Annotated in this window: 64 protein-coding genes (1 of these 64 cut by a window edge); 40 read left to right on the top strand and 24 right to left on the bottom strand. The window is 70.6% G+C overall.

Annotation, left to right across the window (positions count from 1 at the left end; translation table 11 throughout):
- On the bottom strand, window positions 1-385 hold the 5' portion of the coding sequence (locus tag EV278_RS17600) for a DUF559 domain-containing protein (RefSeq protein ID WP_243692246.1). Its footprint begins 20 nt before the window's first position; the window shows 385 of its 405 coding nt (coding positions 1-385); its start codon is at window positions 383-385; its stop codon lies off the left edge, out of view.
- Between the two features lie 179 nt (window positions 386-564).
- On the opposite strand from EV278_RS17600, the gene EV278_RS17595 reads away from it, so the two are divergent.
- From EV278_RS17595 to EV278_RS17550, 10 genes are all read left to right on the top strand, one after another.
- Entirely contained in the window at window positions 565-1,722 is a 1,158-nt protein-coding gene (locus tag EV278_RS17595; RefSeq protein ID WP_132094414.1) for a phage portal protein, read from the top strand.
- Window positions 1,723-1,859: 137 nt separating this feature from the next.
- Entirely contained in the window at window positions 1,860-2,105 is a 246-nt protein-coding gene (locus tag EV278_RS17590; protein ID WP_132094411.1) for a hypothetical protein, read from the top strand.
- A gap of 135 nt (window positions 2,106-2,240) precedes the next feature.
- A complete protein-coding gene (locus tag EV278_RS17585) occupies window positions 2,241-2,657 on the top strand; it encodes an HK97 family phage prohead protease (RefSeq protein WP_132094408.1) in 417 nt (138 codons plus the stop codon).
- A gap of 141 nt (window positions 2,658-2,798) precedes the next feature.
- The gene (locus tag EV278_RS17580) at window positions 2,799-4,040 is read left to right on the top strand and encodes a phage major capsid protein (RefSeq protein ID WP_132094406.1); all 1,242 of its coding nucleotides are present in this window, start codon (window positions 2,799-2,801) and stop codon (window positions 4,038-4,040) included.
- A 142-nt stretch (window positions 4,041-4,182) separates the two neighbouring features.
- Window positions 4,183-4,452, top strand: a complete 270-nt coding sequence (locus EV278_RS24185) for a head-tail connector protein (protein WP_132094403.1) — start codon at window positions 4,183-4,185, stop codon at window positions 4,450-4,452.
- The gene (locus EV278_RS24180; RefSeq protein WP_132094398.1) at window positions 4,449-4,859 is read left to right on the top strand and encodes a DUF3168 domain-containing protein; all 411 of its coding nucleotides are present in this window, start codon (window positions 4,449-4,451) and stop codon (window positions 4,857-4,859) included. Before EV278_RS24185 ends, EV278_RS24180 begins: the two co-directional genes overlap by 4 nt.
- 156 nt (window positions 4,860-5,015) lie before the next feature.
- The gene (locus tag EV278_RS17565; RefSeq protein WP_132094395.1) at window positions 5,016-5,432 is read left to right on the top strand and encodes a phage major tail protein, TP901-1 family; all 417 of its coding nucleotides are present in this window, start codon (window positions 5,016-5,018) and stop codon (window positions 5,430-5,432) included.
- 142 nt (window positions 5,433-5,574) lie between these two features.
- Complete coding sequence (locus tag EV278_RS17560) at window positions 5,575-5,865, top strand: GTA-gp10 family protein (protein ID WP_132094392.1); 291 nt, start codon at window positions 5,575-5,577, stop codon at window positions 5,863-5,865.
- A 13-nt stretch (window positions 5,866-5,878) separates the two neighbouring features.
- A complete protein-coding gene (locus EV278_RS17555; protein WP_132094389.1) occupies window positions 5,879-6,076 on the top strand; it encodes a phage tail assembly chaperone in 198 nt (65 codons plus the stop codon).
- Complete coding sequence (locus EV278_RS17550; protein ID WP_132094386.1) at window positions 6,073-6,603, top strand: phage tail tape measure protein; 531 nt, start codon at window positions 6,073-6,075, stop codon at window positions 6,601-6,603. Before EV278_RS17555 ends, EV278_RS17550 begins: the two co-directional genes overlap by 4 nt.
- A gap of 145 nt (window positions 6,604-6,748) precedes the next feature.
- Here EV278_RS17550 and EV278_RS17545 read toward each other — a convergent pair whose 3' ends face one another.
- The 3 genes from EV278_RS17545 to EV278_RS17535 all read right to left on the bottom strand — a co-directional run bounded on the left by EV278_RS17545 (window position 6,749) and on the right by EV278_RS17535 (window position 8,209).
- On the bottom strand, window positions 6,749-7,045 hold the full coding sequence (locus EV278_RS17545; RefSeq protein WP_132094383.1) for a GIY-YIG nuclease family protein: 297 nt from the start codon (window positions 7,043-7,045) through the stop codon (window positions 6,749-6,751).
- 65 nt (window positions 7,046-7,110) lie between these two features.
- A complete protein-coding gene (locus tag EV278_RS17540) occupies window positions 7,111-7,569 on the bottom strand; it encodes a DUF805 domain-containing protein (protein ID WP_132094380.1) in 459 nt (152 codons plus the stop codon).
- A gap of 64 nt (window positions 7,570-7,633) precedes the next feature.
- Entirely contained in the window at window positions 7,634-8,209 is a 576-nt protein-coding gene (locus EV278_RS17535) for a DUF805 domain-containing protein (RefSeq protein ID WP_165916687.1), read from the bottom strand.
- Between EV278_RS17535 and EV278_RS17530 the strand changes: the two genes are divergently transcribed.
- From EV278_RS17530 to EV278_RS17510, 6 genes are all read left to right on the top strand, one after another.
- Window positions 8,198-8,827: a DUF2460 domain-containing protein gene (locus EV278_RS17530; RefSeq protein WP_132094374.1), complete on the top strand. Its 630-nt coding sequence runs from the start codon at window positions 8,198-8,200 to the stop codon at window positions 8,825-8,827. The genes EV278_RS17535 and EV278_RS17530 overlap by 12 nt on opposite strands.
- Window positions 8,827-9,477, top strand: coding sequence for a DUF2163 domain-containing protein (locus EV278_RS17525; protein ID WP_132094371.1), 651 nt, complete (start codon window positions 8,827-8,829; stop codon window positions 9,475-9,477). Before EV278_RS17530 ends, EV278_RS17525 begins: the two co-directional genes overlap by 1 nt.
- Entirely contained in the window at window positions 9,458-10,033 is a 576-nt protein-coding gene (locus EV278_RS17520; RefSeq protein WP_132094368.1) for an NlpC/P60 family protein, read from the top strand. The genes EV278_RS17525 and EV278_RS17520 overlap by 20 nt, the downstream gene beginning before the upstream one ends.
- Window positions 10,034-10,042: 9 nt before the next feature.
- On the top strand, window positions 10,043-10,552 hold the full coding sequence (locus EV278_RS24475) for a hypothetical protein (RefSeq protein WP_165916686.1): 510 nt from the start codon (window positions 10,043-10,045) through the stop codon (window positions 10,550-10,552).
- Between the two features lie 2 nt (window positions 10,553-10,554).
- Window positions 10,555-13,356, top strand: a complete 2,802-nt coding sequence (locus EV278_RS17515) for a glycoside hydrolase/phage tail family protein (protein WP_243692245.1) — start codon at window positions 10,555-10,557, stop codon at window positions 13,354-13,356.
- Between the two features lie 85 nt (window positions 13,357-13,441).
- On the top strand, window positions 13,442-14,383 hold the full coding sequence (locus tag EV278_RS17510; protein ID WP_132094365.1) for a DnaJ C-terminal domain-containing protein: 942 nt from the start codon (window positions 13,442-13,444) through the stop codon (window positions 14,381-14,383).
- Between the two features lie 54 nt (window positions 14,384-14,437).
- Here EV278_RS17510 and EV278_RS17505 read toward each other — a convergent pair whose 3' ends face one another.
- Genes EV278_RS17505 through EV278_RS17495 form a run of 3 tightly spaced genes read right to left on the bottom strand, consistent with a single transcriptional unit; the run spans window position 14,438 to window position 16,367 of the window.
- Window positions 14,438-14,968: a GNAT family N-acetyltransferase gene (locus tag EV278_RS17505; protein ID WP_132094361.1), complete on the bottom strand. Its 531-nt coding sequence runs from the start codon at window positions 14,966-14,968 to the stop codon at window positions 14,438-14,440.
- On the bottom strand, window positions 14,956-15,360 hold the full coding sequence (locus tag EV278_RS17500; protein WP_243692244.1) for a DUF1778 domain-containing protein: 405 nt from the start codon (window positions 15,358-15,360) through the stop codon (window positions 14,956-14,958). Before EV278_RS17500 ends, EV278_RS17505 begins: the two co-directional genes overlap by 13 nt.
- Before the next feature lie 29 nt (window positions 15,361-15,389).
- The gene (locus EV278_RS17495; protein ID WP_132094358.1) at window positions 15,390-16,367 is read right to left on the bottom strand and encodes a hypothetical protein; all 978 of its coding nucleotides are present in this window, start codon (window positions 16,365-16,367) and stop codon (window positions 15,390-15,392) included.
- Between the two features lie 292 nt (window positions 16,368-16,659).
- Between EV278_RS17495 and EV278_RS17490 the strand changes: the two genes are divergently transcribed.
- From EV278_RS17490 to EV278_RS17430, 13 genes are all read left to right on the top strand, one after another.
- Window positions 16,660-16,977, top strand: coding sequence for a PepSY domain-containing protein (locus EV278_RS17490; protein WP_132094355.1), 318 nt, complete (start codon window positions 16,660-16,662; stop codon window positions 16,975-16,977).
- A 36-nt stretch (window positions 16,978-17,013) separates the two neighbouring features.
- Window positions 17,014-17,694, top strand: coding sequence for a response regulator transcription factor (locus EV278_RS17485; RefSeq protein ID WP_035078112.1), 681 nt, complete (start codon window positions 17,014-17,016; stop codon window positions 17,692-17,694).
- Window positions 17,695-17,908: 214 nt separating this feature from the next.
- Window positions 17,909-19,291: an ATP-binding protein gene (locus EV278_RS17480; RefSeq protein WP_132094352.1), complete on the top strand. Its 1,383-nt coding sequence runs from the start codon at window positions 17,909-17,911 to the stop codon at window positions 19,289-19,291.
- Between the two features lie 204 nt (window positions 19,292-19,495).
- Window positions 19,496-20,836, top strand: a complete 1,341-nt coding sequence (locus EV278_RS17475; RefSeq protein WP_132094349.1) for a hypothetical protein — start codon at window positions 19,496-19,498, stop codon at window positions 20,834-20,836.
- Window positions 20,837-20,904: 68 nt separating this feature from the next.
- The gene (gene ccmI, locus EV278_RS17470; protein WP_132094346.1) at window positions 20,905-22,035 is read left to right on the top strand and encodes a c-type cytochrome biogenesis protein CcmI; all 1,131 of its coding nucleotides are present in this window, start codon (window positions 20,905-20,907) and stop codon (window positions 22,033-22,035) included.
- On the top strand, window positions 22,032-22,532 hold the full coding sequence (gene ccmE, locus EV278_RS17465) for a cytochrome c maturation protein CcmE (protein ID WP_132094343.1): 501 nt from the start codon (window positions 22,032-22,034) through the stop codon (window positions 22,530-22,532). Before ccmI ends, ccmE begins: the two co-directional genes overlap by 4 nt.
- Window positions 22,529-24,505 (top strand): heme lyase CcmF/NrfE family subunit, encoded by a 1,977-nt coding sequence (locus tag EV278_RS17460; RefSeq protein ID WP_132094340.1) that lies wholly within the window; start codon window positions 22,529-22,531, stop codon window positions 24,503-24,505. The genes ccmE and EV278_RS17460 overlap by 4 nt, the downstream gene beginning before the upstream one ends.
- A gap of 173 nt (window positions 24,506-24,678) precedes the next feature.
- Window positions 24,679-25,134, top strand: coding sequence for a cytochrome c-type biogenesis protein (locus EV278_RS17455; protein WP_132094337.1), 456 nt, complete (start codon window positions 24,679-24,681; stop codon window positions 25,132-25,134).
- Between the two features lie 145 nt (window positions 25,135-25,279).
- Window positions 25,280-26,854 (top strand): trypsin-like peptidase domain-containing protein, encoded by a 1,575-nt coding sequence (locus EV278_RS17450; protein ID WP_132094335.1) that lies wholly within the window; start codon window positions 25,280-25,282, stop codon window positions 26,852-26,854.
- Window positions 26,855-26,995: 141 nt separating this feature from the next.
- Window positions 26,996-27,667, top strand: coding sequence for a response regulator transcription factor (locus tag EV278_RS17445; RefSeq protein ID WP_132094332.1), 672 nt, complete (start codon window positions 26,996-26,998; stop codon window positions 27,665-27,667).
- Window positions 27,668-27,700: 33 nt separating this feature from the next.
- Window positions 27,701-27,922, top strand: coding sequence for a hypothetical protein (locus EV278_RS17440; RefSeq protein ID WP_132094329.1), 222 nt, complete (start codon window positions 27,701-27,703; stop codon window positions 27,920-27,922).
- Window positions 27,922-28,236 carry a type II toxin-antitoxin system RelE/ParE family toxin gene (locus EV278_RS17435; protein WP_132094326.1) on the top strand — a complete coding sequence of 105 codons (315 nt, stop codon included), beginning with the start codon at window positions 27,922-27,924 and terminating at the stop codon, window positions 28,234-28,236. Before EV278_RS17440 ends, EV278_RS17435 begins: the two co-directional genes overlap by 1 nt.
- A gap of 3 nt (window positions 28,237-28,239) precedes the next feature.
- Window positions 28,240-29,646, top strand: a complete 1,407-nt coding sequence (locus EV278_RS17430) for a HAMP domain-containing sensor histidine kinase (RefSeq protein ID WP_132094323.1) — start codon at window positions 28,240-28,242, stop codon at window positions 29,644-29,646.
- 138 nt (window positions 29,647-29,784) lie between these two features.
- On the opposite strand, the gene EV278_RS17425 is transcribed toward EV278_RS17430, so the two are convergent.
- From EV278_RS17425 to EV278_RS17415, 3 genes are all read right to left on the bottom strand, one after another.
- Window positions 29,785-30,333: a hypothetical protein gene (locus EV278_RS17425; protein ID WP_132094320.1), complete on the bottom strand. Its 549-nt coding sequence runs from the start codon at window positions 30,331-30,333 to the stop codon at window positions 29,785-29,787.
- A 117-nt stretch (window positions 30,334-30,450) separates the two neighbouring features.
- The gene (locus EV278_RS17420; RefSeq protein ID WP_132094317.1) at window positions 30,451-31,350 is read right to left on the bottom strand and encodes a M56 family metallopeptidase; all 900 of its coding nucleotides are present in this window, start codon (window positions 31,348-31,350) and stop codon (window positions 30,451-30,453) included.
- On the bottom strand, window positions 31,340-31,708 hold the full coding sequence (locus EV278_RS17415) for a BlaI/MecI/CopY family transcriptional regulator (protein ID WP_132094314.1): 369 nt from the start codon (window positions 31,706-31,708) through the stop codon (window positions 31,340-31,342). The genes EV278_RS17420 and EV278_RS17415 overlap by 11 nt, the downstream gene beginning before the upstream one ends.
- Before the next feature lie 113 nt (window positions 31,709-31,821).
- On the opposite strand from EV278_RS17415, the gene EV278_RS17410 reads away from it, so the two are divergent.
- Window positions 31,822-34,698: a bifunctional [glutamine synthetase] adenylyltransferase/[glutamine synthetase]-adenylyl-L-tyrosine phosphorylase gene (locus EV278_RS17410; RefSeq protein WP_132094536.1), complete on the top strand. Its 2,877-nt coding sequence runs from the start codon at window positions 31,822-31,824 to the stop codon at window positions 34,696-34,698.
- A 232-nt stretch (window positions 34,699-34,930) separates the two neighbouring features.
- Here the strand turns inward: EV278_RS17410 and EV278_RS17405 are convergent, their stop codons facing one another.
- Window positions 34,931-35,302, bottom strand: a complete 372-nt coding sequence (locus EV278_RS17405; protein ID WP_132094311.1) for a hypothetical protein — start codon at window positions 35,300-35,302, stop codon at window positions 34,931-34,933.
- 243 nt (window positions 35,303-35,545) lie between these two features.
- Here EV278_RS17405 and msrP point away from each other — a divergent pair, with 243 nt between their 5' ends.
- Both msrP and msrQ read left to right on the top strand, forming a co-directional pair.
- Window positions 35,546-36,466 carry a protein-methionine-sulfoxide reductase catalytic subunit MsrP gene (gene msrP, locus EV278_RS17400; RefSeq protein ID WP_132094308.1) on the top strand — a complete coding sequence of 307 codons (921 nt, stop codon included), beginning with the start codon at window positions 35,546-35,548 and terminating at the stop codon, window positions 36,464-36,466.
- On the top strand, window positions 36,466-37,188 hold the full coding sequence (msrQ, locus tag EV278_RS17395; RefSeq protein WP_132094306.1) for a protein-methionine-sulfoxide reductase heme-binding subunit MsrQ: 723 nt from the start codon (window positions 36,466-36,468) through the stop codon (window positions 37,186-37,188). The genes msrP and msrQ overlap by 1 nt, the downstream gene beginning before the upstream one ends.
- Window positions 37,189-37,238: 50 nt before the next feature.
- On the opposite strand, the gene EV278_RS17390 is transcribed toward msrQ, so the two are convergent.
- The 5 genes from EV278_RS17390 to map all read right to left on the bottom strand — a co-directional run bounded on the left by EV278_RS17390 (window position 37,239) and on the right by map (window position 41,621).
- Window positions 37,239-37,925, bottom strand: coding sequence for a hypothetical protein (locus EV278_RS17390; RefSeq protein WP_132094303.1), 687 nt, complete (start codon window positions 37,923-37,925; stop codon window positions 37,239-37,241).
- A 3-nt stretch (window positions 37,926-37,928) separates the two neighbouring features.
- Window positions 37,929-38,582 (bottom strand): hypothetical protein, encoded by a 654-nt coding sequence (locus tag EV278_RS24175; RefSeq protein ID WP_207905513.1) that lies wholly within the window; start codon window positions 38,580-38,582, stop codon window positions 37,929-37,931.
- 48 nt (window positions 38,583-38,630) lie between these two features.
- Window positions 38,631-39,866 (bottom strand): dipeptidase, encoded by a 1,236-nt coding sequence (locus EV278_RS17380; protein ID WP_132094300.1) that lies wholly within the window; start codon window positions 39,864-39,866, stop codon window positions 38,631-38,633.
- A gap of 71 nt (window positions 39,867-39,937) precedes the next feature.
- Entirely contained in the window at window positions 39,938-40,735 is a 798-nt protein-coding gene (gene radC / locus EV278_RS17375) for a DNA repair protein RadC (RefSeq protein WP_132094297.1), read from the bottom strand.
- 55 nt (window positions 40,736-40,790) lie between these two features.
- Window positions 40,791-41,621 carry a type I methionyl aminopeptidase gene (gene map / locus EV278_RS17370; protein WP_132094294.1) on the bottom strand — a complete coding sequence of 277 codons (831 nt, stop codon included), beginning with the start codon at window positions 41,619-41,621 and terminating at the stop codon, window positions 40,791-40,793.
- A gap of 227 nt (window positions 41,622-41,848) precedes the next feature.
- Here map and EV278_RS17365 point away from each other — a divergent pair, with 227 nt between their 5' ends.
- The gene (locus EV278_RS17365; protein WP_132094291.1) at window positions 41,849-42,787 is read left to right on the top strand and encodes a PD-(D/E)XK nuclease family protein; all 939 of its coding nucleotides are present in this window, start codon (window positions 41,849-41,851) and stop codon (window positions 42,785-42,787) included.
- On the opposite strand, the gene sfsA is transcribed toward EV278_RS17365, so the two are convergent.
- The 3 genes from sfsA to EV278_RS17350 are packed head-to-tail and all read right to left on the bottom strand — an operon-like array spanning window position 42,784 to window position 44,283.
- Entirely contained in the window at window positions 42,784-43,548 is a 765-nt protein-coding gene (sfsA, locus tag EV278_RS17360; RefSeq protein ID WP_132094288.1) for a DNA/RNA nuclease SfsA, read from the bottom strand. The two genes, EV278_RS17365 and sfsA, sit on opposite strands and share 4 nt — an antisense overlap.
- A gap of 1 nt (window position 43,549) precedes the next feature.
- Window positions 43,550-43,987: a type II toxin-antitoxin system VapC family toxin gene (locus EV278_RS17355; RefSeq protein WP_132094285.1), complete on the bottom strand. Its 438-nt coding sequence runs from the start codon at window positions 43,985-43,987 to the stop codon at window positions 43,550-43,552.
- Window positions 43,984-44,283 (bottom strand): hypothetical protein, encoded by a 300-nt coding sequence (locus EV278_RS17350; protein WP_132094282.1) that lies wholly within the window; start codon window positions 44,281-44,283, stop codon window positions 43,984-43,986. Before EV278_RS17350 ends, EV278_RS17355 begins: the two co-directional genes overlap by 4 nt.
- 125 nt (window positions 44,284-44,408) lie before the next feature.
- On the opposite strand from EV278_RS17350, the gene EV278_RS17345 reads away from it, so the two are divergent.
- The gene (locus EV278_RS17345; protein ID WP_132094279.1) at window positions 44,409-45,176 is read left to right on the top strand and encodes a competence/damage-inducible protein A; all 768 of its coding nucleotides are present in this window, start codon (window positions 44,409-44,411) and stop codon (window positions 45,174-45,176) included.
- Between the two features lie 45 nt (window positions 45,177-45,221).
- Here the strand turns inward: EV278_RS17345 and EV278_RS17340 are convergent, their stop codons facing one another.
- Entirely contained in the window at window positions 45,222-45,572 is a 351-nt protein-coding gene (locus EV278_RS17340; protein ID WP_243692243.1) for a helix-turn-helix transcriptional regulator, read from the bottom strand.
- Between the two features lie 523 nt (window positions 45,573-46,095).
- On the opposite strand from EV278_RS17340, the gene EV278_RS17330 reads away from it, so the two are divergent.
- From EV278_RS17330 to EV278_RS17320, 4 genes are all read left to right on the top strand, one after another.
- On the top strand, window positions 46,096-46,467 hold the full coding sequence (locus EV278_RS17330) for a hypothetical protein (protein ID WP_243692242.1): 372 nt from the start codon (window positions 46,096-46,098) through the stop codon (window positions 46,465-46,467).
- Window positions 46,428-46,586 (top strand): hypothetical protein, encoded by a 159-nt coding sequence (locus tag EV278_RS24075; protein WP_165916685.1) that lies wholly within the window; start codon window positions 46,428-46,430, stop codon window positions 46,584-46,586. The genes EV278_RS17330 and EV278_RS24075 overlap by 40 nt, the downstream gene beginning before the upstream one ends.
- Window positions 46,587-46,669: 83 nt before the next feature.
- The gene (locus EV278_RS17325; protein ID WP_132094276.1) at window positions 46,670-47,014 is read left to right on the top strand and encodes a hypothetical protein; all 345 of its coding nucleotides are present in this window, start codon (window positions 46,670-46,672) and stop codon (window positions 47,012-47,014) included.
- Between the two features lie 68 nt (window positions 47,015-47,082).
- Window positions 47,083-47,526, top strand: a complete 444-nt coding sequence (locus tag EV278_RS17320; RefSeq protein WP_132094273.1) for a hypothetical protein — start codon at window positions 47,083-47,085, stop codon at window positions 47,524-47,526.
- A gap of 119 nt (window positions 47,527-47,645) precedes the next feature.
- Here EV278_RS17320 and EV278_RS17315 read toward each other — a convergent pair whose 3' ends face one another.
- Genes EV278_RS17315 through EV278_RS17300 form a run of 4 tightly spaced genes read right to left on the bottom strand, consistent with a single transcriptional unit; the run spans window position 47,646 to window position 51,558 of the window.
- Window positions 47,646-48,644: an NADP-dependent oxidoreductase gene (locus tag EV278_RS17315; protein WP_132094270.1), complete on the bottom strand. Its 999-nt coding sequence runs from the start codon at window positions 48,642-48,644 to the stop codon at window positions 47,646-47,648.
- 57 nt (window positions 48,645-48,701) lie between these two features.
- A complete protein-coding gene (locus EV278_RS17310) occupies window positions 48,702-49,796 on the bottom strand; it encodes an alkene reductase (protein WP_132094267.1) in 1,095 nt (364 codons plus the stop codon).
- A 38-nt stretch (window positions 49,797-49,834) separates the two neighbouring features.
- The gene (locus EV278_RS17305) at window positions 49,835-50,683 is read right to left on the bottom strand and encodes an alpha/beta hydrolase (RefSeq protein ID WP_132094264.1); all 849 of its coding nucleotides are present in this window, start codon (window positions 50,681-50,683) and stop codon (window positions 49,835-49,837) included.
- A 38-nt stretch (window positions 50,684-50,721) separates the two neighbouring features.
- Window positions 50,722-51,558 (bottom strand): alpha/beta hydrolase, encoded by an 837-nt coding sequence (locus tag EV278_RS17300; protein WP_132094261.1) that lies wholly within the window; start codon window positions 51,556-51,558, stop codon window positions 50,722-50,724.
- 140 nt (window positions 51,559-51,698) lie between these two features.
- Here EV278_RS17300 and EV278_RS17295 point away from each other — a divergent pair, with 140 nt between their 5' ends.
- Both EV278_RS17295 and EV278_RS17290 read left to right on the top strand, forming a co-directional pair.
- Complete coding sequence (locus EV278_RS17295) at window positions 51,699-52,151, top strand: helix-turn-helix domain-containing protein (RefSeq protein WP_207905511.1); 453 nt, start codon at window positions 51,699-51,701, stop codon at window positions 52,149-52,151.
- A 123-nt stretch (window positions 52,152-52,274) separates the two neighbouring features.
- Window positions 52,275-52,765: IS5 family transposase (locus tag EV278_RS17290; RefSeq protein ID WP_243692241.1), on the top strand; the 491-nt coding region annotated here is incomplete at its 3' end.

The raw sequence follows: 52,765 nt of genomic DNA, 5'->3' as shown, positions 1-52,765 counted from the left end.
CTCTGGGGGAGGTGGCCCGGAGGGTCGGAGGGGGTCCGCGCCGCGCTTCCGAAAGGATCGTCGAAAGCGCGCCGTCGACGCATTCCAGAACCTCGACCGCCGGAATCCGCAAGGTTCTGATTCCCTGTCGCGCCATCCAGTCGTCGCGAACAGCATCCAGCCAAGGCCGGTCGCCGGAGGCATGACCTCCGCCGTCCACCTCGACAGCCAGTTTCACTTCGTCGCAGTAGAAGTCGAGCACGTAGGGCCCGATCGGATGCTGCTTGCGGAAATGCAGGCCTTCGAGTCGTCGGACTTTCAGGCCCAGCCACAGCAGGACTTCGGGCAGCGACATCTCGCGTCGCAGCTGCCTGGCGAAGTTTCGTGTGCGCCGTGGCGCGTCCATGAAATTGCCTCCACCGCCGCGAGCCCCCTCCGGCCCTTCGGGCCACCTCCCCCAGAGGGGGAGGATCTATCGCGGCGCGGATGCTCCCCCTCTGGGGGAGCTGTCGCGAAGCGACTGAGGGGGCTTTCCCCGACAACCCTAACATGTTCCCTATTCGTTCTCAACCGCGAGGCGCCGACATGCCCCTGTTCAAACCCCGCCGCCCGCCGGAGGCCAAGGACTCCCGGGCCGCGCGCCTGATCGCCCTGACCACGGCGGGGCGGCCCAAGTGGACGCCGCGGGACTACGCCGCCCTGGCGTCCGAGGGCTTCGGCAAGAACCCGATCGCCTATCGCTGCGTGCGGATGATCGCCGAGGCCGCCGCGGCCGTGCCGCTGGCCGTGTTCGTCGAAGGCCGGCGGGCCGACGACCATCCGCTGCGCCGGCTGCTGCAGGCCCCCAATCCCGAGCAGGGCGGGGCCGACCTGATGGAGGCGTTCTTCGGCTGCCTGCAGGTGGCGGGGAACGGCTACATCGAGGCGGCCCAAGACAAAGGAGGGGGAGAGAATGCTCCGACCGAGCTCTACGCGCTGCGACCCGACCGGATGACCGTGGTCCCCGGGCCGCGCGGCTGGCCGCTGGCCTATGACTACCAGGTCGCCGGCCGCACGGCGCGGATCGGCCGCGACGCCTCGGGCTGGCTGCCGGTGCTGCACCTGAAGCTGTTCAACCCGACCGACGACCATTACGGCTTCAGCCCGCTGGAGGCGGCGGCCTTCGCGATCGACGTGCACAACGCCTCGGGGGCCTGGAACAAGGCCCTGCTCGACAACAGCGCCCGGCCGTCGGGAGCCCTGGTCTACGCCAACCGCGAGGCCGGCGACCGGCTCTCGGCCGAGCAGTTCGAGCGGCTGAAGGCCGAGCTTTCCGACGCCCACGCCGGGACCGCCAACGCCGGCCGGCCGCTGCTGCTGGAGGGCGGCCTGGACTGGCGGCCGATGTCGCTGACCCCGGCTGACATGGACTTCATCGAAGGCAAGCACGCCGCGGCGCGCGAGATCGCCCTGGCCTTCGGGGTGCCGCCCCAGCTGCTGGGCGTGCCCGGTGACGCGACCTACGCCAACTACCGCGAGGCCAACGGCGCGTTCTGGCGCCACACGGTGGTCCCGCTGGCCGAGCGGGCGGCGCGGGCCCTGTCGGTCTGGCTGGCGCCGAAGTTCCCGGGCGCGCGGATCGCCTGCGACCTGGAAGCCGTGCCGGCCCTGTCGGCCGAGCGCGACGCCCTGTGGGCCCGTCTGGAGGGCGCCAGCTTCCTGACCGACGCCGAGCGGCGGCGGCTGGCGGGGCTCGAGGGGTAGTTCACTTGCCCCCACCTGGCGGCTTCGCCGCCTGTCCGCCCCCATAGGGGGCGGAGCCTTCACCGCCTGGCTCTTCCCCCTCTGGGGGAAGACGACCGCGCAGCGGTCCGTAGGGGGCAAGTCCCCAGGAGAAACCCATGACCTCACCTGCCCGCTGGCGGCTCGACCGCCAGGTCTCGCTCGGCCTGCTGGTCGCCGTGGCCCTGCAGGCCGCCGCCGCCCTGATGTGGGCCGGCCGGGCCAGCGCGCGGATCGACGACCTGCGCCAGCGCCTCGACGCCCAGGCCCCGGTCGCCGAACGCCTGGCCCGCCTGGAGACCCAGGCCGACGCGACGCGGGCGGCCCTGGCCCGGATCGAGAGCAAGCTGGATCAACAGCCTTAGCGCACCGACTTGCCCCCACCTGACGGCTTCGCCGTCTGTCCGCCCCCATAGGGGGCGGAGCGCTCTTCCCCCTCTGGGGGAAGACGACCGCGCAGCGGTCCGTAGGGGGCAAGTGATCGCCGCACAGGAGCCGCCATGAACGACGACCTGCCCATCGAAGGCCACGCCTCCCTCTTCTGGACCCGCGACCTCAACGACGACGTCGCCGCCGCCGGGGCCTTCGCCGCCAGCCTGGCGCGCACCGGTCCTGGCGGCGTGAAGATGCTGCACCAGCACGACGACGCCGAGCCCGTCGGCGTCTGGGACGCGATCGAGGAGGACGCCACGGGACTCCACGTCCGCGGCCGCATCCTGCGGACCACGCCGAGGGGCCGCCTGGTCGCCGCCCTGGTCGAGGCCGGGGCGCTGGACGGCCTCTCCATCGGCTTCCGCGCCGTCAAGGCCCGCCCCGACGAGACGGGGCGGCTGCGGGTGCTGACGCAGGTGGAGCTGTGGGAGGTGTCGATCGTGACCTTCCCGATGCTGCCCGGCGCGAGGCTGAAGCGGGCCTGACCCGAAAGAGATCCTCCCCTTCTGGGGGAGGTGGCCCGAAGGGCCGGAGGGGGCGGTTCGGCCGTGGCCGGAAAACCCCCTCAGTCGCTCCGCGACAGCTCCCCCGGAGGGGGAGCATCTGACACCCAACCGGAGACTCCCATGAAGGAAACCAAACAGGCCGCGGCTTCGCCGGAGGCCCGCGCGGCGCTGCACGAGGTGCTGGCGGCGTTCGAGGGCTTCAAGGCCGCCAACGACCAGCGGCTGGCGGCGCTGGAGACCAAGCGGGCCGACGTGCTGCTGGAGGAGAAGGTCGCCCGCATCGACGACGCCGTCTCCCAGGCCCAGGCGCGGCTGGACCGCGTGCTGGCCGACGCCCGCAGGCCGCTTATTGGCGGCCCTCTTGGCGGCGGTGACGCGCCGCTGGCGCGTGTCGACGAGCGCAAGGCCGCCTTCGACCGCTACATCAAGACCGGCGAGGCGCCGGCCTTGCTGCTGGAGGCCAAGGGCCTGTCCGAAGGCGTGGCCACGGCCGGCGGCTATGTCGCCCCGGCCGAGCTGGAGCGGCAGATCCTGCGCCGCCTGCAGGCCTCCTCGCCGATGCGCGACATCTGCCAGGTGCGCACGATCGGGGCGGGGACCTTCCGCAAGCCGGTCTCGACCGCCGGCCTGGCCGCCAGCTGGGTGGCCGAGACCGCGGCGCGTCCCGAGACCGCGGCTCCGACCCTGGACGTGATCGACTTCCCGGCCGGGGAGCTCTACGCCAGCCCGGCCGCCACCCAGGCCCTGCTCGACGACGCCTATGTCGACATCGACGAGTGGCTGGCCGAGGAGGTGCAGGACGCCTTCGCCGCCCAGGAGACCAGCGCCTTCATCGGCGGCGACGGGGTCAACAAGCCCAAGGGCCTGCTGGCCTACACCGCGGCGGCCGACGCTGCGGCGACCTGGGGCCAGCTGGGCTACCTGGCCACCGGCGTGGCCGGCGCCTGGCCGGCGTCGAACCCGACCGACAAGCTGATCGACCTGATCTACGCGGCCAAGACCCAATACCGCCAGAACGGCCGCTTCGTGATGAACCGCCGCACGGTCAGCGCCGTGCGCAAGTTCAAGGACGCCCAGGGCAACTACATCTGGAACGCGGCCCTGCAGCCGGGCCAGTCGGCCTCGCTGCTGGGCTATCCGGTGACCGAGATCGAGGCCATGCCGGACGTCGCCGCCAACGCCCTGGCCATCGCGTTCGGCGACTTCGAGAAGGGCTACCTGATCGTCGATCGGGCCGGCGTCCGCGTGCTGCGCGACCCCTATTCGGCCAAGCCCCACGTGCTGTTCTACACCACCAAGCGGGTCGGCGGCGGGGTGCAGAACTTCGACGCGATCAAGCTGCTGAAGTTCGCGGCGTCGTAGGTCCTTCCCACTTGCCCCCACCTGGCGGCTTCGCCGCCTGTCCGCCCCCATAGGGGGCGGAGCGCTCTTCCCCCTCTGGGGGAGGAGGGTCGCGAAGCGGCCCGGAGGGGGCAAGTTCCTCCAATCCTGGACACACCCCCACATGCCCCTCTCCATCACCCTGGCCGAGGCCAAGGGCTTCCTGCGCGTGGCCGACGCCACGGAGGACGCCCTGGTCGGCCTGCTGATCGACGCCGCCGAGGCGCGCGTCGCCGCCGCCACCGGCCAGGCCCTGACGCCGGCCAGTCCCGCGCCGCTGCGCCTGGCCGCGCTGGTCCTGGTCGCCCACGCCTACGAGCACCGCGACGACGCCGAGCCGCCGCCCGGCCTGGTCGAGGCCTGGCTGGCGCCCTATCGGGAGGCCCGGCTGTGAGCGGCCCCCTGAACGCCGACGCGGCCATCGCCGCCGCCCTGGTCCAGGCCCTGAAGGCCGCGTCTGCCGTTTCCGCCCTGGTCGCCGCCCGCGTCCACGCCGACGCCCCGCGCCATCCGGTCTATCCGTGCGTCAGCCTGGGCCGGCAGGAGAGCCGGCCGTTCGGTCCGGACGCGGACGGCCTGGAGCACCTGCTGACCGTCACCTGCGCCAGCAAGTACGGCGGCCCCGAGGAGGCGCGGGCCGTCACCTCGGCGGTCCGCGCGGCCCTGCACAACGCGCCGCTGGCCGTGGCCGGCCGACGCCTGGTCACCCTGCGCGTCACCTATGCTGACGTCTTCCGCGCCGCCGACCGCGAGCTGTCGCTGGGCGTGCTGCGGGTGCGGGCGGTGACCGAGAGCGCCTAGTTCGACACTTGCCCCCACCTGACCGCTACGCGGTCTGTCGCGGCGAGGGGGCGGAGCCTCGCCCGCGCGGCTCTTCCCCCCTCTGGGGGAAGACGACCGCGAAGCGGTCCGTAGGGGGCAAGCGCTCGCCGCAATATCCCAAACCCGGAGACTCCCATGGCCGCCCAAGCCGGCAAAGACATCCTGCTGAAGATCAGCGACGGCGCGCCGACGCCGACCTTCACCACCGTGGCGGGCCTGCGGGCCCGGACGATCAGCCTCAACGCCCAGACCATCGACGCCACCGACGGCGACAGCGCCGGCCGCTGGCGCGAGCTGCTGGCCGGGGCGGGCGTGCGCTCGGTCGCCGTCTCCGGCGGCGGCGTGTTCCGCGACGCGGCGTCCGACGCGATGGTCCGCGACAGCTTCTTCGCCCAGACCGCCCGGGTCTGGCGGCTGGTGATCCCCGACTTCGTGCAGCTGGAGGGGCCGTTCCTGGTGGCGGCCCTGGAATATGCCGGCGAGCACGACGGCGAGGCCGCCTTCGCCCTGTCCCTGGCCTCGGCCGGGCCGGTCACGTTCACGGCGATCTGAGGCTCACCTCCTTGCCCCCACCTGGCGGCTTCGCCGCCTGTCCGCCCCCATAGGGGGCGGAGCCTCATGCCGGAAGCGCTCTTCCCCCTCTGGGGGAAGACGACCGCGAAGCGGTCCGCTCGCCGCACTGGAGAACATCACCATGCCCGTCCCCAACCCCGCCCGCGGCGAGGTCGTCGTTCCGCTGGCCGGCGCGCCGCGCCGCCTGTGCCTGACCCTGGGCGCCCTGGCGCGGATCGAGGCGGTCCTTCGCCTGGACGACTGGAGCGCCCTGCCCGAGCGGTTCGGCCGGCTGTCGGCGAGCGAGCTGCTGGCCGTGCTGGCCGCCCTGCTCGAGGGCGGCGGCGAGGATCCGGCCGTGCTGGACGCCGCGCCGGTATCGATCCCCGAGTCGGTCGCGGCCGTGGCCGCCGCCCTGGCCGCCTGCGCTTAGGGGCCGCCTGCGCATGAACGCCCGCTGGCGCGCGGCCCTGCGGCTGGCCAGCCTGCAGCTGGCCCTGTCGCCCGAGGCCTTCTGGCGGCTGTCCCTGGCCGAGTGGCGAGCCCTGACCGAGGCGCCGGCCGCGCCGGCCCTGGACCGCGCGGCGCTGGACGCCCTGATCGCCCGCTTTCCCGACGATCCGATCCCTTGGGAGATCCCATGAGCGACTTCGACCCTGATGGCCTCGACGCCGTCCCCGCCCGCGCCGCCGAGGCCGCCGCCGCCCTGGCCGCCCTGCGCGCCCCGGCCGAACAAGCGGCCCGCACCATAGACGAGGCCTTCGCCAGGGCCGGGACGGGCCTCGTCCGCTCGCTGGCCCACGCGGCCGCCGACGGCAAGGTCAGCCTGGCCGAACTGGCCGGAGCGGTGCTGAACGCGGTGTCGGCCAGTTCGGGCGGCGGAGGCGGGCTGGTCAAGGCCCTGGCCGGGGCGGTCAGCTCGGCCCTTTCGGGGGCGAGGGCCGACGGCGGCCCGGTCTCGGCGGGCGGCGCCTATCTGGTCGGCGAGCGCGGCCCCGAACTGTTCCGCCCCGCCGGCGCCGGCGTGGTCGAGCCGCTGGGCGGGGCTGGGGGCGGGATGAATGTGACGATCAACGTCGCGGGCGGTGACGCCGCGGGCCTCGCCCGCTCCGACGCCCAGCTGGCCCAGGCCCTGGCCCGGGCGGTGAGCCTGGGCGCGCGGAGGCTGTAGCTTCCCAAAATCCGCTCATCCCGGCGAACGCCGGGACCCAGATGGAATGGCTTTGAGGCTGACGCCAAGGGCTCAGAGCTCTTCCAATCCGCCACACCGCCTTGGGATCTGGGTCCCGGCGTTCGCCGGGATAAGCGGTCTAGGGTCAGGCGTTGAGGTTCAGATCGGGGAAGAGGTCCCGCCAGGTTGGATTTTCGGCGGCCTCGATCAACATGAGCTTCCAGGAGCGCCGCCATGCCTTGATGCGTCGCTCCCGCCGAAACGCTTCCTCGCGGGTTTCGAAGACCTCGTACCAGACCAGGATCGTACAGTCGTACTTCGCCGCGAAGCCGCGGCGGAGATGTTGCCGATGCTCTTCGATCCGCCGCGGCAGGTCATCGGTGGATCCGGTGTAGAGCGTGCCGTTTCGGCGGCTCGCCACGATGTAGCAATAGAAGGCCATGCAGCATTTCCCCACCGCCGAGGCGATGGGGAAAGCTTGGAAATTCGCGTTTCGGTTTTCGGACCCTACACCACCACCGGCGTCAGCGGCGGCTCGCCATAGCGGTTCTCGCCCGGCTGGCCTTCGGTGATCCCCAGCCACAGGGTGAAGCCGACCACGGCGACGAAGGCGATGGCCAGGCTGACGAACAGGCCGCCGACCCCGGCCAGGGCCGCCCAGCCGGCGTCGCCGTTGGTCAGCTCGGCCAGGACCGCGCCGAAGCCGATCGACATCGCCGAGCCGACGATCAGCACCGGCCCCAGCAGGATCGGCACGAGCTGCCACCAGCCGCTGCGGCCCATGTCGTGCAGGCGCTTGGCGCACAGGCAGACCCAGGCGAAGATCGCGACCAGGCCGATGACCTGGCCGATCAGCGGGATCCAGCCGGCCACCACGTGAGCGCCCAGCAGCATCAGCCAGCCGATCCAGAACACCTGACGGCCGATCCGGCCCTCGGCCGAGAAGAACAACGATTTCCAGTCCATTTCCAGCTCCCAATCCTGAGCTGAAACTAGGGCCGACCGGCTCGCGGTTTAAGTGAATTGCAAGTCATGACGCGGGTTTAACCTGGGTGGCGATCTCGTCCGCCCTGGGTCCGGCAAGGCCGACCCACAGGCTATAGAACGGCCAAGCCAGGATGGCCGCCGCGCCCAGCGCCATGGCCGCGAACATCATTGTGTCGGAGCCCTCTACACCGGGGCCATTCTGGAACATCAACCGCAGGCTCGGCAGCAACAGGGCCAGCGGTGTCCCCAGTAAGGTGAGCAGGCTTAGCGATATCAGGCTCCAGGGCGGTCGGCCCGCGTCCCGCAAGCGCTTGAGATGCAGGCACAGGCCCACATAGGGGACCAGGACCACGGCGCCGAACAGGATGGTTCCCAGCGTCGCCGTCACGAGATTTTCGCCCAGTGTCTTGAGCAACAGCAGGTTCGTGGCCGCCAACGCGAGCGGCAGGCCGTAGAGCGCCAACGCTGACCAGCCGAAGGCCCGGCGTCCGATCCCAGCTGGGCTCAGCAATAGTTTGAATCCGCCCAAGCGCTTCACCTCGATCCTGTTGCGCCCATCAACCACGGCGCATCGCGTCGGCAAAGCTTTACAACCTTCGGAGGCTTCATGTCCTTCCACGAGACGCGCCTGCCGGCGCGGCTGGCGTTCGGCTGCACTGGCGGGGTCGAGCGGCGGACCCAGGTGACGACCCTGGCGTCCGGCTTCGAGCGGCGCTCCAGTCCCTGGGCCCAGGGGCGGCGGCGCTACCTGATCGGCACGGCGGTGCGGCCGCTGGACGACGCGGCCGAGCTGGTGGCGTTCTTCGAGGCGCGGCGCGGGCGGCTGCATGGCTTCCGGTTCCGCGACCCGGCCGACGGCAAGTCGTGCGCCCCGTCCCAGGCGCCGGCCGCCACCGACCAGCCGATCGGGACCGGCGACGGGGCTCGCAAGGTCTTCGCCCTGGCCAAGACCTATGGGACCGGCCCGACCGCCGTGGTCCGGCCGATCGTCAAGCCGGTCGCCGGCACGGTCAAGGTCGCGGTGGCCGGCGTGGCCCTGGCGGCCGGGGCCTTCACGGTCGATACGACCACCGGCCTGGTGACCCTGGCGACCGCCCCGGCGGCCGGGGCGGCGATCACCGCCGGCTTCGAGTTCGACGTGCCGGTGCGCTTCGACGGCGACCGCATCGACGTGACCCTGGAGAGCTTCAACGCCGCCCGGGTCGGGGCCGTGGCCCTGGTCGAGGTGCGGGTCTGATGCGCGCGGTCCCACCCGACCTGGCCGCCCGCCTCGAGAGCGGGGCGGCCAGCCTGTGCCACGCCTGGATCCTGACCCGGGCCGACGGGACGGTGCTGGGCTTCACCGACCATGACCGCGACCTGGTGGTCGACGGCGTCGTCTGCAAGGCGGCCAGCGGCTGGACCGCCGGGGCGGCCGAGACGGCGGCCGGCTTCGCGCCGGGCCAGGCCACGGCGGTCGGCGGCTTCGACGACGCGGCGCTGTCGGAGGCCGACCTGGCGGCCGGGCTCTATGACGGGGCGCGGGTCGATTGCCGGGTGGTCGACTGGTCGGCGCCCCCGCTGGCCGTGCGGCTGTGGTCGGCCCGCGTCGCGGCGGCCAAGACCGAGGGCGGGGCCTTCACCCTGGCCCTGGAGGGTCCGCTGGCGGCGCTGGACCGGGTGACCGGCCGCACCTTCGGCCGGTCGTGCGACGCGGCGTTCGGCGACGCCCGCTGCGGGGTCGACCTCGCGGCCTTTCCCGGCGCGACCTGCGACAAGCGCTGGGCCACCTGCCGGGAGCGGTTCGGCAACGGCCTGAACTTCCGCGGCTTTCCGACCGCCCCAGGCGAGGATTTCCTGACGCTGTATCCCGGCGAGGGGGAGCGGAATGACGGCGGGCGGCGGTGAGGGGATCACTTGCCCCCACCTGACCGCTTCGCGGTCTGTCCGCCCCCTTGGGGGGCGGAGCGCTCTTCCCCCTTCGGGGGAAGACGATCGCGAAGCGATCCGTAGGGGGCAAGCGCTGGCCGCCGAAGCGCCGACCGGCGCCGCCGCCCTCGCCGAAGCCCGCCTGTGGCTGGGCACGCCCTACCAGCACCAGGCCTCGCTGCGCGGCGTCGGCTGCGACTGCCTGGGCCTGGTGCGCGGCGTCTGGCGGGCGCTCTACGGCCCCGAGCCCGAGATCCCGCCGCCCTATCGCCCCGACTGGGCCGAGCTGGGCGGGCGCGAGCTGCTGGCGCAGGCGCTGGACCGCCGGCTGGTCCGGCTGGACCTCGCCGCCGCCAGCCCGGGCGACGTGCTGCTGTTCCGCATGGCCCCGGACGCCCCGGCCAAGCACTGCGCGATCGCCTCGGCCGAGGACCGGATGATCCACGCCTACTGGGGCCGGGCCTGCGTCGAGAGCTGGCTGGGCCGCTGGTGGCGCCAGCGGCTGGTCGGCGCCTTTCGATTCCCGAAACCCTGAAGGACACCCATGGCCCAGGTCATTCTCTCCGCCGTCGGCACGGCCGTGGCGGGTCCCGTCGGCGGCGCGATCGGCCTGGCGGTCGGGGCGGCGATCGACAGCGCCGCGCTCGACGCCCTGACCCCCGCCCGCCGCGTCGGGCCGCGCATTCCCGAGCTGCGGCTGTCGGGCGCGGCCGAGGGCGCGCCGATGGCGGCGGTGTTCGGCCGGGCCCGCGTGGCCGGCCAGGTGATCTGGGCGGCGCGGTTCAAGGAGCGCTGGCTCGACGGCCGGTCCGGCGGCGGCAAGGGCGCGCGCACGACCAGCGCCGCCTACAGCCTGTCGTTCGCCGTGGCCGTCTGCGAGGGGCCGATCGAAGGGATCGGCCGCGTCTGGGCCGACGGCAAGCCGATGGACATGGCCGGAGTGGTCATGCGCGTCCACACCGGGGCCGAGGACCAGGGGCCCGATCCCCTGATCGCGGCCGTCGAGGGCCCAAGTGACGCCGGCGGGACGCCGGCCTATCGCGGCGCGGCCTGAAGGTGACCCTCTATCCGTTCGTGCTGATGGACGTGCCGGCGGGGAACGGCCTGCCCGACCCCTATGGCGGCGCGCGGCAGGGCGCCTATCCCTGGCGCGGGCGGATCACCTGCCATCCCGCCGCCGGCCGTCCGGGCTCGCCGGACAGGACGGCGGCCGCCGGGGCGCAGGTCGCCAGTTTCTTCGGCGCGGCGACAGCGAGCCAGTTCGGGGCGGCGGACGGCCTACCGACCTATGGCGGTCCGGCCGGCGACTGGGGCCTGCGGCGGATGCTGCTGCACTACGCCAAGCTGGCCCAGCTGGCGGGCGGGGTCGACGGCTTCATCCTGGGCTCGGAGCTGCGCGGCCTGACCACGGTGCGCGACGGGGCTTCGTCCTATCCGGCCGTGAGCGCGCTAAAGAGCCTGGCCGGCGAGGTCCGGATCCTGCTGGGGCCGGCGACGAAGCTGGGCTACGCCGCCGACTGGAGCGAGTATTTCGGCCACCAGCCGGCCGACGGCTCCGGCGACGTCCATTTCCACCTCGATCCGCTGTGGAGCGACGCCAACATCGATTTCGTCGGGATCGACTTCTACCCGCCGATGGCCGACTGGCGGGACGGCGACGACCACCTGGACGCCGGGCGGGGCGGGCCGCACGACCTGACCTATCTGCGCGCCAATCTGGTCGGCGGCGAAGGCTTCGACTGGTTCTACGCCTCGGACGCCGACCGTCTGGCCCAGGTCCGCACCCCGATCACCGACGGCGCCTACGCCGAGCCCTGGGTGTTCCGGCCCAAGGACCTGCTGTCGTGGTGGAGCCAGCCGCATTTCGACCGGACCGGCGGCGTGCGCGCCACGGCGCCGACGGCGTGGGTTCCCCGCTCCAAGCCGCTGCGGCTGGTCGAGTTCGGCTGCGGCGCGGTCGACAGGGGCGCCAATGCGCCGAACCTGTTCGTCGACCAGAAGAGCGCCGAGAGCGCCCTGCCGCCGTTCTCGGACGGGACCCGCGACGAGCTGGGCCAGCGGCGGGCGCTGGAGGCGGTGCTGGCCCACCTGGCTGATCCGGCGACCAATCCGGTCTCGCCGGTCTATGGCGGGCCGATGATCGAGGGGGCGGCGGCCTGGTGCTGGGACGCCCGGCCGTTCCCCGACTTCCCAGCCCGCGGCGGCGTCTGGGCCGACGGGCCGAACTGGACCCTGGGCCACTGGCTGAACGGCCGGGCGGGGATCGCGCCGCTGCCCGAGCTGGTCGCCGCCCTGGCCCAGCGGGCCGGCGCGGCGGTCGACCCGGGCGAGGCGGGCGGCAGCGTGGTCGGCTATGTGGTCGACCGGCCGATGCGGCTGCGCGACGCCCTGGCCCCGCTGCTGGAGGCCTTCGCCCTGGACCCGGTCGAGCGCCAGGACGGCGTCGCCCTGGCCGGCCGCTCGGGCGCGCCGGTCCTGACGCTGGGCGACGACGACCTGGCCTGGCCGGAGGATCGCGTCGCGCCGCTGACCGGCGCCCGGGCCCTGGCCGCCCCGGTCCAGGCCCTGCGCCTGCGCTTCATCGACGCCGCCCGCGACTACCAGACCGGTTCGGTGATCGTCCGCCGCGAGGCGGGGGAGGGGAGCGCCGACCTCGACGCGCCGCTGGTGCTGGCCGCCGCCGACGCCCGGGCCGTGGCCGAGCGGCTGCTGGCCGCCGCCGACCCGCGCGAGGCGACCGTCCACCTGTCGCCCCTGGCCGCCCTGCGGCTGGAGCCCGGCGACCGGCTGGACCTGCCGAGCCTGGTCGGGGACGGCGCGGTCTGGCGGGTGACGCGGGTCGACCTGGACGAACATCCCCGCGCCCAGCTGGCGCCGGTGGTCGAGCCGGTGCGGGTGGGCGGCGACCTGGACTGGTCGCCCGCCGCGCCGCGCGAGGTCCCCGGCCCGCCGGTGCTGCACGTGCTGGACCTGCCGGGCCAGGCCGACGAGCGGCCGCTGGTCGCGGTGGCGGCCTCGCCCTGGCGGGCCTTCGACGTCCAGGCCGGCGCGGGCGTCGAGGCCCTGCGCGTGCGGACCACGGCGACCGTGCCTGCCACGCTGGGCGTCACCCTGTCGGACCTGCCGGCCGGGCCGCTGCATCGCTTCGACCCGGCCACGCGGCTGACCGTGCGGCTGGAAGGCGCGGCGCCGGTCAGTCGCGACCGCTCGGCCGTGCTGGCCGGGGCCAACGCCTTGGCGGTGCGCGGGGCCGGTGGTGAGTGGGAGATCGTCCAGTTCCTGACCGCCGAGCCGGTCGGCGCCGACACCTGGGTCCTGTCGGGCCTGCTGCGCGGCCAGGCCGGCAGCGACCCGGCCACCGCCGCCCTGACCCCGGCCGGGGCGGCGGTGGTGGTGCTGGACGAGGCCTTGGTCCGCGCCGACCTGGCCCTGGCCGAGCGCGGCCTGCCCCTGACCTGGCGCGCCGCCCCGGCCGGCGGCCCGGCCTCGGGACCGTCGATGAGCCAGACGGTCGAGACCTGGCGCGGCCTGTCGGCCCGGCCCTGGTCGCCGGCCCACCTGCGGGTCCGGTCCCAGGGCGGCGACGTTGTCGTGACCTGGATCCGCCGGACCCGCCTGGCCGGCGACGGCTGGGACGCCGAGGTCCCGCTGAGCGAGGAGCGCGAGGCCTATCGCGTCGAGATCCTGGACGGCGAGCGGGTGATCCGGACGGCCGAAACCGCCACCCCGGCCTTCACCTACACGGCCGTCCAGCGGGCCGCCGATTTCCCCGCTGGACCGACCGGGGTGATGGCTGTCAGGGTCGCCCAGGGCTCGGCCCTGTTCGGCTGGGGCGCCGTGTCACGGGCCTTGCTGTGATAATAATGCAACATAACGCTTGCGCGCCGCGCCGAACGGCCTAATTGAGGCGTTCCGCCTGTTTGAACTGACGTGAGGAGCCTCCTTGGCGCGCGACCCCTATCTGGAGCTTGGCGTTTCCCGCACCGCGAGCGCGGCGGAAATCCGCAAGGCGTTCCACAAGCTCGCCAAGCAGCATCACCCCGACGCCAACAAGGGCGACAAGAAGTCGGAGGAGAAGTTCAAGCAGGTCAGCGCCGCCTTCGACATCCTGGGCGACGCCGACAAGCGCAAGAAGTTCGACGCCGGCGAGATCGACGCCGACGGCCGCGAGACGATGCGCGGCGGGTTCGGCGGCGGCGGCAACCCGTTCGGGGCCGGCTTCGGCGGGCGCGGCGGCGGCTTCCGCGGCAGCGGCGGCGGCGAGGGGCCGGAGATCGATCTCAACGACCTGTTCGGCGACATCCTGGGCCGCAATCGCGGCGCGGGGGCCGGGGCGGGCGGCGGCTTCGGCGGCGGCTTCGCGGCCAAGGGCGCCGACGTGCGCGCCCGGCTCGACATCGACCTGGAGGAGGCGATCAAGGGCGGCAAGAAGCGCGTGGCCTTCTCGGACGGCCGCACGATCGACGTCACCATCCCGGCCGGCGCCCAGGAAGGCCAGACGCTGCGCCTGAAGGGCCAGGGCAGCCCGGGCCGCGGCGGCCAGGGCGACGCCCTGATCGAGCTGGCCATCAAGCCGCACCCGATCTACCGGCCCGAGAACGGCGCCCTGGTCATGGACCTGCCGGTCAGCGTCCCCGACGCGGTGCTGGGCGGCAAGGTCGAGGCCCCCACGCCCGACGGCCCGGTGACCCTGACCGTCCCCAAGGGCTCCAACAGCGGCGCCAAGCTGCGGCTGAAGGGCCGCGGCCTCTCCGACGCCAAGGGCCACCGCGGCGACCTGTTCGCGCGGCTGGTGGTGACCTTGCCGGACGCGCCGGACCCCGAGCTGGAGAAGTTCGCCGAGACGTGGCGGGACAAGCGGCCCTACGCGCCGAAGCGGCGGTAGCGGGGCGGTCACCACGCCCTCTCCGGCGACCTGCGTTCTGTCGTCGAAAAGCGTTCAGCCAAAGGCCGCGATGATGGTTTCGATGGGCAGGAACAGCGTGCGGCTCTCCGCCGGATATTCGATGAATTCAGCGCAAGCCAGATAGAACTGTCTGGCCCGCTGATCCTTGGCTTGAACGAGGACCGCGCCGATCCCGATGCTTTGCGAAGCGATGGCGATCCTTCGAAGGGCGTCCGAGAGAATGTCGGCGCCGAGGCCGCGGCCGGCATGGGAGCGGCTGACCGCCAAGCGGCCGATCACGGAGACCGGGATCGCCTCCGGGGCGTTGCGGCGGAGCTTGCCTGGCGCGGCCTCCCGGTCCACCGCGCCTGCGGAAATGCAGAAATAGGCGACGACGCTGGCGCCTTCACAAACCACATAGGTCCTGGAAAAGCGGCTCTCGTTCTTGAGCGCGCGTTGTTTCAGCCAGTCGTTCAGCGCCGGTTCGCCGCAATCGAAGTTGGAGAGATCGTGCTCCGCCGTCAAAGGGACCGGAGCCGACAGCTTGGCCTGCGACTCTCCGGCGCCCGACGCTAGGTCTTCCACGCGGGGACTCGACGCAGCAGCGCGCGCAACTTCGGTCCAGGCGCTGGAGGATTGTCGAGTACATGGACGAACGCATCGTAGCGTTCGGAGTCGAGGGCGAACAGGCGTTGATCCAGCAGCACGTCGATCGCGAGCGCCCGGGCGCTTTCGATCATGAACTCGGTTCGGGTCTTTCCCAGGATGGCGGCGGCGTCATCAATGAGCTGGCGAGTCTGCGTCTCGATACGCAGGTTGATGCTGCCCTTGACCTCGGCGCCGGACGGGGAGGGCTCCGCGCTTGTCGCGGCTCCCGAAGGCAAGTCGGCCAATATAGGGGCGTGGCTCTTGACCATTCGAGCATTGTTGGGCAACGTATCCACGTTGTCAATACGAAGGGTGACGAGGCCGGTCATCGAACGCCATCCACGGGCGTCGAACCATCTCACCCCACCCCGTTCGGCAGCGCCGCCTTCTTGATCAGATAGGCCCCCTGGCCGACGCCGAAGCTGCCCAGCAGGGCGGTGTCGACGTCGGGGAGGGTGGTGGCGCGGACGATGTCGATCATCGTCAGGAACTCCCAGCTGGCCGCGGCGAAGATCAGGGTGGCGACGCTGCTGATCAGGATCATCTGGAAGTCGCCCAGGTCGGCGGCGCCGTAGTCGTTGAGCACCAGGTCGGCGATCCGGGGCCGGGGTGCGACGCCAGGCGGAGCGGGCGCGCCGTCGACGGCGGGGGCGGCCGCGGCGTTGGCGTCCTTCTGCACGGCCACCACCTTGGCCGCGCCGAACGACAGGCCCGAAAGCCCGGTCATGGCCAGGACGTTGGTGGTCATGGCGATGCCGCCCATGAACTCCCAGCCCAGGAACCAGGCGCGCAGGATCAGGGTCGCGCCGTAGACCATGGCCACCACGCCGAACCACAGCGCCATCTGGGTCTGGGAATTGCTCATGCGGTTGTCGTTCCCGACCAGGAACCGCCAGGGCCGGCCGGCGGTGGCCAGGCTGGCGAAGGCGGCGATCACCGCGAAGGCGGCGACCAGGGCGATCGTCCGCTGCAGGACTGGCACGGGCCGCGCCAGGCGGGTGATCTGGACCACATGCTGCGGGCTCAGCGGATCGTCCACCGTCAGCCAGACCCGGTCGCCGGGCCGCGCGCCCAGGTCCAGGGCCTGCTTGTCGGCCGGCCGGTCGACGGTCAGCGTCACCGGGCCGGGCGCGCCCGTGGGCAGGACGGTCAGCTGGTCGGCGTTGGCGCCCAGCCGGGACGGCGAGACGCCGAGGGCCTGGATCACGCCGTCGACCGGGGTGGGGCTGGCGCTGGGCGGCGGCGGGTCGGCCACGGCCGCGGCGGCCAGGCTGCTCAGGCCCGCCGCCAGCGCCCAGGCCAGGAACGACGGCCTGACATCTCCGAATAGTCGCATGCCTCCCCCCAAAAAGACGGCGCCTTCAGGATCCGGACCCTCAAGGATCCGTCGCGGCGCATGGCGCGTTGGGCTGTAACCCGCGGACCCTGCACGCGAAGATTGCACGCTAGGGCCGGGCGATTTCACTGGCAAGTCCGCGGCGGAGGCGTCGTCCTTCGGTTTGGCGGCCGGATCGATCGAAGGCGGCCCGCCGGACCTTCGTTCGTCGAATCCGTGACAGAACGACGTTGCCCGTCCATAACGGCCGTGTTCAGCCTCTATTCAGCCGCGACGCTCTAAACCGGAGCCCATGAAGCCGATCCATTTCCTCTTCGCCGCCGCCCTGGCCGCCGCCGCCCTCCCCGGCGTGGCGTCCGCGCAGCGCGGCCCGGACTCGCTGGGCGCCGACTGGCGCGCCCGGCAGGACCAGGCGCGCGGGGGCGTGCAGTCGGGGCGTCTGGTGCCGCTCAGCCGGGTGATCGAGCAGATCGGCCGCCGCACGCCGGGCCGGGTGCTGGACGCCGGCCTGGAAGGCCCCAACTACCGGGTCCGCTGGGCCACGACCGACGGTCGCCGCATCGACTTCATCGTCGATGCCCAGACCGGCCAGATTCTCAGCGCCAACTAAGTTTCCGATCCAGCGTCACGAGACAGAGACTCCTCCATGCGCATCCTGCTTGTCGAAGACGATCCCGACCTGTCGCGCCAGCTGAAGCTGGCCCTGGGCGACGCGGGCTACGCCGTCGACCACGCCGCCGACGGCGAGGAGGCCCAGTTCCTGGGCGAGACCGAACCCTACGACGCGGTGGTGCTGGACCTGGGCCTGCCCAAGGTGGACGGCGTGTCGGTGCTGGAGCGCTGGCGGCGCGGCAACGTCGCCACCCCGGTGCTGATCCTGACCGCGCGCGGCTCGTGGAACGAGAAGGTGGCGGGCTTCGACGCCGGCGCCGACGACTACCTGACCAAGCCGTTCCATACCGAGGAGCTGCTGGCCCGCCTGCGCGCGCTGCTGCGCCGCTCGTCCGGCCACGCCTCGCCGACCCTGTCGTGCGGCGGCCTGCGCCTGGATCCGCGCGCCGCCCGGGCCAGCGTCAACGGCGAGCCCCTGCGCCTGACCTCGCTGGAATACCGCCTGCTGCACTACATGATGATGCACCAGGGCCGGGTGATCGGCCGCACCGAACTGGTCGAGCACCTGTACGACCAGGACTTCGACCGCGACTCCAACACCATCGAGGTGTTCATCGGCCGGCTGCGCAAGAAGCTGGGCAGCGACCGGATCGAGACCGTGCGCGGCCTGGGCTACCGCCTGACGCCGCTGGAAGGCGAGACGACGGAAGGGTAGGGCATTCGCCAACTTGGGTCTGGCCCAACCCAAAACTCCGCTCATCCCGACGAAAGCGGGACCCAAGCTGAGGCAGGTTGCTGGGTCAGAGCGAAACCGCCAGGCTCGGCTTGGGTCCCGACTTTCGTCGGGATGAGCGGGAAAAAGGGGCAAGGTGAGCGAAACGGAAATGTGTCCTGAGCCCCTAGTCGCCACCGTGGGCGAGGCCTAACCCATGTGGGACCTCAGCAAGCGCTCGCTGGTCCGGCGGCTGGTGCTGCTGGCGGCGGCGTGGAACCTGGTGGTGCTGGTGCTGGCGGGCGTGTTCCTGACCGCCCAGTTCCGCGACGCGGCCATCCGCCGGTTCGACCAATCGTTGGCCGTGCTGACCGACGACCTCTATGCCGGCTCCACCGTCGACGACGGGGTGCTGAAGGCCCCGGTCCTGACCGACATCCGCGCCACCCGGGCCTATTCGGGCCGCTACTGGACGATCTTCGACCAGCCGCCGGGCGGCGGCGGACTGAACGTGATCGAGCGCTCGCGCTCGCTGTTCGACAGCGACCTGGTGATCCCGGTCGAGCAGTCCGAGCGGCTGATGTCCGAGCCCGGCAAGACCCTCTATTTCGACCTCAAGGGGCCGCAGAACCGGCCGCTGCGCGCCGCCGCCCTGCTGGCCCGGCTGCCCGGCTACCCGCGGCCGGTGGTGTTCATCGCCGCCGAGGACCGCTCGCCGATCGACGCCGACGCCGACCGCTTCGGGCGCATCACCACCTTCGCCCTGGTCATCCTGGGCGGCGGCCTGATCGCCGCGGTGGTGGTGCAGGTGCGGGTCGGCCTGGTGCCGCTGTTCCGCCTGCGCCGCGAGGTGGCCTCGGTGCGGCGCGGCAAGGCCGAGAAGCTGGACGGCGACTATCCGGAGGAGCTGGCGCCGCTGGCCGTCGAGCTGAACGCCCTGCTGTCGCATAACCAGGAGGTGGTCGAGCGCCAGCGCACCCACGTCGGCAACCTGGCCCACGCCTTGAAGACCCCGCTGTCGGTGATGCTGACCGAGGCGGGCCAGCGGCCCGGCGCCCTGGCCGAGGTCGTCGAGCGCCAGGCCCAGACCATGCGTGAGCAGGTCGACCACCACCTGCGCCGGGCTCGCGCCGCCGCCCGCTCCCAGACCTCGGGCGAGCGCACGCCGGTCGAACCGATCCTGGACGAGCTGGCCGTGACCCTGGAGCGGATCTTCCAGGACAAGGGTGTCCAGATCGACTGGCGGTGCCCCGACGACCTGTGCTTCCAGGGCGAGCGCCAGGACTTCATGGAACTGGCCGGCAACGTGATGGAAAACGCCGGCAAGTGGTGCAAGGGCAAGGTGCGGGCCGAGGCTGTGGCCAGCTCGCCCGAGCAGATGACCCTGACCGTCGACGACGACGGTCCCGGCCTGCCGCCCGACCGCTGGACCGACGCCCTCAAGCGCGGCCAGCGGATGGACGAGCACACGCCCGGCTCGGGGCTGGGCCTGTCGATCGTGGACGAACTGGCCCGCGCCTACGGCGGCTCGGTCACCCTGGGCGCCTCGCCCCTGGGCGGGCTGCGCGTGACCCTGGTGCTGCCGCGGTCGGAGGGGTGACCACCGCTCTTCCCGCCCGTTTCGCGGCAGGGGAGAACGACGGGCCGACGCGCTCAACCTGACATCGACGGAAACCGCTTTCCTGGCCCCAGCGACCTTTCGACGCTGCCGTTCGCGCCGCGAAAACTTATGGTTTCGGAAAGTCTTAACCTCGTTGGCGACATGGTTGACGCGGCCCGGAGCGGGCCGATCCGGTGGGGGGTTATGGCAGCGATCGCCGCCAACAAGTTGCTGATGGTCCGGAAGCTGGTGGAAACCGCGCCCGACGCCGCTCTGCGCAGCCTCGAGCTCGCCCTGGCCGGCCCCGCCGGCGGGCAGGGCGCGCTGGCGACCGTGCGCGGCCTGGTCGAGGACGAAGTTACCGCCCGTTATGTCCGCAACAGCGTCCTGGCCCCGATCGTCCCGCTGTGCGCCCTGCGCGAGGCAGGACAGACCGCCTTCCCGCCCCGCACCCTGCCCCTGCTGTGGGCCGCCCTGAGGCGGCAGGCGCCCAGGAAGGTCGAGGAGGCCGCGGCGCGCTGCAATCCGTGGGACCTGGAGCAGGGCCCGCCCGACGTCTTCGACGAGCTGTGCAAGGTTGCCTCCCGCGGCCTGCGCGCCCAGGCCGAGCCGGGCTTCCAGGCGCTGGACGCCGTCTGCGACGTCGACGCCCTGGCCTCGTGCCTGGAGCTGTCGGTCATCGTCCGCGCCGCCCTGCCCAAGCTGCAGGAATGGGTCAGCAAGATGAGCGAGGATCGCGCCTCCTCGGCCCGGCTGGCCTACAAGGACGCCTGCGCCATCCGCCCGGACGCCGGGCCGCTGCTGTTCGAGATGCTGGCCGCCCACCTTCCGGACGACTGGCGGATCCTGCGGGTGATCTCGGCGGTCATGGACCGGCCGGGCGACAAGTTCTGGGCCTCGTCCGAGGTCGGGGTGTTCGGCGAGCGGGTGCTGGCCGACATCGAGAAGAACATCGACTTCATCAACGCCTTCGACCCGGCCAAGGGCGAGACGGAAGGCCGCAAGGCCGCCCATGCCGCCCAGAGGGTCGCCCAGCAGATCACCGAGCTGGAGCAGTCGGTGAACCTGGCCAAGGACGGCCCCTGGGGCCGGCGCCTGGTCAAGTACAAGCAGGCCATCGCCCAGGCGGTCGAGACGCGGATGAACGCGGCCGAGAAGGAGCTGCTGGCGGCCCTGCCGCTGCGGCCGATCTCGATCCTGGGCGGCAAGAAGGGCAAGGGCGTGCCGCTGCTGACGGCCGAGCCCGACGAGGTCCAGGCCCGCCGGCTGACGGCGGTGCTGGTGTTCATCGCCGAGATCCGCGGCTGCGCCACGCAGAGCGGCTACGGCTCCAGCCGCGCCAAGGTGCTGGAGAAGCTGAACGGCCGCCTGGACCAGTACATCGAGGACATCCTGCACATCGTGCGGACCGGCGACGGCGGCGACCAGGGCCTGGCGCGGCTCTATGTCGACCTGGCCGCCGGCTACATCGCCTACAGCCGCGATGAAAAGACCGCCGAGATCGTCCGCCGCCGCGCGGCCGCGGCCATGGCGGCGGCGGCTTAGGGTCATCGCGGCCCTTAAGCGCTTTTTTCGCTAACGGCGCCGCCGTTTTCCCGGCTAACACGCGCGACATGATCGCTTTCTGGATCGCCGCGGCGGGATTGTCGGCCGTCGTCGCCGCCCTGGTGCTGCGCGGCGCGGCGCGGGCGTCCGCGGCTGCGAGCGCGGGCGGCGACGACGCCAGCCTGGCCGTGCACCGGCGCCAGCTGTCCGAGATCGACGACCTGGCCGAGCGGGGCCTGCTGGCCGACGCCGAGCTGAAGGGGGCCCGGGCCGAAGCCGCCCGCCGCCTGATCGCCGCCGCCGACCACCAGGCGCCGTGGCCGCCGACGGATCCCAAGCTGCGGCCGCTGGTGCTGGCCCTGGCCGCCGCCGCCCCGCTGCTGGCGATCGCGCTCTACGGCGTGGTCGGCGCCCCGGGCCTGGCCGACCAGCCGTTCCTCAAGCGCGTGGCCGCCTGGCGCAACACCGACCCCGCCCAGCTGGAGCCGCAGAAGATCGCCACGGTGCTGGAGCAGATCGCCGTCCAGCGTCCGACCGATCCCGAGCCGCTGAAGAACCTGGCCCTGGCCCGGATGGCGGCCGGTGACGCCACCGGCGCGTCCCAGGCCCTGCGCCGCGCCGTGATCCTGGCCCCGGCCCGCGCCGACCTGTGGGCCGGCCTGGGCGAGACCTTCGTGGCCGATGGCGACGGCGAGATCGGGACCGACGCCCGCAAGGCCTTCGCCGAGGCGCTGAAGCGCGATCCCAGGAACGTCAGCGCCCGCTATCACCTGGGCCTGGCCCGGATCGCCAACGGCGACGTCCAGGGCGGCCTGGCCGACTGGAAAGCGCTGCTGGCCGACCTGCCGCCCGACGATCCGCGCCGCATGGGCTTTGGTCACCAGATCGCCCAGGTCCAGGCCGACGGCGGCCTGCGGCCCAGCGCCGCCCCCACCGGCCAGCCGGCCGAGGGCGGCTCGGACGGCGATGTTCAAGGCATGATCCAGGGCATGGTCGCCGGCCTGGCCGCCCGGCTGGAGGCCAGTCCCGACGATCCCGACGGCTGGGTCAAACTGGTGCGCGCCTACGCCGTGCTGGGCGACGCCGCCCGCCGCGACGCGACCCTGGCCAAGGCCGAGGCCCGCTACAAGGACCAGCCCAAGGTGCTGGCCGCCCTGCGCCAGGCCGCCCAGACTCCCGCCCAGAAGACCCAGCCATGAGTTTCCTGCCCAAATCCCGCAAGGCGCGCCGTCGCCTGACCGTCCTGGCCGTCGCCGCCCCCGTGGTGGCGCTGGCCGTTGGCCTGGCGCTATGGGGGATGCGCGACGCCATTTCGCTGTTCTACACCCCGGCCCAGGCCGCCGCCGCCCACGTGCCGGCCGGCCGCAAGGTGCAGCTGGGCGGGCTGGTCAAGGCCGGCAGCGTCGTCAAGCATCCGGACGGCCTGGTCGAGTTCGTGGTCGCCGACCAGCGCTCCACCGCCCTGGTCCGCTACAAGGGCGACCTGCCGGACCTGTTCCGCGAGGGCCAGGGCGTGGTGGCGTCGGGGGCGTTCGACGCGTCCGGAACCTTCGTCGCCAAGCAGGTGCTGGCCAAGCACGACGAGCGCTACATGCCGCGCGAGGTCTCCAAGGCCCTGAAGGAACAGGGCGAGTGGCGCGGCGACGGACAGGCGCCGTCGTACCAGGGCTACAAGCCGGGGAAACCCACGACGTGATCACCGAATTCGGCGCCTACGCCCTGGTCCTGGCCCTGGTCCTGTCGGCCCTGCAGATGATCCTGTCGGCGATCGGCGGGGCGCGGCGCTCGTCGCTGCTGGCCGGCGCGGGGCGGGGCGCCGCGCTGGGGGCCTTCCTGGGCACGGCCCTGACCTTCCTGGCCTTGATCCACGCCTTCGTGGTGTCGGACTTCTCGGTGGCCAATGTCGCGGCCAACTCCCACACCGCCAAGCCGATGCTGTACAAGGTGGCCGGGGCCTGGGGCAGCCACGAGGGCTCGATGCTGCTGTGGTGCCTGGTGCTGACCGGCTACGGCGCGGCCGTGGCCAGCTTCGGCGAGGCCCTGCCGCCGCGCCTGCGGGCCTATGCGGTGGCGACCCAGGGCGCGCTGGGCGTGCTGTTCCTGGCCTACACCGTCTTCGCCTCCAACCCGATGGCCCGGCTGCTGGATGTCCCGGTCGAGGGCGCGTCGCTGAACCCGCTGCTGCAGGACCCGGCGCTGGCCTTCCACCCGCCGTTCCTCTACGCCGGCTATGTCGGCTTTTCGGTGGTGTTCTCGTTTTCGATGGCCGCCCTGATCGAGGGCCGGGTCGACGCGGCCTGGGCGCGCTGGGTGCGGCCCTGGACGCTGGCGGCCTGGAGCTTCCTGACCGTCGGCATCACCCTGGGCGCCTTCTGGGCCTATTACGAGCTGGGCTGGGGCGGCTGGTGGTTCTGGGACCCGGTCGAGAACGCCAGTTTCATGCCCTGGCTGATCGGTTCGGCCCTGCTGCACTCGGCCGTGGTGCTGGAGAAGCGCGGCGCCCTGCCGGGCTGGACGGTGTTCCTGGGGCTGGCGGCCTTCACCTTCTCGATGCTGGGCGCGTTCCTGGTGCGCTCGGGCGTGCTGACCAGCGTCCACGCCTTCGCCGTCGACCCCACGCGGGGAATCCTGCTGCTGACCATCATGGGGATCGCGGCCGGCGCCGGCTTTGCGATGTTCGCCCTGCGCGCGCCCAGCCTGAACAGCGGCGGCCTGTTCGCCCCGGTCAGCCGCGAGAGCGCCATCGTCCTGAACAACATCATCCTGTCGACCGCCACGGCCGTGGTGCTGGTCGGGACCCTGTTCCCGCTGATCCGCGAGGCGACCGACGGCGAGGCGGTGTCGGTCGGCGCGCCGTTCTTCAACATGACCTTCGTGCCCCTGATGGTCCTGGCCATGGCGATCCTCCCGGCGGGGCCGCTGCTGGCCTGGAAGCGCGGCGACGCGCGGCTGGTGGTCCGCCGCCTATGGCTGGCCCTGGCGATCGCCGCGATCCTGGGCCTGGCGGCCTTCGCCGCCGTCGCCCCGCGCAGCGCCCTGGCCAGCGCCGGCCTGGTCGTCGGCTTCTGGCTGGTGGGCGGGGCGGTGCTGGAGCTGGCCGAGCGGGTGAAGGCCTTCCGCGCGCCCTGGCCCGAGGTCCGCCGCCGCCTGACCGGCCTGCCGCGCGGAGCCTGGGGCACGACCCTGGCCCATGCCGGCCTGGGGATCTTCGTGCTGGGCGCGGCGTTCGAGACGACGTGGCGGGTCGAGGCGGCCCAGGCCCTGAGCGTCGGCGGTCAGCTGAAGCTGGGCGCCTACGAACTGGCTCTGACCGACGTCGGCACGGTGGAGGGCGAGAACTACATCGCCGAGCGCGGGATCGTGAAGATCACCCGGGCCGGCGCGCCGGTCTGCGAGGCGCGGCCCGAGCGCCGCTTCTATCCCACCGGCAAGCAGACCACCTCGGAGGTGGCGATCTGCCCCAAGGTGCTGGACGACCTCTATGTGGTGCTGGGCGAGCGCCGGGCCGGCCCGGACGGCCAGCCGGCCTGGCTGGTGCGGGCCTTCGTCAATCCGTGGGTCCGGCTGATCTTCCTGGGCCCGCTGGTCATGGCGATCGGCGGCCTGGTCTCGCTGTCGGACCGCCGCCTGCGGTTTGGGGTGGGCAAGCGCGCGGAGCGTGCGGCGTGAGGTCGGTTTTCCCCTTCCTTCTCCCCTTGCGGGAGAAGGTGGCCGCCGAAGGCGGTCGGATGAGGGGTCTCTCAAACCTTTCAACCTCGATCGTTCGCGGTGTCGCCGCCCTACGACCCCTCATCCGTCGGCTACGCCGACCCCTTCTCCCGCAAGGGGAGAAGGGGCGGGGGATGCTTGTCGCGTTGGCCGCCATCGCCTGCATGGCCGGGGCCGCCGCCGATCCGGCCGAGCGCCTGCCCGATCCGGCCCAGGAGGCCCGGGCCCGCACGCTGTTCCGCGAGGTCCGCTGCCTGGTCTGCCAGAACGAGTCGATCGACGATTCCGAGGCCGCGCTGGCCGGCGACCTGCGCCAGGTCGTACGCGACCAAGTGAAGCAGGGACGCAGCGACAAGCAGATCCGCGCGTTCCTGGTCGAGCGCTATGGCGAGTTCGTGCTGCTCAAGCCGCCGTTCTCGGCCGGCAACGCCCTGCTCTGGGCCACGCCGGCGATCGCGCTGATCCTGGGCGGCGTGCTGATGGCGCTGCTGTTGCGCCGACGGGCAGCCTCGGCGGCGGACGGTGAAGATTCTGCGCCGCTTTCGCAGGTGGAGGAGGCGCGTCTTCAGGTGTTGTTGAAGGACGAATGACACGATTGCGCCGCGAAGACGCCGCAAGACCATCTTGAGCGTGGACGCATGATCTCATCGAAGACCATTGCGCCTTTCGCCAGCGCAACTAGGTTCTCAGGCCAAGGACCCGGCGCCGCGCGCCGTGGGTGAGGAAAGACGTAAGATGGCTGCTAGGAAGTCTGGTTTCTTTGTCGGTGCGGTGGCCGGGGCGGGCGTGGCCTGCGCGGCGCTGGTCGGCGTGGGTATGCGCATGGGCCCCGCGGGCGCCGCCGAGCCGCAGGTGATCCGCACCTCGGGCGCGCCGATGGCCGCCGGCGCGCCGATGTTCGCGCCGCCGCCCGGCGCCCCGATGTCGTTCGCCGACATCTTCGAACAGGTCTCGCCCGCCGTGGTGCAGATCGACGTCACCTCCAAGGCCGCCGCCGCGCCGAAGCTGCGCATTCCCGGCCTGGAAGGGTTCGACATCGTGCCCAAGGGCCAGAAGGGCGAAGACGGCGAGGAGGCCCCGGGGCCCAAGCAGCAGTCCTCGGGCTCGGGCTTCTTCATCTCGGCCGACGGCTATCTGGTCACCAACAACCACGTGGTGGCCGACGCCGACGACGACGGCATCAATGTCGTGCTCAAGGACGGCCGCGAGCTGAAGGCCACGATCGTCGGCCGCGACGAGGGCACCGACCTGGCGGTCCTCAAGGTGGTCGATCCCAAGGCCAAGGGCGCGGCGTTCCCGTTCGTCAACTTCGAGAACCAGGCCAAGCCGCGGGTCGGCGACTGGGTGATCACCATCGGCAACCCGTTCGGCCTGGGCGGCACCGCCACGGCCGGCATCATCTCGGCCTATAACCGCGACCTGGGCGACAGCTCGTCGAACTTCGTCGACTACATCCAGATCGACGCGCCGATCAATCGGGGCAATTCGGGCGGTCCCTCGTTCGACATCTATGGCCGGGTGATCGGGGTCAACACCGCCATCTTCTCGCCGACCGGCGGCTCGGTGGGCATCGGCTTCGCCATCCCCGCCGACGTGGCCGAGGCCACCGCCAAACAGCTGATCAGCGGCGGCAAGGTGGTGCGCGGCTATATCGGCGCCCAGATCCAGCCCTTCACCAAGGAAATGGCCGACGCCCAGGGCCTGGGCGACGTCAAGGGCGCGATCGTCGCCGACCTGGTGCCCGGCGGTCCGGCCCAGAAGGGCGGCCTGCTGCCCGAGGACGTGATCACCGCCGTCAATGGCGTGGAGATCAAGAGCGGCACGGAACTGACCCGCGAAGTGGCCAAGGGCCGTCCGGGCGACACCCTGAAGCTGTCGGTCCTGCGAGGCGGCAAGCCGCGGACGATCGAGATCAAGTCGGGCGTGCGTCCCACCGAGAAGGAACTGGCCCTGAACGACGACGACAGCGACGAGGGCGGCGCCGATGCGCCGGCCAAGCCGCAGGTCCAGAAGTCGGAAGCCCTGGGCATGACCCTGGTCCCGATCGACGAGTCGGCCCGCCGCACCTACAGCATCGACCCGACCGTCAAGGGCGTGCTGATCGACGGCGTGAAGGCCAATTCCGACGCCGGCGAGAAGGGCCTGCGCAAGGGCGACGTCCTGACCAGCGTCAATGGCGAGCCGGTCGCCTCGGCCGCCCAGGTGTCGTCGGCGGTGGAAGCGGCCAAGAAGCTGCAGCGCCCCAGCGTCAACCTGCGGATCGTCCGCGCCGGTCGTCCCACGATCGTGCCGCTGAAGATCGCGCCGTAAGAACCGCGATACGCGGGGGCTTTCGCCCGCGCGCGGATCACGTCACCATCGCCGGGACGTGACGACAACACGATAGAGGGCGTCATCGATTCGCACGGTGGCGCCCTTTCGTGCATCCGGGGCCAGGGTTGAGGATTGGGCATGCGTATTCTGATCATCGAGGATGACCTCGAGGCGGCGGCGGCGATGCGCCACGGCCTGACCGAGGCCGGCTACGAATGCACGCACGCGCCCGACGGCGAGGCCGGCCTGGCCGAGGCGGGCAAGGGCAAGTTCGACGTGATGATCGTCGACCGGATGATGCCCAAGAAGAACGGCGTCGAGGTGGTCGAGACCCTGCGCCGAGAGGGCGACCAGACGCCGGTGCTGTTCCTGTCGGCCCTGGGCGAGATCAACGACCGCGTCACCGGCCTGCGGGCCGGGGCCGACGATTACCTGGTCAAGCCCTACGCCTTCGCCGAGTTGATCGCCCGGGTCGACGCCCTGTCGCGCCGCCGCGAGACCGGGGCGGTCGCGACCACCCTCAAGGTGGGCGAGCTCGAAATGAACCTGATCAACCGGACGGTCCATCGCCAGGGCAAGGAGATCGATCTCCAGCCGCGCGAGTTCCAGCTGCTGGAGTTCATGATGCGCCACGCCGGCCAGTCGGTGACCCGCACCATGCTGCTGGAGAAGGTGTGGGAATACCATTTCGACCCGCAGACCAACGTCATCGACGTGCACATTTCCCGGCTGCGCTCGAAGATCGACAAGGGCTTCGACCGGGCCATGCTGCAGACCGTGCGAGGGGCGGGCTACCGGCTCGATCCGTAGGCGGCGGGGCAGGGGCGTGTTAGGCTCGGGACCATGAACAAGCTGACCCAGCCCGTTCCCGAAGACGAAGAGGATTTCGGCCCGGAGCAATCCGACGCCGAGATGGAAGCTTGGATCGCGCGCAATCGCGACGGGATCAACGCGCTAATCCGGGAAGCGCGAGAGGACATAGCCGAAGGCGGGGTCGAACCCTGGGATTTCGAGGCCATGTTGGCGGAAGCCAGGCGTGAATTCGAGAAAAGCCAAAAGGGCTGATGAACGCGCCTCTGGTCGTCCGGACTCGCAAAGCTCAAGGCGATTTCAAGCACATCTATGCTTGGATCGCCCAGGACAGCGGCCACGTACGAGCTGCTGAGGTGCTTTCGAGGATCGACAGGATGGCCGAGAGGTTGGCTTTGCGTCCTCGGATGGGGCGAGTGCGAAGAGATTTCGATGGCGAACCACGCGTCTTCACGGTCGCTCCCTGGATGATCGTCTATGAAACACTGCCTAATGACGCCGGCATCCAGGTCTTGCGTCTTATCGATAGTCGCCGCGATGTCGCGACCCTGCTCGGCAAGAAGAGCTAGCCCATGCGCCTGCCGCGCCTGATCCGATCGACGCCGTTCCGGCTGACCCTGCTGTTCCTGGCCCTGTTCGCGGCGGCCGCCAGCGCGTTCCTGGGCTATATCTACATCGCCACCGCCGGCGAGGTGAACCGCCGGGCCGACGCCGAGATCACCCGCGAGATGGAGAGCCTGGAGGCCGCCTACCGGGTGGGCGGGGTCAACGCCCTGAACCAGACCATCGTCGAGCGCGCCACCGGCGAGCGGCCGTTCCTGTACCTGCTGCTCGACAAGGACGGCAAGCGGATCTCCGGCTCGATCGAGGAGTCGCCGATCGACGACTTCACCGGTCCCGGCCCGACCTGGGAGACCTTCAAGCTCACCGAGACCGACATCGACGGGGCCGAGGTCAAGCGCGCCGCGCGTGGGGTTCAGGAGCGGTTGAGCGGCGGCGAGGCCCTGTTCGTCGGGGCCGACGTCCAGGAGTCGGAAGGCTATGTGATGAAGATCGTCCGGGCCCTGCGCGGGGCCGGGGCGCTGGTCATCATCCTGGGCCTGGCCGGCGGGGTGCTGATCAGCCGCAACGTCTCGCGCAGCATGCAGGGGCTGGTCGACGTGGTGAACGCGGTGCGGGCCGGAGACTTGCACGCCCGGGCCCGGGTGCGCGGCACGCGCGACGAGTATGACGAGCTGGCCGAGGGCCTCAACGACATGCTCGACCGCATTGAGCGGCTGATGGGGGGCCTGCGCCACGCCGGCGACGCCATCGCCCACGACCTGCGCTCGCCCCTGACCCGCCTGCGCGCCCGCATGGAGGTGGCCCTGATCGACGCCGAGAACGGCAAGGGCGATCCGGTGGCGGCGTTGGAGACCGCCCTGGCCGACGCGGACGGCGTGCTGAAGACCTTCAACGCGGTGCTGGCCATCGCCCGCCTGCAGGCGGCCGGCGAGGCGCCGAACCAGGCGGTGTTCGACGCCAGCGAACTGGCCTCGGACATGGCCGAGCTCTATGAGGCCAGTTGCGAGGACAAGGGCCTGGACTTCAAGGCCGAGATCGTTCCGGCCCTGGGCGTGCGCGGCAACCGCGAGTTCATCGCCCAGGCCCTGGCCAACATTCTCGACAACGCCATCAAATATACGCCCGAGGGCGGGGCGGTGATGCTGCGGGCCCGGCGCACCTCGTCCAGCGAGCTGGAGTTCTCGGTCACCGATACCGGTCCCGGCGTGCCCGAGGCCGACCGCGCCCGGGTGGTCCAGCGCTTCGTGCGGCTGGAGAACAGCCGCAGCGAGCCCGGGGCGGGGCTGGGCCTGTCGCTGGTCCAGGCCGTGGCCGCCTCGCACGGCGGGCGGCTGGAACTGGCCGAGGGGCCGGGCGAATACGGCGGCTTCGGCCCGGGCCTGCGCGTGGCGCTGGTGCTGCCGCGGGTGGAGTAGGGGCCTCACGGCTCACGCACTTGCCCCCACCTGACGGCTTCGCCGTCTGTCCGCCCCCACAGGGGGCGGAGCGCTCTTCCCTCTGGGGGAAGACGGCCGCGAAGCGACCCGTAGGGGGCAAGTGATCGCCGTCTCGACCTATTCCGGTCGCCCGTACACCACGTCGAAACACCGCTGCCGGCCCAGCTTCGTCGGGCAGAAACCCGTCTCTTCCGAGCCTTCGCGGATCACCACATAGCGGTCGCGCTTGCACGCCCACCATTCCTCCTCGAAGTCCGGACGGCCGTCCTGCTTGAACACCGGTTCGTCGCCCTGGGCGTAGAAGCGGGTCATGCCGGTCAGGCCGCCGAAGCTGCCCCAGCCGTTGACCAGGCCGCAGACCCGGCCGTCGCGCCGCGCCCACACCCGGCCCAGCTCCAGGGCGTGCGGCTGAGCCAGGCGGGCGCTCAGGCGCGGCTTGACGCTGGCCCAGCGCACCCGCGCCATCGACCGGGCCTGGACGAGCTGGCCGCCCGCGGCCGGGGGCTTGGGTTCGACCTTCATCTCATAGCGCACCGTGAACATCACCATCAGGCCGACGGCGAAGGCGACCAGGGCCATGACGCCCAGGTCGAAGATCCTCACCGCCAGCGCCTTGCGACGGCTGTGGCGACCGCGCGCCACGGGCATTCTGAGAACGAAGGTCATGATCGCGGCCCGCCTGACGCCGCGCCCGAGCGCGGATTACGCCTGTAGTCCGAAAGAATTACAGATGTAATTATAGTCGTCAAGCCACGGCGGTGGAACGATCAGGACCGGCCGTGCTCAGTGATGCAGCTTGGGCAAGGTGATGCCGTCGACCGGGCTGTCGCCGACGAACCGGCCGGGCCAGGAGATCTCCTGGTTGGGCAGCGGGCCGCGCGGCGTGACGGTCCAGACGCCCAGGGCGGTGACGACCGCGATCAGGGCGATCGTCGCCGCGCCGGCCGTCTGGCGCCGATAGCTGGGCTCAGGCCGGGCCAGCAGCTTGACCCGCAGCAGCAGGGGATGGGCGGCGAAGAAGCAGGCCAGGGGCGAGCCGGTCCGGCGGGTATGGGCCTCCAGCAGCGCCTCGGCATAGGGACGCCGCAGGTTGGGCCGCAGGCTCAGGACCGAGGCGTCGCAGGCCATCTCCTGATCCAGTCGCGCGCACAGGGCGCCCAGGTGGATCAGCGGGTTGCACCACCCCAGGACCTGGATGCCGGCGATGGCCAGGTTGGCGACCGGGTCGCCGCGCTTGATGTGGGCGCGCTCGTGCAGGTCGACCATCTTGCGGGCCTGCTCGTCGAAGCGGGTCGTGAAGTCGGCCGGCAGCACGATGCGGGGCCAGAAGACGCCCATGACGGCGGGGCCGGCGCGTCCGGCCTCGGCCCGGGCGCGGAAGGCGCGCTCCTGCAGCAGGATCACCGTGGCCAGGGCGACGCCGCCGGCCAGCCAGATGGCCAGCACCAGCACGGCGCGCTCCTCGCCCATCAGCGGCGGCGGCGCGCCCGAGCCCAGGGTCTCGGACAGGCTGGGGAACACCGTGGCGATCGCCGCCACCGGCACCAGGGCCCACAGACGATAGGCCAGGCCGGCCCCGAACGCCGCCCGCATCGGGCCGCGCAGCAGCAGGACCAGCAGCACCGCCGCGGCCGCCGCCGCCTGGGTGCGCAACAGGGTCAGGGCCAGCAGTTCAGCCATCATGTTCGAGACCCTCGATCAGAGTCTTCAGTTGCTTGATCTCGTCGGTCGACAGGGCGCGGTGCTGGGCGAAATGCGCCACCAGCGGCGTCAGCTGGCCGTCGAAGAGGCGGTTAAGCAGGCTCTGGCTCTCGGCCTGCACATAGTCGGCGCGCTGGATGATCGGGGCGTAGCGCGCCCGGCCGTCGATGCGGTCCGAGCGGATCGCCTTGCGCTTCAGCAGGCGGTTGATCAGCGTCTTGACCGTGGCCTCGCCCCAGCCCTGCGGCTCGGCGACCTCGGCCATGATCTCGTCGACCGTCAGGGGCTGGCGGGTCCAGAGCGCATCCATGATGCGGCTTTCGGCCTGGGTGATGTTCATGGCGTTCGGTCTCCGACTCTAACGATTACGCCTGTAACATCGACTGTCAAGCGGATGCGCGCCCGTCACGAGACGGGATGACCTCGCGACCGCCCCGCGCCACAGTGGCGGCCATGACTCGCCTGCTCGAACGCCTCACTCCCTGCGGCCCCGTGGTCGATCCCAAGGCCGCCGAACGGGCGCATGAGGCGATCGTCCGGCGGGTCGGCGAGGCCGCGCCGCTGGTCGAGGCCGCCTGGCCGGCCCTGGCGCCGATCTTTTCCGCCTCGCCCTACCTGACCGGCCTGGCGCGGCGCAACGGCCTGCGGCTGCCTTCGATCCTCGACAGCGATCCCGATGCTCGGCTGGAGCAGATCCTCACGACCGCCGAGGCCGCGGCCGCCGAGCCCGACTTCGAGACCGCCCGCTGGCTCCTGCGCGAACTGAAGGCCGACCTGCACCTGCTGACCGCCCTGGCCGACCTGGGCGGGGTCTGGGACCTGGACGCGGTGACCGGCGCCCTGACCCGCTTCGCTGACGCGACCCTGCACGCCGCCCTGGCCCAGGCGGTGCGGCTGGAGGTGGCGCGCGGGGCCCTGACCCACGTGGGCGAGGGACCGGACGGTCCAGCCCCGGGGCTGTTCTGCGTCGCCATGGGCAAGCACGGCGCCTTCGAGCTCAACTATTCCAGCGACATCGACTTTTCGATCTTCTACGCGCCCGAGGCCCTGCCGGTCGCCGAGGGCGTCGAGCCGCAAGGCGTGGCGGTGCGCATCGCCAACCACCTGGGCCGGCTGCTGGCCGAGCGCACGGCCGACGGCTACGTCTTCCGCATCGACCTGCGCCTGCGCCCCGACCCGTCCTCGACCCCGCCGGCCATGCCGATCGACGCGGCCCTCGACTACTACGAGAGCGTCGGCCAGAACTGGGAGCGGGCGGCCCACATCAAGGCGCGGATCGCGGCCGGCGACCTGGCGCGCGGCGCGGCGTTCCTGGCCGAGCTGCAGCCGTTCATCTGGCGCAAGAACCTCGACTTCGCGGCCATCGCCGACATCCATTCGATCAAGCGCCAGATCCACGCCTACAAGGTGGACGACCGCCTGACCGCCAAGGGGGCGGACCTGAAGCTGGGACGCGGCGGCATCCGCGAGATCGAGTTCTTCGTTCAGACCCAGCAGCTGATCCTGGGCGGTCGCCACCCCGGCCTGCGCGGCCCGCGCACCCTGGACGCCCTGGCCGCCCTGTCCGAGGCTGGCCACGTCACGCCCGAGGACCGCGATTACCTGATCGCGGCCTATCGCGACCTGCGCGCCCTGGAGCACCGGGCCCAGATGATCGCCGACGACCAGACGCACAAGCTCCCGGAGTCCGACGCCGACCGCAAGAAGGTGGCGGCCCTGTGGGGGCACGGCGTCCTGCGCGGCTTCGACGCCGCGGTCGGCCGGATCCTCAAGGGCGTGAACCGCCGCTACGGCGCGCTGTTCAAGGGCGAGGAGGCGCTGTCGTCGCGGTTCGGCAGCTTGGTGTTCACCGGCGTCGAGGACGATCCGGAGACCCTGGCCACGCTCAAGCGCATGGGCTTTTCCCATCCGGAGCGGGTGGCCGCCACGATCCGCGGCTGGCACCATGGCCACATCGCCGCCACCCGCACCGAGCGGGGCCGCGAGCTGTTCACCCGCCTGGCCCCGCGCCTGCTGGACGCCGCCAACGCCACGGGCGCGCCGGACGACGCCTTCAACCGGTTCAGCGACTTCTTCGCGGGCCTCAGCAGCGGCGTGCAGATCCAGTCGCTGTTCCTGGCCCAGCCGCGCCTGTTCGAGCTGATCGTCGAGGTCATGGCCTTCGCCCCGCGCCTGGCCAGCACTCTGGCCCGCCGGCCCACGGCCCTGGACGCCCTGCTGGACCCGGCCTTCTTCGGGCCGATGGAAATGCCCCGGCAGGTTCCTTGGGACCCGGCCGACTTCGAGGGGGCGATGGACGCCGCCCGGCGGCTGTTCCGCGACCAGAGCTTCCGGATCGGCGTGCGGGTGATCAGCGGCACGGCCGGGGCGCGCGACGCCGGCGCGGCCTTCGCGGACCTGGCCGACCTGATCGTCGGCGGCCTGGCCCCGGCCGCCCTGGCCGAGGTCGAGCGGCTGGGTGGCGCCTTTCCGGGCCAGGTGGCGGTGGTCGCCCTGGGCAAGGCGGGCTCGCGCGAGATGACGGCCAAGTCCGACCTCGACCTGATGACCCTCTACGCCGCCGACGACGCGGCGGGCCAATCGGCGATCAAGGGCTGGGCCGCCGACAGCTTCTACGCCCGCTTCACCCAGCGCCTGACCTCGGCCCTGTCGGCCCCGACCGGCGAGGGCACGCTGTACGAGGTGGACCTGAAGCTGCGGCCCTCGGGGACCAAGGGGCCGGTGGCGGTCAGCTTCGCGGCCTTCGAGGACTATTACGAGCGCGAGGCCGAGACCTGGGAACTGCAGGCCCTGACCCGGGCGCGGGTGATCTGGGCCTCGTCGCCCGCCTTCCAGGCCCGGGCCGAGGCCGCGATCGCCGTGGCCCTGCGCCGGCCGCGCGATCCGAAGACGACCGCCGTCGACGTGCTGGAGATGCGCCAGCTGATGGAGGACGAGCGGCCCGGCAAGGGCGACTGGGACCTCAAGCTGACCGCCGGGGGCCTGGTCGACATCGAGTTCGCCGCCCAGTTCCTGCAACTGGTCCACGCGTCCAGCGGCGGCCCCCTGGCCCAGAACACCGGCGAGGCCCTGGCCGCCCTGGGCCGCGCGGGCCTGGGCGACGCCGCGGCCCTGGCGGCGCTGGAGGGCGCCTGGCGGCTGGAGCAGGACCTGTCGCAGCTGCTGAAGGTGGCGCTGGAGGACGGGCACGATCCCGATACAGAGCCCAAGGCCTTCCGGGCGCTGCTGGCCCGGGCGGGCGGCGTGCGCGAGTTCCGCTCGCTGAAGACCAAGCTGGCCAAGGCCAAGGCCGAGGCGCGGGCGGCGTTCGAGGCGGTGGTGAAGGCCTGACGGGCGGACCTATATTCGGCTGTCTTGGGTGGCGGGGCCACCGCCCAGCTACCCGCTTGATCCGTCATTCCCGCCCTTGTGGCGGGAATCCCTGGTTCAGCCGAAGGCGAAGCGCCTTGGCGCGCCAGCACGCCACACTTCCACACCTGCGGCGGATGGAGGGATTCTCGCCACAAGGGCGAGAATGACGGACCCATTGAGAGCGTGACTGAACGCCGATCCGCCCTAGACTCTAGGCCGTTTCTAGGCTTCGGGCGGCCGTCAGGTGCTTCACATAGGCCTCGTCGGTGGTGAAGGGGATCTCCTTCACGTCGATCAGCAGGCGCTTGTTCTGGCCCACGATAAGAATCTTGGGCAGATAGAGGCCGCCGAACGTGGCATGCACCGCGTAGGGCGTCGTGCCCTTGGCCAATGGGCCGGTCCAGCCCATCACGTCGATCGCCAGGCCGCCGACGAAGTGAGGATCACGGACCAGCTGGATGCCGCTGGTGAAGTTCGGCGCGGCGCCCTTGACGCTGACGCTGAAGAAGCCCGGCTCGCGCAGGCCGGTCCAGACGTAGGTCGCCTCGGCCGTGTCGAATGGTTCAGGACCATAGAAACCCATGACGCTCTCCCTGTGTCTCGACTTCCGCCCGCCGGCATGGGTCGACGGAAGACGACGTCGCCGACAGCCGGCGGCGCTCAAGAGCTATCTATGCGCGAAATTAAGAGAAATACTAGTTAAAAGTGCATACGAAGCAGCCTCGCCTTTTGGGCGATCACAAGCGGCGCGGGAAGGCGCCTCGGCCCATGTAACCATTGGCGCTTCCGATACGTATCTTCCAGAGTAGCTTCCCCGGAGCCCGCCATGCTGATCCGCCACGCCCCCGACCTGACCGACAGCGACGTCACCGACCGCAGCCTGTATCTGCGCCGGCGCGACTTCATCGGCGGGGCGGCGGGGCTGGGGCTGCAGGCGGCGGCCGGAACAGCCAGCGCGCGCGGCCTGGCCTACAGCCCCGGCTTCTCGACCACCGAGCCCAAGACCTCGAAGAAGGACATCACCAGCTACAACAACTTCTACGAATTCGGGGTCAACAAGGAGGACCCGTCGGAGAACGCCGGAACCCTGAAGACCCGTCCCTGGACGGTGCGCGTCGACGGCGAATGCGAGAAGCCGGCCGCCTTTGGGATCGACGACCTGATCAAGGGCCAGAAGCTGGAAGAGCGCATCTACCGCATGCGCTGCGTCGAGGGCTGGTCGATGGTGATCCCGTGGGTGGGCTTCCCGCTGAAGGACCTGCTGGCCCAGGTCAGGCCGACCTCGAAGGCCAAATACGTCGCCTTCGAGACCCTGATGCGGCCCTCCGAAATGCCGGGCCAGCGGTGGGACACCCTGGCCTGGCCCTATCGCGAGGGCCTGCGGATCGACGAGGCGACCCACCCGCTGACCCTCCTGGCCGTGGGCCTCTATGGCGACGTCCTGCCCAACCAGAACGGTGCGCCGCTGCGGCTGGTCGTGCCCTGGAAGTACGGCTTCAAGGGCGCCAAATCGATCGTGCGGATCAGCCTGATCGAGAAGCAGCCGGCCACCGCCTGGAACGTGCTGGCGCCGCGGGAGTACGGCTTCTATTCCAACGTCAATCCGGCCGTGGACCACCCGCGCTGGTCGCAGGCCACCGAACGGCGGATCGGCGAGTTCCGCCGCCGCGAGACCCTGCCGTTCAACGGCTACGGCGAGTGGGTCGCCGACCTCTATCGCGGCATGGACCTGAAGCGGGACTTCTGATGGCGCGGGACCCCCTCAGTCGCTCCGCGACAGCTCCCCCAAGGGGGGAGCATCTGGCTCGGCGCAGATCCTCCCCCTCTGGGGGAGGTGTCGGCAAGGCCGACGGAGGGGGCCGGCGCAAGCGTCCTTCCAAGACCCAAGACAACCTGGTCTACGCCGCCGTCTGGCTGGCCTGTTTCGCGCCGCTGGCCTGGCTGGCCTGGCGGGGGGTCAGCGGCGACCTGGGGGCCAATCCGATCGAGGCTCTGATCCGCCAGATCGGCGTCTGGGGCCTGCGCCTGCTGCTGGTGGGCCTGGCGATCACCCCGGCCGCGCGGATCCTGAACAAGCCGCGCCTGGTCCGCTTTCGCCGCACGATCGGCCTGTTCGCCTTCGCCTACGTCTGCCTGCACCTGCTGACCTATATCGGCGTCGACCTGTTCTTCGACTGGGGCCAGCTGTGGAAGGACATCCTCAAGCGGCCCTTCATCACCCTGGGCATGGCCGGATTCGTACTGCTGATCCCGCTGGCGGTGACCTCGACCAACGGCTGGGTGATCCGCCTGGGCCGGGCGACCTGGCAAAGGCTGCACGGGCTGATCTACCTGATCGTCCCGCTGGGCGTGGTCCACTACTACCTGCTGGTCAAGGCCGACCACCGGCCGCCGCTGGTCTATGCCGCGATCCTGGCGGTGCTGCTGGGATGGCGGGTGTGGGAGGCTTGGGCGAGATCGAGAGCCTAGACTAGGCCTCCCATACTCCGCTCATCCCGGCGTTCGCCGGGATGAGCGGATCAGAACATCTCCGCTTCCGGGTCCCGCGCCTGGTCCCGTTTCCACCAGCCGCCCAGCTTCGCGCCGCCGCACGGACCTTTCTGGGTCAGCGTCACCTCGTCGGCGCTGAACGACGCGTCCAGGCGGCAGGCGTCGGGGCCGGTCCCGGTGAGCGGAAAGGCGACGATGGTCTGGCCGGGGACGACCTTCACCTGGGCGCCGTCCGCGGTGAAGCCTTGCGACATGTTCGCGTCGGCCAGCTGGTAGGCGAACTCCAGCCCCGTCGGCGTGGCCTTGATGCGCAGGAAGTCCTGACCGCGCGCATAGATCCCGCTCAGCCGGAAGCCGGAGCTCCTCAGCACGGCGATGCGGTCGGCATGGATGGTCCGCAGGCAGGCTAGGGCGGCGCCATCGTCCTCGCAGAGCTCCCCGCCTCCGCCCATCCCCGGCGCCGACAAGGCGCGCGAGGCGACCCAGCCGCGCTGGCTCAGCTTCACATAGGCGGCGATCTGGCCGTCCCAGAGCTTCAGCGCCTCGCCATAGGCCTTGGCCAGATCCTCGTCCTGGCGCGACAGCTGCGGATCCTTGCAGATCAGTTTCTCGACCTTGGTCCGGGCCTTGGCGCAGTCGAAGCTGGCGGCGGCGGCCAGGGACGGGGCGAGGGCGATCAGCAGCAGGGCGGCCAGGGCGGCGACGACGCGGGTCATGGCCTACTCCGTCAGATAGGGCGACTTGGCCGGATCGCGCCGGAAGACGCGCGAGTCCGTTCCCAGGGCGCAGCGATCGCCCTTCGGCGACGACAGGGTCGCGGTGTCCTGGGTGAAGGCCAGCACGCGCGGGCAGCCGGCGTCGTCGAATTTCAGCCTGCCGGACGCGTCGACGTCGCCCTCGGCCTGCAGCAGCATGTTCCCGCTGGAGTTGGGGCAGATATAGAGCTCGACCCCGATCCCGGCGTCCGGATAACTGGGCGTCACGTCCAGATAGACCCCGTCCTTGGGACAACTCCCGCCGACATAGCGGCCCATCCACTTCAGGCTGGGATGGGTCAGGAAGGTCAGGCGGCGTTCGTAGTCCTGCTTCAGGCAAGTTATGTCGGCCTTGCAGTTTCGGTCGCGGTCCTTGAGCCACCACCGCTGTTCGCTGCGGATAAAGGTCGACCAGTTTCCCGCCGGCCACAGGCTTTGGGCCGCCTTGAACGCCACGGCCACCTGCTCGTCCAGCTTGGAGATAGAGGCGTTCTTGCAGATCGCCTTCTCGGTGGGCGAGCCGGCCTTGGCGCAGTCGAAGCTGGCGGCCCAGGTCGTGGCGGGCGCGGCGAAGAAGAGCAGGGCGGCGACGCCGGCCCAGCACGCGTGACGAACCATTCGGAACCCTCCCGGACCGATGTCCGGGCAACCTAAACGATAACCGCGTTATCCGATAGGCTTGGCCTTGGCGGCTTGCTGGGCCGCGTAGTCCTGGGCCCGGCGGACGATGCGCAGCACGTTGCCGCCCCAGATCGCCGCCACGTCGGCGTCGCTGTAGCCGGCCGCCTTCAGCCGCGCGGTGACCTTGGGCAGGTCGGCGACGTCCTCGAAGCCGATCACCCCGCCGCCGCCGTCCCAGTCGGCGCCGATTCCCACATGCTCGGGCCCGACCACCTTCAGGGTGTGGGTCAGGCTGGCCATGAAGTCCTCGAAGCTGGCGCGCACGGGCGGGAACCTGGCGTCGACCTCGGCGCGCTTCTTCAGATAGGCCACCATCTCGGCCTCGGTGGCCGTCTCGCTGTCGGGCGCGGTTCCCAGGGCCTTCAGGGCGGCCACGCGCTCGGGGCTGGCGGCGGTGTTCTTCAGATAGACCGAGTTGATGCAGATCACCCCGCCGGCGTCGGCGATCTTCTTCAGCCGGCCGTCATCCAGGTTTCGCGAGTGGTCGTAGATCGCCTTGGCGCCCGAGTGCGAGGCGATGATCGGGACCTTCGACAGCTGCACGGCCTGGTCGACCACGTCGTCCGAGGCGTGGCTGACGTCGACCAGGATCCCCAGCCGGTTGGCCTCGGCCAGCCAGCGCAGGCCCAGCGGCGAGAAGCCATGCCAGATCGGCTTGTCGGTCGAGCTGTCGGCGAACTGGTTGTTCTTGAAGTGCACCGGCCCGGCCATCCGCACCCCGGTCTTGTAGAAGGTGTCCATCAGGGTGAGGTCCTCGCCCAGCGGCCAGCTGTTCTCCATGCTCTGGAAGACGAATTTCTTGCCGGCCTTGTTGATCCGCCCGGCGTCGTCGGCGGTGTAGGCCAGTTCGAACTTGTCGGCATGGGCCGCGACCATCTCGCGGATCTGCGTCGCCCGCTCCAGGGCGAAGTCGCGGGCCTGGCGATAGCCTTCGGCGGTCAGCTCGCCCTGGGCGGTGTAGATCACGAAGAACCCGCCATCCAGGCCGCCGGCGTCCATGCGCGGCAGGTCCACCTGGGTGCCGTCGGCCTTGACCTCGTGCCGCTCGACCATGCTCCAGCCCCGGCGGGCGAAATGCTCGGGGGTGTCCAGATGGGTGTCGAGCGTCAGGACCTTCTCGTGCAAGGCGCGATCGGCCTTGGAGACCGGCGCGTTGGCGGCGTGGGCGGTCGTGGCGAACAGGACGGCGGAGCCAAGCAGGGCGGTCAGCAGGCGGGACATCGGGGCTCCGGCGCGAGGGGGGCGGCGGCCACGCTCGGGGATCAGGCGGGCGCGGTCAAGGCCGCGCCGCCTCAGAACAGCCCCAGCGCCTTGAAGCTGGCCACGCCGTCGCGGCCGACCACCAGATGGTCGTGGACACCGATCTTCAGCGCCTTGCCGGCCTCGACGATCTGCTTGGTCATCTCGATGTCGGGCCGCGACGGGGTCGGGTCGCCACTCGGGTGGTTGTGCAGCAGGATGATGTTGCTGCTCGACAGTTCCAGCGCCCGGCGCATCACCTCGCGCGGATAGACCGGGGCGTGGTCGACCGTGCCGTGGTTCATCACCTCGTCGGCGATCAGCTGGTTCTTGTTGTCGAGGAACAGGACGCGGAACTGCTCGCGCGGCTCGTTGGCCAGGGCGACGCGGACATAGCCCAGCAGCGCCGTCCAGGACGAGATCACCGTCCGCTTGGCGATCTTGTCGCGGCCGGCCCGCAGGGCGGCCTCGTGCAGCAGCTTCAGGTCGATCGCGGCGGTCTCGCCGACCCCGGGCACGGTCTTCAGCTCCTCGATCGAGGCCGAGATCGTCGCCCCGAACGAGCCGAACCGGGCCAGCAGCGCCTTGGCCATCGGCTTGACGTCGCCGCGCGCGAAGGTGCGGAACAGGTACAGCTCCAGCAGCTCGTAGTCGGGCAGGGCGACCAGCCCGCCGGCCTTGGCCCGCTGGCGCAGGCGCTCGCGGTGGCCCAGCTGGTGGGCGGCCGGACTTTTGGCGGCCGGACTCTGGGCGAGAACACCCTGGGCGAGAACATTCTGGGCAGGGGCGCTGGCCGGGGCGGCGTCGGCCAGGCCCGGCGGGGTCGCCTTCAGTGATCTGCCGCTGACCATCGCACCCTCGAACGCGAGAGCAGATTAGGTCAGATCAATTGAGGGTTGTCCAGTCTCAGCCGCCCTGGATGGCCGGCTGGAACAGGCCGGCCGGCGAGGCGGTGAACACCTCGTAGCCGTCCTCGGTCACGCCGATCGAGTGCTCGCACTGGGCCGACAGCGACTTGTCGCGGGTCACGGCCGTCCAGCCGTCGCCCAGCACCTTCACCGCCGGCTTGCCCAGGTTCACCATCGGCTCGACGGTGAAGAACATGCCCGGTTTCAGCACCGCGCCCTGGCCGGGACGGCCGAAGTGCAGGATGTTGGGCGCGTCGTGGAACACCTTGCCCAGGCCGTGGCCGCAGAAGTCGCGCACCACGCTGCAGCGCTGGGCCTCGACATAGGACTGGATGGCGTGGCCGATGTCGCCCAGGGTCGCCCCCGGCTTCACCGCGTCCAGGCCGCGCTTCATGCCCTCATAGGTGATCTCGACCAGCCGGCGGGCGCGCGGGCCCACCTCGCCGACGCCGTACATCCGCGAGGTGTCGCCGTGCCAGCCGTCGACGATCGCCGTCACGTCGATGTTGACAATGTCGCCCTCGCGCAAGCTCCACTCGCCGGGGATGCCGTGGCAGACCACGTGGTTGCGCGAGATGCAGACCGTCTTGGGATAGCCGCGATAGAACAGGCAGGCGGGCAGGGCGCCGTGGTCGAGGATGAACTCGCGGGCCAGGGTGTCCAGGTGGTCGGACGACACGCCGGGCACGACGTGCGGGATCAGCATGTCCAGGCACTCGGCCGCCAGCTTGCCGGCCTTGCGCATGCCCTCGAAGTCGGCGGGCTTGTGGATCTTGATCGCGCCGGTGCGGGTCTCGGCTTCGATCTCGGCCGTGTCTTCAAGGGTCATGGCGGTCTGCTCAGGCTGTAACGGTCGGCGCGTCTCGCCAGGCAATGCGGCGCGACAGGCGGATCTCTTCGGGGCTTATGTCGCAATGATAGCACGGAAGTTCAACGCCCGCCTCCGCCAGGAGACGCGAACATCTCGCGCCAGAGTCTCGCCACGCTGGCGACCATCGGTCATCCTGCGCGATATCGTGCGAACTGGTCTCCAGAGCTAATCGAGGGATCACGTAAATGGACGTTGCCCTAGCCGTGACCCACCCGGACTTTGGTCGCTATCTCGCTAATGTCGCGGAGCGTGATGTCGATCTGCTGCTGATGGAAGAGTTCCATGTCAGCGACGATTTCGTTGACTGGTTTTGCCGTGAGATCGGCATCGTGAACGCGTCGCCCGCTGGGGCGTGGCACAGCCTGTCCGACACCGATGGCGAAACCGATCTATTGCTCCGCGTTGTGGTGAATGGACTCAGGATCGCAGTGCTGATCGAGAACAAGATCGCCGCGCCGGAGCAGGATTTGCAAGGCGAGCGCTATCACTTGCGCGGTATCAAATCTCGCGAGACGGAAAAGGTCGACGACTACGTGACGGTGATCTGCGCGCCACTGCGGTACCTGGGGAGGCTGAGCGCGACAAGCGCCTACCAGCATCGTTTTCCGTACGAACGCATCGCCGAGTGGTTTGAGAAACAGTCGGGTCGCCGCGCGGCCTGGCGAAGGCAAATTATGCTGGAGGCTATTGAGCAGGGTCGCCGTGGCTACACCATGGCCATCAGCGCCTCGAAGACGGCCTTTCATTTTGCCTACTGGAAGCTACTACGAGAGCGCCATCCGAAAATACGCATGGCGAAGCCAAGCGGCCGTGGAAACAAGTCGAACTGGATTATCCTGAAGGGGCACGACTTTCCTAAGGGGGTCAAAATACACCACAAATTTGATCAGGAGGTCGTGGAGATCGGCTTCGAAGGCCGCAGGATCGAAGATATCCTCGCCATTAAGGCGAATTGGTCGGATGACATTGCCGTCGTACAGAAAGGCGGCACGGCTTCGCTGGCGATCAAGGTCCCGGCCATCGACATGGATGGCGGCGTCGAGGCTCAACTGTCGGCAATTGAGGCCGCGCTATGCGCCGCCTATCGGCTGATGCCGTACGCGACGCTGCTACAAAGCCGCTAGCGTCTAGGCCGGTCAGGGACTTGGCGTGCAACTTCGTTGGTGAATGGGCAAGGCTTCCATCTCAGCCGCCGATCAATCCGCACGCTCTCCGTCGTGACCTCGCATCCATAGACCAACACTTCGACTCCGGAGCCCGCGGCGCGATCCAACGCCATGGCGAAGGCCGGGTCGAGGTCGGCGCAGGCGCTGAAGCGGTCGCAGTCTTCGCGCTGGACCACGAACAGGGCCACGGCCCGGTGGCCCTCGCGCACCTGGGCGGCCAGGTCCTCCAGGTGGCGGGTCGAGCGGGCGGCCTTGCAGTCGGGGAACTCGGCCAGCGGCGGGGCGCGCGACAGGTGGACGTTCTTGACCTCCAGCCAGCACGGCGGGCGGTCGGGGTCGGTCAGCAGGAAGTCGACGCGGCTGGCGGCGGCGTACTTCACCTCCGGTCGGATCGAGGCGTAGCCGGTCAGCTCGGGGATCACCCCGCCGACCAGGGCCTCGGCGACCAGCTTGTTGGGCAGGTGGGTGTTGACCCCCACCAGACCCCTGCCGTCGGGACCGCCGGCCTCGACCAACTGCAGCGTCGCCGCCAGCTTGCGCTTGGGATCGTCCGACCACGACACCCACGCCCCCTGGCCCGGCAGGTTCACGCCCAGCATGGCGCCGGAGTTGGGGCAGTGGGCGGTGACCTGCCGCCCGTCGTCCAGCACCAGGTCGCAGAAGAATCGCTTGTAGCGCTGGACGATCACGCCGCGCGTCATCGGTTGCGGGAGGAGCATGTCAGCCGCCGATCGGTCGCATGGGGTTGAACACCTCCACCGCGCCGACGAAATGACGCTCGTTGTCCGTCACCACGACACAGGCGTTGGCCTGGGCGACGGCGCCGATGATCATGTCGAGGGCGCTGCGCGGCGAGCCTTGCCGATGACCCTCGGCCATCAATTGCGCCCACGTCTCGGCGGCCGCCTCGTCGAACGGCAGGACCCGGGTCCCGAACAGGGCCTTGGGACCAAGGTCGCCCAGGTACCAGGCCTCGAGTTCCCGGCGCTTCCGGCCCTCGGGCTTCTGCAGGATGCCACGGCGGATTTCGGCCAGGGAGAAGGTCGAGATGTAGAGGTCGGCGTCGCGCTGGTCGGCCATCCAGTCCATCAGCGCCGCCGACGGTTCGGGTTTGACGATGTTGCTGATGATGTTGGTGTCGAGCAGGTATCGCGTCATAGATTAATGTCGCGTCCGGCGGTGGTTTCACGCGCCAGGTCCAGATCCGCGCCCACCAGCGGCGATCGGCGAAGGGCGCGCAGGACGCCGCCGCGCTGGTCCGGCGAGGGCGACATTCGAGCTTCGATGTCCGCTCGTAACCGGGCGCCCGCCTCGTCATTGCGCGCCAGCCGTTTGGCGACCGCGCGCAGCAGGGCCTTGTCGGACTCCAGACCGCGCACCTCGAAGCGGTCCAGCCCCTGTTCGCGCAGGCGTCGCCTATTGTTCTCGACGGCGCGTCGTTGTGCGTCAGCCATGGTCGCTCCTTGTAACCGGTAATATAACCGGTCATGCACCGGCGACAAGCCGTGCGGCATTGGTTGCGGCGCGCGCGCGGGGGCCTTAAGTCGAAAGACGATCGGCGCGGATAGGGATTGAGACGATGACGGCCAGCGAACGCGTGACGGCGGCGGTTCTGATCATCGGCGACGAGATCCTGTCGGGCCGCACCCAGGACGTGAACCTCAACGCCATCGCCAAGTACCTGGCCACCTACGGCGTCGACCTGTGCGAAGCGCGGGTGGTGCCCGACGTCGAGCAGGAGATCGTCGACGCGGTCAACGCCCTGCGGACCCGCTACGACTACGTCGTCACCACCGGCGGCATCGGCCCCACCCACGACGACATCACCGCCGATTCGGTGGCCAAGGCGTTCGGCGTCACGGCGCCCGAGCATCCCGAGATCATGGCCATGCTGCGCGAGCGCTGGGGCGAGCCCAACGCTGCCCGCCGCCGCATGGCCCACGTGCCCGAGGGCGGGACCCTGGTGAAGAACCCGGTGCAGGGGCCGCCGGGCTTCCAGATCGGCAACGTCTTCGTGCTGGCCGGGGTGCCGGCGATCATGCGCGGCATGCTCGACGACGTCGGCCCGCGCCTGCGCACCGGGGCGGTGGTGATCAGCAAGACCGTCCGCGTCACCGGCACGGGCGAGGGCACGATCGCCGCGCCGCTGGAAGCGGTGGCCAAGGCCCATCCGGATCTGTCGATCGGCAGCTATCCGTTCTTCGCCCCGCCCGATGTCTACGGCGCCAGCCTGGTGATCCGCGGGCGCGACCTGGCCGAGGTCGACACGGCGGTCGAGGCGCTGGTCGCGGCGCTTGTCGAGGTCGGGGTGAAGGGGATCGAACGGCTCGAGGCGGGAGCGGCCTAGGATTGGGGACGGGGACACGCCCTCGCCGCGATATCCCCGGCCAGATCAGGCGACGTCGGCCGTCTCGTCCGGCTCGACCAGGGTCCTGGCGACGTTGAGGATCGCCTTGCGGCCCTTGGGCGTGGCCTGGCCGTAGGCGCGCAGCAGGTCGATGGCGCCTGGCGTGGACAGCGCCGTCAGCATGGCCACGTCCTGTTCGGCCACCACGTCCTCGCCCACCAGGCTGCCCACCGTGGTCTGCAGCTTGGCGGCGATGCGCACCAGCATCGAGGCCGAGACCCGGTTGGTGCCCCGCTCATACTTCTGGACCTGCTGGAAGGTCAGGCCCAGCACCTGGGCCAGCTCGTCCTGGCTGATCTTCATGTGGCGTCGCTGGACCCGGATGCGGGTGCCCACCGCGACATCGATAGGATCTGGACCCGTCGGCGTTTCCAAAGCCGTCCCCCGCTGAAATGGCGATTTCAGAACTATCGGCTTGGCCTTGGCCGACCGCAATGCATTCTTGCACCGTATGCGGCGCGTCGGGCGCCGGCGACAATCGTTTTCGAGCTGATGGACAGGCCCTCGACCCCTCCGGCGCCCAATATCGAGCTGCTCACTCAACGAGAGCGGGAAGCCCTCCGCTGGGTGGCCGAACACAGGTTGTCCAAGGAAATCGGCCCGCTGATGGGGGTGTCCAAGTCGCGCGCCGACGCCCTGGTCGAAAGCGCGTGCCGCAAGCTGGGCGTCAGCGGCCGGCGGGCCGCGGCCCGGGTGCTGGTCGCCCACGACCCTGGTCCGCCGCCCGCCGCCCGCGCGACCCCGAAGGGCGGCCCTCCCGGCTATGGGACTGAATCCCACAGCGACTCAATGGGACTGTCGCCGATCCCGCCAACGCCGTCCGATGCCGTCTCGACATTCCGAGAGACGGACCAAGATCGTGAACATCAGCGTGGTGAACGACAACGAGGCGACCAGCCTGGCGGAGACCCGCCTGGGCCTGCTGGTGCGCCGGGCGCTGCAGGTGCGCGAGGCGGCGGCCCAGTTCGAGCAGGACTGGCCGCGGCAGGCGAACCGGCCGCCGATGCCGGGCTTCGCCTGGACGGAGCTGGAGCGCCAGCTGCGGGACCTGGCGCCGGACGCCTTGTCGCCGATGGTCCGGGATCTGGTCTCGGCGGTGCGCAAGGAGGCGGGGCCCAAGCCGCCGGAGATGGTGCTGCGCGAGATCCTGATCATCACGGCCACGCTGCTGGACGAGGCCTTCCACACGAAATGGCACGAAGCCTGGGCGGAGGGTACGACCATGTCCTGAGCCCCGCCGTCCGCCTGCTGTTCGTCCTCGCCATCGCCGCCGCCTGCAGCCTGCTGGTCGGCGGCCTCCTGGGGACCCGGCAGGTCGCCCATTTCTTCCAAGTCCTGCGTCACGGCTGAACCCTGCGGGCTGAACCCCGCGACGGGCGCCGAGGCGTCCGTCATCAGCAACGCGCCTTCGGGCGCTGGGGGAGCACCGTCACATGAAACGCCGTATCGTCGCCGAGCGTCTGGCCAATCACCTGTTCACCACCGAGGAGGCCGTGGACACTACCCTGGCCCTGATGGGCGACCTGATCGCCGCCATGCCGCGCGCGCGGCTCGAGGCCGGTCTGGCGGCCGGCGTCGGCCAGCAGGCCGTCGACCGCGTGCTGGAAGCCGCCTCGGGCATGGCCAGCGCCCGCCGCTCGCTGATCGCCGCCCACGCGGCGCTGGCGGAAGCCAGGGACCAGGTCGGGCTGCGCCGTGTCACCCTGGTGGGCGGCGGCGACAAGACCGACGGCGACGTGCCGCGCACCGGCCACCTGCACGAGGTCAAGAGCGCCTGAGCCGCCGCCGAGGCCCTTGGCCTGGCCGCGATTCGTGAGACACATGTCGCTCCTGGCGCGGGGGCGGCATGTTTTCCTTTTCCAACTTCTTCTCGATCCTGCCGACCCAGATCGCCGCCATGGTCATGCTGGCGATCTGCGCCCTGGCCCTGCTGGTGGGCCGACGCCTGGAGCGCGGCCTGGCCTTGGTCACCGTCGTCGCCTGGTTCCTGTCGGCCGCCGTCCAGTCGCCCGACCGCGCGGCGGTGCAGTGGGGGATCTTCACGGTCGATCTCATCTACCTGCTGGTCCTGATCACCCTGTGCACGTTCGAGCGGCGCGTCTGGATCCTGTTCATGACCGCCTTCCAGCTCCTGGTGGTGCTGACCCACGTGGCCTTCATCATCGACCGCACCCTGATGCAGTGGGGCTTCTTCTCCGCCTACTACCTGTGGAGCGACGCCCAGCTGGCGGCCTTCGCGGTCGGCGTGGTCCAGGCGGGATGGGGGCGGTGGAGGGACCGGAAGGCCTGAGGGGGCGGGAAGCCCCAAGGTCAGCGGGTTCCCGAGCGTCCGCCCGGGTCCGGTCGCGTTCGACGCCTTGATGGCGTCGCGCGGACGTCTGTCGGACCCAGGCGATCCTGGTCTCAGGCTTATCGCGTGACGACGACCTTGCCCTTGGCGCGCCCGGTCGCGAGATAGGCCATGGCGTCGTTCAAGGCGTCGAACGCGAAGACACGGTCGACGACCGGGCGCAGCGCGCCGCTGTCGACGAGCGCCGCGATCTGGGCGAGCTGGCCGCCGTCCGCCCGCATGAACAGGAAGGAATAGTCGACCTGATGGCGCGCGGCCTCACGCCGGATCTTGCGGCTCAGCAGCCCCATGACCTGCTGCATCATCCAGTTCATGCCCTGGGCCCGAGCGAAGGCGGGATCAGGCGGACCGGAGATGGAGATCAGCTTGCCGCCCGGCTTCAGGATCTTCAGCGAGCGTTCCAGCGTCCCGTCCTCCAGGCTGCTGAGCACGACATCGTAGCCCGATAGACGTTCGGCGAAGTCCTGGGTCTTGTAGTCGATCACAACGTCGGCGCCGAGACCGCGGACGAACTCCGCATTGCCGGCGCTGGTGGTGGTCGCGACCGTCGCGCCCAGAGACTTGGCCAGCTGGATCGCGATCGTGCCCACCCCGCCGGAGCCGGCGTGGATCATCACCTTGTCGCCGCGCTTGACGCGGGCGACCTCGACCAGCACCTGCCACGCGGTCAGGGCGACCAGCGGCAGCGACGCGGCCTGCGCCATCGAAAGGCCGGCGGGCTTGGGCGCCAGATCGGCCTCGGCGACCGCGATCCGTTCGGCGAAGGTCCCGATCTGGTGATCACGGGGCCGCGCGAACACTTCGTCGCCGACCTTGAATCGCGACACGCCCGGCCCGACGCCGGTGATGACGCCGGCAAGATCGTGGCCGAGGACGAAGGGCGGGCGATAGGGCAGGATCGGCTTGAACGCGCCGTCACGGATCTTGGCGTCCAGCACGTTGAGCGCGGCGGCGCGAATGTCCACCAGCACCTGGCCCGGCCCCGCGACGGGGTCGGGCCAGTCTCCCAGGCGGAGCGACTGCCCCTTGCCATAGCGGTCGAGAATATGGGCCTTCATCAGGCGTCTCCTTGTCCCGTCGGGCCGCACTCATGATGCGGCCCGACGAGCGGTTTGTCAGGCGGCGACGGTGGCGGTCGCGGTGGGATAATCGGTGTAGCCCTTGGCCCCGCCGCCATAGAGCGTCGCCGGATCGAGGTCGGCGAGCGGCGCGCCGGCCTTCAGGCGCTCGACTAGGTCGGGATTGGCGATGAACGGGCGTCCGAAGGCGAACAGATCGGCCTTGCCCTCGGCCAGCCGCGCCCTGGCGAGTTTCAGGTCGTAACCGTTGTTGGCGATGTAGGCGCCGTCGAAGCGCTTGCGCAGCGAGTCGAAGTCGAACTGGGCGACATCGCGCGGGCCGCCCGTCGCGCCCTCGACGACGTGGATGTAGGCGATACCCAGCGCCTTCAGACGGTCGACGATGTAGTCGAACTGCGACTGCGGATCGCTGGTCGAGACGCCGTTGGCCGGCGAGACGGGCGAGATCCGCACCCCGGTGCGGTGGGCGCCGACCGCCTCGGCCACCGCCGCGGTCACCTCGATCATCAGCCGGGCGCGGTTCTCCACCGAACCGCCATAGGCGTCCGTGCGGACATTGGCGCCGTCCTTGGCGAACTGGTCGAGCAGATAGCCGTTGGCGCCATGCACCTCGACCCCGTCGAAGCCCGCCTTGATGGCGTTGAGCGCGGCGTTGCGGAAGTCCTCGACGATGCCGGGCAACTCGTCCAGCGCCAGGGCGCGGGGTTCGGACACGTCGACGAAGGCGTTGTTGACCACCGTCTTGGTCTGGGCGCGGATCGCCGAGGGGGCGACGGGCGCGGCTCCGCCTTCTTGCAGGTCGACGTGGCTGACCCGGCCGACATGCCAGAGCTGAGCGAACATTCGGCCGCCCTTGGCGTGAACGGCGTCCGTCACCTTGCGCCAGCCTTCGACCTGTTCGGGCGTGTAGAGGCCGGGGGTGTCCTGGTAGCCCTGGCCCTGGCGCGACACCTGCGTCGCCTCCGAGATGATCAGGCCTGCGGTGGCGCGCTGGGCGTAGTATTCGGCCATGAGGTCGGTCGCGACGAACCCGGCGCCCGCGCGGTTGCGCGTCAGCGGGGCCATCACGATGCGATTGGCGAGCGTCAGGTCGCCAAGAGCGTAGGGTTCGAACAGGGCGTTGCTGGTCATTCTCGATCTCTCACTTGAAACCTAGCGGGCGGACGCGATCACGCTTCATCCAGGAACTGGGTGACATGGCGCAGGAAGCGTTCGGGATACTGGAACTGGGCGCCGTGGCCCGCGTCCGGATAGATGAACAGCTGGGCGTTCGGGATGGTTTGCGCCATCTCGTACGAGTTGATGGTCGGGATCATCACGTCGTCATTGCCGTTCAGGATGAAGGTCGGCTGGGTGAGCGCGCCCAGATGCGCCAGGCGCGCGGCGGGATCGACCGGCGCCAGCCAGGCGACGTTGGCCTCCATCTGCGCCTGCATCGCCGCAGGCGAACTGGGCGTATCCTGATCGGCGCGCTGGTGACGTCGGTCCCAGAAGTCGCGGCCCGCCTGCTGCGCCGCGTCCGAGCGGCCAAAGAACAGGAACAGGAAATCCTCGACGCTCGGAACCGGCTGGGTCGCATGGAGCAGGACGCGCTCGTCGGAGCCGAAGCTGCCGCCCCGCGGGCCCGTGCCGAGCAGCATCAGCTTGCGGACCAGCCGCGGATGGCGCAGCGTCACGTCCTGCGCCTGCATGCCGCCCAGCGAGAAGCCGAGCAGGTCGACCTGTTCCAGACCCAGCGCCCGGATAAAGGCGGCGATGTCGTCGGCCATGTCCTCGATCCGGTTGCGGGGCGCGCCTGACGAGGAGGCGACGCCACGCCCGTTGTAGAGGATCACCTCGCGACCAGCCGCCAGGCCGTCGGTCATCAGCGGGTCCCAGTTGTCCATGCCGCCCCGGAAATGCTGGATCAGCAGCAAGGGCGGCTGGCCCGCTTCGACGCGCCCCCAGCGGCGATAGGCGAAGCGGTCGCCGTCGATGTCGACAAAGCGGGTCGGCGCGGTGATGTGGGTGTCGGTCATGGCGAGAACTCCGGATCGGAAAGGATTGCGATCAGCGGTCAGCGCAGGAATTCGAGCGCGGCCAGCACGAAGGGGCGGTGATATTGGAAGATGCCGCCGTGGCCGGCGTCCGCGTAGATCGCCAGCTTGGCGCCGGCGATGCGGCGGGCCAGATCGCGCGAATTCTCGGTCGGCACCATCCGGTCGTCGTCACCGTTGGCCACGAAGGTCGGCTGGGTGATGACGGACAGATCCTGCCGCGCCTGCCGCGCCCAACGCTTGATCGCGGTGAGCTGGCGCCCAAAGGCGGCCAGCGTGATCGGCTTGTCGCGATCGGCGGTACGCTCCTTCAAGCGCGCCAGAAATTCATGGCCGGCGCGACGGCCGTTAGCGGTCTTGGTGAAGAACAGATAGAGCTTCGGGTCGTTCGAGGTCAGCGCGCCCTTGATCATGGCGCGCACCGAGATGCCGGTGACCTTGTCGATGCCCACTCCGCCGGCCGGGCCGGTGCCGGTCAGGATCAGCCGACGTACGAGCGCGGGTTCGCTCAGCACGATCTGCTGCGCGACGAACCCGCCCATCGAGAAACCGAGCAGGTCCACCTGTTGGAACCCCATGGCGCGGATGAAGGCGACCGCGTCACGGGCCATCGCCGCGATGTCGCGTGGGACGCTTCCGCTCGACCCGCCTACGCCGCGATTGTCCAGCGCGACCACGCGATGCTGGCTGGCCAGGCCATCGACGACGCGGGGGTCGAAATTGTCGAGCGTCGCGCCCAGGTGGTTGAGCATGACGACTGGCGTCCCCGTCCGGGGGCCCAGATCTCGGTAGGCGAAGCGAACGCCGCCAGCCTCGAGGTAGCGATTGGGTGTGTCCTTAAACAACTCAGCGGCCATGCGCTTTCTCCCGTCTGCAAGGGTCCGCGCACCGGCGCGCACCCTTGCAGTTTGATGAGATAGAGATATACTTCAATTATTGAAGTGACAAGAGGGCGACGGTGATGAAGGCGAAATCGTTCTCCGGAATGCGGTGCTCGATGGCTGGCGCGTTGGAAGCGGTCGGCGATCGCTGGGCGTTGTTGTTGATCCGCGACTTGTCGCTGGGACTGCGCCGCTATGACGAACTGCGCACCAGCACCGGGATCCCGCCGGCCACGCTGGCGGCGCGGCTGACGCACCTTGTGGAGGGCGGCCTGGTCGAACGGGTGCGGTATCAGGAGCGCCCGCCACGCGACGAATATCACCTGACCGGCAAGGGACACGACCTGTGGAAGGTCATGGTGGCGCTACGCGAGTGGGGCGACCGGTGGGACGCCAGCGGCTTTGGCGTGCCCATGGAGATGGTTGATCGCGAAACCGGGCGCCCGCTGCGTTTGACCCTTGTCGACGCCGAGACCGGCGAGAACGTGCCGATCGAACGCGCGGCGCTGCGTCCAGGTCCGGGCGCCGACGACGCTGTCCGCCGCTTGCTGGACCCTGGCGTTCGCTAGTCTCGCTGGCCGAGCCGCCAGGTTGGGACGGCCCCCAGGTTGGGACGGCTCTAGGTTCTAGTGACGATTTAGGATTCCCGTTGGGCCGGAGTTCTGATTCAACGCTGCTTTTTGGAGGCGGCGTTGGAAGGCGAAGTTCTGCGGGACGACCAATGGGCTCGGATCGAGCCGTTCGTGCCGGGCGGGCGCAAGGGCAAGCGGGGTCCGCGCAGCAATGGCCGGCTGTTTGTGAACGCGCTGTTGTGGATGGCGCGCTCGGGCGGCCGGTGGCGTGACCTGCCCGAGCGGTTTGGCCCCTACCAGACGGCCAAGCGCCGGTATTACCGCTGGATCGAGATGGGCGTGCTGGACCGCCTGTTCGAGGCGGTGGCGGCCGAGCCGGATCTGGAATGGGCGATGCTGGACGCCACCGTCATCCGGGCCCACGCCCAGGCCGCCGGCGCGCGGCGAAAAAGGGGGGACCGCACGCCCAGGCGCTTGGCCGCTCGCGCGGCGGCTTTGGAACCAAGATCCACGTCTGTAGACGCCCTGGGCCTGCCGGTCCGCATCATCCTGGGGCCAGGCCAGCAGAACGACATGGCCCCGGCCTGCGACCTGATCGACGGCCTGGCCGC

It is taken from the genome of Caulobacter sp. BK020 (genome assembly GCF_004342605.1).
GTDB lineage: Bacteria > Pseudomonadota > Alphaproteobacteria > Caulobacterales > Caulobacteraceae > Caulobacter.
Note: the sequence above shows the minus strand (reverse complement) of the source record. Positions and strands in the feature narration are given on the sequence as shown.

What these genes read in the sequence shown, in the direction of transcription:
- EV278_RS17595 (WP_132094414.1), top strand. Translation starts at nt 565, where the DNA reads ATGCCCCTGTTCAAACCCCGCCGCCCGCCGGAGGCCAAGGACTCCCGG.
- EV278_RS17590 (WP_132094411.1), top strand. Translation starts at nt 1,860, where the DNA reads ATGACCTCACCTGCCCGCTGGCGGCTCGACCGCCAGGTCTCGCTCGGC.
- EV278_RS17585 (WP_132094408.1), top strand. Translation starts at nt 2,241, where the DNA reads ATGAACGACGACCTGCCCATCGAAGGCCACGCCTCCCTCTTCTGGACC.
- EV278_RS17580 (WP_132094406.1), top strand. Translation starts at nt 2,799, where the DNA reads ATGAAGGAAACCAAACAGGCCGCGGCTTCGCCGGAGGCCCGCGCGGCG.
- EV278_RS24185 (WP_132094403.1), top strand. Translation starts at nt 4,183, where the DNA reads ATGCCCCTCTCCATCACCCTGGCCGAGGCCAAGGGCTTCCTGCGCGTG.
- EV278_RS17565 (WP_132094395.1), top strand. Translation starts at nt 5,016, where the DNA reads ATGGCCGCCCAAGCCGGCAAAGACATCCTGCTGAAGATCAGCGACGGC.
- EV278_RS17560 (WP_132094392.1), top strand. Translation starts at nt 5,575, where the DNA reads ATGCCCGTCCCCAACCCCGCCCGCGGCGAGGTCGTCGTTCCGCTGGCC.
- EV278_RS17555 (WP_132094389.1), top strand. Translation starts at nt 5,879, where the DNA reads ATGAACGCCCGCTGGCGCGCGGCCCTGCGGCTGGCCAGCCTGCAGCTG.
- EV278_RS17550 (WP_132094386.1), top strand. Translation starts at nt 6,073, where the DNA reads ATGAGCGACTTCGACCCTGATGGCCTCGACGCCGTCCCCGCCCGCGCC.
- EV278_RS17545 (WP_132094383.1), bottom strand. Translation starts at nt 7,045, where the DNA reads ATGGCCTTCTATTGCTACATCGTGGCGAGCCGCCGAAACGGCACGCTC.
- EV278_RS17540 (WP_132094380.1), bottom strand. Translation starts at nt 7,569, where the DNA reads ATGGACTGGAAATCGTTGTTCTTCTCGGCCGAGGGCCGGATCGGCCGT.
- EV278_RS17530 (WP_132094374.1), top strand. Translation starts at nt 8,198, where the DNA reads ATGTCCTTCCACGAGACGCGCCTGCCGGCGCGGCTGGCGTTCGGCTGC.
- EV278_RS17525 (WP_132094371.1), top strand. Translation starts at nt 8,827, where the DNA reads ATGCGCGCGGTCCCACCCGACCTGGCCGCCCGCCTCGAGAGCGGGGCG.
- EV278_RS17520 (WP_132094368.1), top strand. Translation starts at nt 9,458, where the DNA reads ATGACGGCGGGCGGCGGTGAGGGGATCACTTGCCCCCACCTGACCGCT.
- EV278_RS24475 (WP_165916686.1), top strand. Translation starts at nt 10,043, where the DNA reads ATGGCCCAGGTCATTCTCTCCGCCGTCGGCACGGCCGTGGCGGGTCCC.
- EV278_RS17500 (WP_243692244.1), bottom strand. Translation starts at nt 15,360, where the DNA reads ATGACCGGCCTCGTCACCCTTCGTATTGACAACGTGGATACGTTGCCC.
- EV278_RS17495 (WP_132094358.1), bottom strand. Translation starts at nt 16,367, where the DNA reads ATGCGACTATTCGGAGATGTCAGGCCGTCGTTCCTGGCCTGGGCGCTG.
- EV278_RS17490 (WP_132094355.1), top strand. Translation starts at nt 16,660, where the DNA reads ATGAAGCCGATCCATTTCCTCTTCGCCGCCGCCCTGGCCGCCGCCGCC.
- EV278_RS17485 (WP_035078112.1), top strand. Translation starts at nt 17,014, where the DNA reads ATGCGCATCCTGCTTGTCGAAGACGATCCCGACCTGTCGCGCCAGCTG.
- EV278_RS17480 (WP_132094352.1), top strand. Translation starts at nt 17,909, where the DNA reads ATGTGGGACCTCAGCAAGCGCTCGCTGGTCCGGCGGCTGGTGCTGCTG.
- EV278_RS17475 (WP_132094349.1), top strand. Translation starts at nt 19,496, where the DNA reads ATGGCAGCGATCGCCGCCAACAAGTTGCTGATGGTCCGGAAGCTGGTG.
- ccmI (WP_132094346.1), top strand. Translation starts at nt 20,905, where the DNA reads ATGATCGCTTTCTGGATCGCCGCGGCGGGATTGTCGGCCGTCGTCGCC.
- ccmE (WP_132094343.1), top strand. Translation starts at nt 22,032, where the DNA reads ATGAGTTTCCTGCCCAAATCCCGCAAGGCGCGCCGTCGCCTGACCGTC.
- EV278_RS17455 (WP_132094337.1), top strand. Translation starts at nt 24,679, where the DNA reads ATGCTTGTCGCGTTGGCCGCCATCGCCTGCATGGCCGGGGCCGCCGCC.
- EV278_RS17450 (WP_132094335.1), top strand. Translation starts at nt 25,280, where the DNA reads ATGGCTGCTAGGAAGTCTGGTTTCTTTGTCGGTGCGGTGGCCGGGGCG.
- EV278_RS17445 (WP_132094332.1), top strand. Translation starts at nt 26,996, where the DNA reads ATGCGTATTCTGATCATCGAGGATGACCTCGAGGCGGCGGCGGCGATG.
- EV278_RS17440 (WP_132094329.1), top strand. Translation starts at nt 27,701, where the DNA reads ATGAACAAGCTGACCCAGCCCGTTCCCGAAGACGAAGAGGATTTCGGC.
- EV278_RS17435 (WP_132094326.1), top strand. Translation starts at nt 27,922, where the DNA reads ATGAACGCGCCTCTGGTCGTCCGGACTCGCAAAGCTCAAGGCGATTTC.
- EV278_RS17430 (WP_132094323.1), top strand. Translation starts at nt 28,240, where the DNA reads ATGCGCCTGCCGCGCCTGATCCGATCGACGCCGTTCCGGCTGACCCTG.
- EV278_RS17425 (WP_132094320.1), bottom strand. Translation starts at nt 30,333, where the DNA reads ATGACCTTCGTTCTCAGAATGCCCGTGGCGCGCGGTCGCCACAGCCGT.
- EV278_RS17420 (WP_132094317.1), bottom strand. Translation starts at nt 31,350, where the DNA reads ATGATGGCTGAACTGCTGGCCCTGACCCTGTTGCGCACCCAGGCGGCG.
- EV278_RS17415 (WP_132094314.1), bottom strand. Translation starts at nt 31,708, where the DNA reads ATGAACATCACCCAGGCCGAAAGCCGCATCATGGATGCGCTCTGGACC.
- EV278_RS17410 (WP_132094536.1), top strand. Translation starts at nt 31,822, where the DNA reads ATGACTCGCCTGCTCGAACGCCTCACTCCCTGCGGCCCCGTGGTCGAT.
- EV278_RS17405 (WP_132094311.1), bottom strand. Translation starts at nt 35,302, where the DNA reads ATGGGTTTCTATGGTCCTGAACCATTCGACACGGCCGAGGCGACCTAC.
- msrP (WP_132094308.1), top strand. Translation starts at nt 35,546, where the DNA reads ATGCTGATCCGCCACGCCCCCGACCTGACCGACAGCGACGTCACCGAC.
- msrQ (WP_132094306.1), top strand. Translation starts at nt 36,466, where the DNA reads ATGGCGCGGGACCCCCTCAGTCGCTCCGCGACAGCTCCCCCAAGGGGG.
- EV278_RS17390 (WP_132094303.1), bottom strand. Translation starts at nt 37,925, where the DNA reads ATGACCCGCGTCGTCGCCGCCCTGGCCGCCCTGCTGCTGATCGCCCTC.
- EV278_RS24175 (WP_207905513.1), bottom strand. Translation starts at nt 38,582, where the DNA reads ATGGTTCGTCACGCGTGCTGGGCCGGCGTCGCCGCCCTGCTCTTCTTC.
- EV278_RS17380 (WP_132094300.1), bottom strand. Translation starts at nt 39,866, where the DNA reads ATGTCCCGCCTGCTGACCGCCCTGCTTGGCTCCGCCGTCCTGTTCGCC.
- radC (WP_132094297.1), bottom strand. Translation starts at nt 40,735, where the DNA reads ATGGTCAGCGGCAGATCACTGAAGGCGACCCCGCCGGGCCTGGCCGAC.
- map (WP_132094294.1), bottom strand. Translation starts at nt 41,621, where the DNA reads ATGACCCTTGAAGACACGGCCGAGATCGAAGCCGAGACCCGCACCGGC.
- EV278_RS17365 (WP_132094291.1), top strand. Translation starts at nt 41,849, where the DNA reads ATGGACGTTGCCCTAGCCGTGACCCACCCGGACTTTGGTCGCTATCTC.
- sfsA (WP_132094288.1), bottom strand. Translation starts at nt 43,548, where the DNA reads ATGCTCCTCCCGCAACCGATGACGCGCGGCGTGATCGTCCAGCGCTAC.
- EV278_RS17355 (WP_132094285.1), bottom strand. Translation starts at nt 43,987, where the DNA reads ATGACGCGATACCTGCTCGACACCAACATCATCAGCAACATCGTCAAA.
- EV278_RS17350 (WP_132094282.1), bottom strand. Translation starts at nt 44,283, where the DNA reads ATGGCTGACGCACAACGACGCGCCGTCGAGAACAATAGGCGACGCCTG.
- EV278_RS17345 (WP_132094279.1), top strand. Translation starts at nt 44,409, where the DNA reads ATGACGGCCAGCGAACGCGTGACGGCGGCGGTTCTGATCATCGGCGAC.
- EV278_RS24075 (WP_165916685.1), top strand. Translation starts at nt 46,428, where the DNA reads ATGGCACGAAGCCTGGGCGGAGGGTACGACCATGTCCTGAGCCCCGCC.
- EV278_RS17325 (WP_132094276.1), top strand. Translation starts at nt 46,670, where the DNA reads ATGAAACGCCGTATCGTCGCCGAGCGTCTGGCCAATCACCTGTTCACC.
- EV278_RS17320 (WP_132094273.1), top strand. Translation starts at nt 47,083, where the DNA reads ATGTTTTCCTTTTCCAACTTCTTCTCGATCCTGCCGACCCAGATCGCC.
- EV278_RS17315 (WP_132094270.1), bottom strand. Translation starts at nt 48,644, where the DNA reads ATGAAGGCCCATATTCTCGACCGCTATGGCAAGGGGCAGTCGCTCCGC.
- EV278_RS17310 (WP_132094267.1), bottom strand. Translation starts at nt 49,796, where the DNA reads ATGACCAGCAACGCCCTGTTCGAACCCTACGCTCTTGGCGACCTGACG.
- EV278_RS17305 (WP_132094264.1), bottom strand. Translation starts at nt 50,683, where the DNA reads ATGACCGACACCCACATCACCGCGCCGACCCGCTTTGTCGACATCGAC.
- EV278_RS17300 (WP_132094261.1), bottom strand. Translation starts at nt 51,558, where the DNA reads ATGGCCGCTGAGTTGTTTAAGGACACACCCAATCGCTACCTCGAGGCT.
- EV278_RS17295 (WP_207905511.1), top strand. Translation starts at nt 51,699, where the DNA reads ATGGCTGGCGCGTTGGAAGCGGTCGGCGATCGCTGGGCGTTGTTGTTG.